Source organism: Aquimarina spongiae (assembly GCF_900141785.1).
Lineage (GTDB): Bacteria > Bacteroidota > Bacteroidia > Flavobacteriales > Flavobacteriaceae > Aquimarina > Aquimarina spongiae.
The window spans coordinates 57,672-115,342 of record NZ_FQYP01000008.1; the positions used below are offsets into that span (position 1 = coordinate 57,672).

At 37.3% G+C, this 57,671-nt stretch carries 45 protein-coding genes (2 of these 45 cut by a window edge); 9 read left to right on the forward strand and 36 right to left on the reverse strand.

What is annotated here, in order from left to right; genetic code table 11:
* The 15 genes from BUE24_RS17735 to BUE24_RS17805 all read right to left on the reverse strand — a co-directional run.
* Positions 1-491, reverse strand: partial view of a DUF3050 domain-containing protein gene (locus tag BUE24_RS17735; protein ID WP_073318859.1) — the 5' portion only. Its footprint begins 286 nt before the window's first position; 491 of the gene's 777 nt are visible here — the first part of the coding sequence; it begins with the start codon at positions 489-491; its stop codon lies beyond the left edge, outside the window.
* Positions 488-1,087 carry an acyltransferase gene (locus tag BUE24_RS17740; RefSeq protein WP_073318862.1) on the reverse strand — a complete coding sequence of 200 codons (600 nt, stop codon included), beginning with the start codon at positions 1,085-1,087 and terminating at the stop codon, positions 488-490. Before BUE24_RS17740 ends, BUE24_RS17735 begins: the two co-directional genes overlap by 4 nt.
* Positions 1,084-1,836: an enoyl-CoA hydratase/isomerase family protein gene (locus BUE24_RS17745; RefSeq protein ID WP_073318865.1), complete on the reverse strand. Its 753-nt coding sequence runs from the start codon at positions 1,834-1,836 to the stop codon at positions 1,084-1,086. The genes BUE24_RS17740 and BUE24_RS17745 overlap by 4 nt, the downstream gene beginning before the upstream one ends.
* Before the next feature lie 18 nt (positions 1,837-1,854).
* Positions 1,855-4,350 (reverse strand): phenylacetic acid degradation bifunctional protein PaaZ, encoded by a 2,496-nt coding sequence (gene paaZ / locus BUE24_RS17750; protein WP_073318868.1) that lies wholly within the window; start codon positions 4,348-4,350, stop codon positions 1,855-1,857.
* A gap of 3 nt (positions 4,351-4,353) precedes the next feature.
* Positions 4,354-5,565, reverse strand: a complete 1,212-nt coding sequence (pcaF, locus tag BUE24_RS17755) for a 3-oxoadipyl-CoA thiolase (protein WP_073318871.1) — start codon at positions 5,563-5,565, stop codon at positions 4,354-4,356.
* 31 nt (positions 5,566-5,596) lie between these two features.
* Entirely contained in the window at positions 5,597-6,145 is a 549-nt protein-coding gene (locus BUE24_RS17760; protein WP_073318873.1) for a hypothetical protein, read from the reverse strand.
* Positions 6,146-6,156: 11 nt separating this feature from the next.
* Complete coding sequence (locus tag BUE24_RS17765) at positions 6,157-6,564, reverse strand: PaaI family thioesterase (protein ID WP_170864625.1); 408 nt, start codon at positions 6,562-6,564, stop codon at positions 6,157-6,159.
* Positions 6,565-6,568: 4 nt separating this feature from the next.
* The gene (locus tag BUE24_RS17770) at positions 6,569-7,747 is read right to left on the reverse strand and encodes a 3-hydroxyacyl-CoA dehydrogenase NAD-binding domain-containing protein (RefSeq protein ID WP_073318876.1); all 1,179 of its coding nucleotides are present in this window, start codon (positions 7,745-7,747) and stop codon (positions 6,569-6,571) included.
* 1 nt (position 7,748) lies between these two features.
* Positions 7,749-8,528: an enoyl-CoA hydratase-related protein gene (locus tag BUE24_RS17775; protein ID WP_073318879.1), complete on the reverse strand. Its 780-nt coding sequence runs from the start codon at positions 8,526-8,528 to the stop codon at positions 7,749-7,751.
* Positions 8,529-8,537: 9 nt separating this feature from the next.
* Positions 8,538-9,041 carry a 1,2-phenylacetyl-CoA epoxidase subunit PaaD gene (paaD, locus tag BUE24_RS17780; protein WP_073318882.1) on the reverse strand — a complete coding sequence of 168 codons (504 nt, stop codon included), beginning with the start codon at positions 9,039-9,041 and terminating at the stop codon, positions 8,538-8,540.
* 39 nt (positions 9,042-9,080) lie between these two features.
* On the reverse strand, positions 9,081-9,836 hold the full coding sequence (gene paaC, locus BUE24_RS17785; protein ID WP_073318885.1) for a 1,2-phenylacetyl-CoA epoxidase subunit PaaC: 756 nt from the start codon (positions 9,834-9,836) through the stop codon (positions 9,081-9,083).
* A gap of 68 nt (positions 9,837-9,904) precedes the next feature.
* The gene (gene paaB / locus BUE24_RS17790) at positions 9,905-10,189 is read right to left on the reverse strand and encodes a 1,2-phenylacetyl-CoA epoxidase subunit PaaB (RefSeq protein ID WP_073318888.1); all 285 of its coding nucleotides are present in this window, start codon (positions 10,187-10,189) and stop codon (positions 9,905-9,907) included.
* A 10-nt stretch (positions 10,190-10,199) separates the two neighbouring features.
* Entirely contained in the window at positions 10,200-11,156 is a 957-nt protein-coding gene (paaA, locus tag BUE24_RS17795) for a 1,2-phenylacetyl-CoA epoxidase subunit PaaA (RefSeq protein ID WP_073318891.1), read from the reverse strand.
* Positions 11,157-11,168: 12 nt separating this feature from the next.
* Positions 11,169-12,242 carry a 1,2-phenylacetyl-CoA epoxidase subunit PaaE gene (paaE, locus tag BUE24_RS17800; RefSeq protein WP_073318894.1) on the reverse strand — a complete coding sequence of 358 codons (1,074 nt, stop codon included), beginning with the start codon at positions 12,240-12,242 and terminating at the stop codon, positions 11,169-11,171.
* A gap of 98 nt (positions 12,243-12,340) precedes the next feature.
* Positions 12,341-12,910, reverse strand: a complete 570-nt coding sequence (locus tag BUE24_RS17805) for a TetR/AcrR family transcriptional regulator (RefSeq protein WP_073318896.1) — start codon at positions 12,908-12,910, stop codon at positions 12,341-12,343.
* A 137-nt stretch (positions 12,911-13,047) separates the two neighbouring features.
* On the opposite strand from BUE24_RS17805, the gene BUE24_RS17810 reads away from it, so the two are divergent.
* Positions 13,048-13,488 (forward strand): META domain-containing protein, encoded by a 441-nt coding sequence (locus tag BUE24_RS17810; RefSeq protein WP_073318898.1) that lies wholly within the window; start codon positions 13,048-13,050, stop codon positions 13,486-13,488.
* A gap of 13 nt (positions 13,489-13,501) precedes the next feature.
* On the opposite strand, the gene BUE24_RS17815 is transcribed toward BUE24_RS17810, so the two are convergent.
* A complete protein-coding gene (locus BUE24_RS17815; RefSeq protein ID WP_073318901.1) occupies positions 13,502-15,151 on the reverse strand; it encodes a T9SS type A sorting domain-containing protein in 1,650 nt (549 codons plus the stop codon).
* A 192-nt stretch (positions 15,152-15,343) separates the two neighbouring features.
* Between BUE24_RS17815 and BUE24_RS17820 the strand changes: the two genes are divergently transcribed.
* Entirely contained in the window at positions 15,344-17,101 is a 1,758-nt protein-coding gene (locus tag BUE24_RS17820) for an aromatic amino acid hydroxylase (protein ID WP_073318905.1), read from the forward strand.
* Positions 17,102-17,121: 20 nt separating this feature from the next.
* On the opposite strand, the gene BUE24_RS17825 is transcribed toward BUE24_RS17820, so the two are convergent.
* Positions 17,122-18,069, reverse strand: coding sequence for a GSCFA domain-containing protein (locus BUE24_RS17825; RefSeq protein WP_073318908.1), 948 nt, complete (start codon positions 18,067-18,069; stop codon positions 17,122-17,124).
* Between the two features lie 52 nt (positions 18,070-18,121).
* Positions 18,122-20,755 (reverse strand): alanine--tRNA ligase, encoded by a 2,634-nt coding sequence (gene alaS, locus BUE24_RS17830; protein WP_073318911.1) that lies wholly within the window; start codon positions 20,753-20,755, stop codon positions 18,122-18,124.
* Between the two features lie 210 nt (positions 20,756-20,965).
* On the opposite strand from alaS, the gene BUE24_RS17835 reads away from it, so the two are divergent.
* From BUE24_RS17835 to BUE24_RS17860, 6 genes are read left to right on the forward strand one after another with little or no spacing between them, the layout of a single operon-like run.
* On the forward strand, positions 20,966-21,943 hold the full coding sequence (locus BUE24_RS17835; protein WP_073318914.1) for a M23 family metallopeptidase: 978 nt from the start codon (positions 20,966-20,968) through the stop codon (positions 21,941-21,943).
* 6 nt (positions 21,944-21,949) lie between these two features.
* Positions 21,950-23,056, forward strand: a complete 1,107-nt coding sequence (locus BUE24_RS17840; protein WP_073318916.1) for a CapA family protein — start codon at positions 21,950-21,952, stop codon at positions 23,054-23,056.
* 4 nt (positions 23,057-23,060) lie between these two features.
* Positions 23,061-23,390: a MerR family transcriptional regulator gene (locus tag BUE24_RS17845; RefSeq protein ID WP_073318919.1), complete on the forward strand. Its 330-nt coding sequence runs from the start codon at positions 23,061-23,063 to the stop codon at positions 23,388-23,390.
* A 26-nt stretch (positions 23,391-23,416) separates the two neighbouring features.
* Positions 23,417-24,016, forward strand: coding sequence for a LemA family protein (locus tag BUE24_RS17850; RefSeq protein ID WP_073318922.1), 600 nt, complete (start codon positions 23,417-23,419; stop codon positions 24,014-24,016).
* Between the two features lie 3 nt (positions 24,017-24,019).
* Positions 24,020-24,457: a TPM domain-containing protein gene (locus tag BUE24_RS17855; protein ID WP_073318944.1), complete on the forward strand. Its 438-nt coding sequence runs from the start codon at positions 24,020-24,022 to the stop codon at positions 24,455-24,457.
* Complete coding sequence (locus tag BUE24_RS17860) at positions 24,458-25,270, forward strand: TPM domain-containing protein (RefSeq protein ID WP_073318947.1); 813 nt, start codon at positions 24,458-24,460, stop codon at positions 25,268-25,270.
* Between the two features lie 581 nt (positions 25,271-25,851).
* On the opposite strand, the gene der is transcribed toward BUE24_RS17860, so the two are convergent.
* The 4 genes from der to era all read right to left on the reverse strand — a co-directional run bounded on the left by der (position 25,852) and on the right by era (position 33,172).
* On the reverse strand, positions 25,852-27,159 hold the full coding sequence (gene der / locus BUE24_RS17865) for a ribosome biogenesis GTPase Der (protein WP_073318950.1): 1,308 nt from the start codon (positions 27,157-27,159) through the stop codon (positions 25,852-25,854).
* Positions 27,160-27,468: 309 nt separating this feature from the next.
* Positions 27,469-28,995: a choice-of-anchor I family protein gene (locus BUE24_RS17870; protein ID WP_073318953.1), complete on the reverse strand. Its 1,527-nt coding sequence runs from the start codon at positions 28,993-28,995 to the stop codon at positions 27,469-27,471.
* Between the two features lie 178 nt (positions 28,996-29,173).
* On the reverse strand, positions 29,174-31,915 hold the full coding sequence (locus tag BUE24_RS17875) for a collagen-binding domain-containing protein (protein ID WP_073318955.1): 2,742 nt from the start codon (positions 31,913-31,915) through the stop codon (positions 29,174-29,176).
* Positions 31,916-32,290: 375 nt separating this feature from the next.
* Positions 32,291-33,172, reverse strand: coding sequence for a GTPase Era (gene era / locus BUE24_RS17880; RefSeq protein ID WP_073318958.1), 882 nt, complete (start codon positions 33,170-33,172; stop codon positions 32,291-32,293).
* A 223-nt stretch (positions 33,173-33,395) separates the two neighbouring features.
* Between era and BUE24_RS17885 the strand changes: the two genes are divergently transcribed.
* Entirely contained in the window at positions 33,396-35,411 is a 2,016-nt protein-coding gene (locus BUE24_RS17885) for an OmpA family protein (RefSeq protein ID WP_244548174.1), read from the forward strand.
* Positions 35,412-35,417: 6 nt separating this feature from the next.
* On the opposite strand, the gene BUE24_RS17890 is transcribed toward BUE24_RS17885, so the two are convergent.
* The 14 genes from BUE24_RS17890 to BUE24_RS17955 all read right to left on the reverse strand — a co-directional run.
* Entirely contained in the window at positions 35,418-36,761 is a 1,344-nt protein-coding gene (locus tag BUE24_RS17890) for an alanine/glycine:cation symporter family protein (RefSeq protein WP_073318961.1), read from the reverse strand.
* Positions 36,762-36,930: 169 nt separating this feature from the next.
* A complete protein-coding gene (locus tag BUE24_RS17895) occupies positions 36,931-37,710 on the reverse strand; it encodes a DUF6503 family protein (RefSeq protein WP_073318963.1) in 780 nt (259 codons plus the stop codon).
* 104 nt (positions 37,711-37,814) lie between these two features.
* Complete coding sequence (locus BUE24_RS17900; RefSeq protein WP_073318965.1) at positions 37,815-38,402, reverse strand: Crp/Fnr family transcriptional regulator; 588 nt, start codon at positions 38,400-38,402, stop codon at positions 37,815-37,817.
* A gap of 50 nt (positions 38,403-38,452) precedes the next feature.
* On the reverse strand, positions 38,453-38,926 hold the full coding sequence (locus BUE24_RS17905; protein ID WP_073318967.1) for an RNA methyltransferase: 474 nt from the start codon (positions 38,924-38,926) through the stop codon (positions 38,453-38,455).
* Positions 38,927-39,029: 103 nt separating this feature from the next.
* Positions 39,030-40,385 carry an ATP-binding protein gene (locus tag BUE24_RS17910; protein WP_244548175.1) on the reverse strand — a complete coding sequence of 452 codons (1,356 nt, stop codon included), beginning with the start codon at positions 40,383-40,385 and terminating at the stop codon, positions 39,030-39,032.
* Positions 40,363-41,205: an N-acetylmuramidase domain-containing protein gene (locus BUE24_RS17915; protein ID WP_073318970.1), complete on the reverse strand. Its 843-nt coding sequence runs from the start codon at positions 41,203-41,205 to the stop codon at positions 40,363-40,365. Before BUE24_RS17915 ends, BUE24_RS17910 begins: the two co-directional genes overlap by 23 nt.
* Positions 41,206-41,225: 20 nt before the next feature.
* Complete coding sequence (locus BUE24_RS17920) at positions 41,226-45,317, reverse strand: PKD domain-containing protein (protein WP_073318973.1); 4,092 nt, start codon at positions 45,315-45,317, stop codon at positions 41,226-41,228.
* 43 nt (positions 45,318-45,360) lie between these two features.
* Positions 45,361-46,920 (reverse strand): contractile injection system tape measure protein, encoded by a 1,560-nt coding sequence (locus BUE24_RS17925; RefSeq protein WP_073318976.1) that lies wholly within the window; start codon positions 46,918-46,920, stop codon positions 45,361-45,363.
* A complete protein-coding gene (locus tag BUE24_RS17930; protein WP_073318979.1) occupies positions 46,921-47,838 on the reverse strand; it encodes a DUF6734 family protein in 918 nt (305 codons plus the stop codon).
* A complete protein-coding gene (locus BUE24_RS17935) occupies positions 47,810-49,474 on the reverse strand; it encodes a DUF6734 family protein (RefSeq protein WP_073318981.1) in 1,665 nt (554 codons plus the stop codon). The genes BUE24_RS17930 and BUE24_RS17935 overlap by 29 nt, the downstream gene beginning before the upstream one ends.
* 35 nt (positions 49,475-49,509) lie before the next feature.
* Entirely contained in the window at positions 49,510-50,304 is a 795-nt protein-coding gene (locus tag BUE24_RS17940; RefSeq protein ID WP_084549603.1) for a DUF6734 family protein, read from the reverse strand.
* 67 nt (positions 50,305-50,371) lie between these two features.
* Entirely contained in the window at positions 50,372-53,527 is a 3,156-nt protein-coding gene (locus BUE24_RS17945) for a vWA domain-containing protein (RefSeq protein WP_073318987.1), read from the reverse strand.
* 45 nt (positions 53,528-53,572) lie between these two features.
* Positions 53,573-54,715: a hypothetical protein gene (locus BUE24_RS17950; protein WP_073318990.1), complete on the reverse strand. Its 1,143-nt coding sequence runs from the start codon at positions 54,713-54,715 to the stop codon at positions 53,573-53,575.
* A 6-nt stretch (positions 54,716-54,721) separates the two neighbouring features.
* On the reverse strand, positions 54,722-57,671 hold the 3' portion of the coding sequence (locus BUE24_RS17955; protein WP_073318993.1) for an eCIS core domain-containing protein. It continues 1,679 nt past the right edge of the window; only the last 2,950 of its 4,629 coding nucleotides appear in the window; its start codon lies beyond the right edge, outside the window; it ends in the stop codon at positions 54,722-54,724.

Consider the following 57,671-nt stretch of genomic DNA (forward strand, 5'->3'; position numbering starts at 1 on the left):
GTGAATACCGCAGCTATAATATGCGGTTTGTTGGTAGCAATAACCTGAAAGGTAAATGCTACAAAGTCCTTTACTTCATCTATAGTTGCTATTGATTCAAGACCTTCTTCAACCGTTTTACTATCATAAAGATGGCCCAACAACCTATTTATCTGTATAGTATCCGCGCCTGCTTCTTGCATTGCGTTTAAGTACATTTCGAAATGACTTACAGACTCTCCAGCTTGATCCACATCACTTTCTTCGCCTAATACGATTTCATTCACAAAACGTCTCACCTTAGCGTTTGATGAAGGTATCCAAGGGATACTCGTTGTGGTAAAGTGAAACTGCAAACTTTTCAATAAAGACATAAAATCCCAAACCGCAAACACATGACTCTGCATAAAGACACGAACACCTTCAATATCCTTAATATCCTGATATAGCGGATGCGTCTGCAATTGCAATCGTAATGGTTCTAGTTCTTTTATGATATGATTGATGTTCATATTTTACTCTTAAACTCTTCTAAAGTTTTATAAAAAGCTTCTTGTGTTGATCTTTCTTTAGGAACTTCTCGTAAAGGCTCAACTTCTTCTAGAGATTCAAAACAATCTGTAGGAAGTTGTTGATATAATTGAGTGCCCTTAGTTTTCCAGGCAATCATTTCATCGCTCACTTCTTTAATAACTTTTGCTGGATTTCCAACGATCAAGCTACGCTTAGGGAAAACCATTTTTGCCTTTACAAAAGACATAGCTCCCACAATACACTCATCCCCTATCTCTGCATCATCCATGATCACGGTATTCATACCAATCAGGCAATTACGTCCCAGATTTGCACCGTGTATCACCGCTCCATGTCCCACATGAGCACTTTCTTTAAGCACAATCGATTTGCCAGGAAACATATGTACCGTACAATTCTCTTGTACATTTACGCCATCTTCAAGGATAATTTCACCCCAATCTCCACGAATTGCTGCTCCAGGTCCGATATAACAGTTTTTCCCGATAATTACATTACCGGTTACTGCTGCCAGCGGGTGCACAAAACTACTTTCGTGTACTACAGGTATATATCCTTTGAACGCGTATATCATTTAAATCGTTTTAATGTTTCTTTGGTAAAATCACTTAGCACTAGTCGACCACTAATTACTGCTCGTTCTGCCAAAAGTGTATCCCAATGCTCTGTACCTTGCCAAAATACCTTTTTCATTTCTCTCATTGCTTCCGGGTTATAGGTACAAAGGTGTTCGGCAAAGGCTTTTACCTCTTGATCCAATGTTTCAACATCTTCAAATACATGGGTAAACAATCCTTTGTCTCTTGCCCATTCTGCACTATAAAAAGTATTGGCGTCTATAGCGATTTGAGACATAGCCGATAATCCTATTTTTCGCTCTACAGCAGGTCCTACCACAAAAGGTCCTATCCCAACATTGAGCTCACTTAGCTTAATCGATGCATATTTGGTAGCCATACAATAATCTGTTGCAGACGCTACTCCTACGCCTCCTCCAACAGTTTTTCCTTGTACTCTACCAATAATGAACTTTGGGCATTTGCGCATGGCATTGATGACATTGGCAAAACCTGAAAAGAACACTTTTCCTGTCTCTGCATCATTGATATTAATCAGTTCTTTAAAACTGGCACCGGCACAGAAAGTTCTGTCTTTACCACTTTTTAGAACAATAACCTTTATCTCATCGTTATTACCGGCATCTGTAATCGTTTGCGCTAGCTTAGCTAGAATATCGCCAGGTAAAGAATTATGTGCAGGGTGGAAAAACTCTATAGTTCCTACTCCGTTTTCAATTTCAATATTTACGTATGGTGCTGTCAATGTTATATTCTTAAATTTTTATAATATGCCAAATTGTTGGAAATGGTGATTCATATGTTTTGTATTCAATAAATCCCACTCGAATTTATTCATCTCTCCAAAAACTGCATTTTTTGTGATTGCTTCAGGATATTCTTTGAAATAGGTCTCAAATGCATCGTAGGCCTCTATCAGCTTTGCTTTGGCCGTAGCTAAATCTTCATATTTTAAATCCTCCAGTTCCCCAGCTTTCATCAACGGATGCTGGTGTTCTCTAGGCATTGATCTATGGTTGTACACCATTTCTTGTACACGCTCTAGTTTATCCTCTGGAGTGGCGATTTCGAAGTCCTGAATTTCTCCAGCACCTATCCTAATCGTATATTCTAAATGTTCGACCATATGCTGCGGAGTCATCATTCCCCATTTGGGTTTCATATCCTCGGTTAGCTTGGCTAAATATCCTTCAATATTTGATCGATCAACTTGTACAAATGGTGTTTTTTTCTGTACCATTGTCAAAATTGTAGCAATCGCGGCCAATTCGTCATCTTGATCAAACACTTCTACAAACCATTTTACGATACCACTTGGTAATTCTTTACCTCTATGATCTCTATCTATTTTTTGTTTACATGTTAATCGTACATACACCGTATCATTATGATAGATCGGGCGTAAGAAACGACATTCCTCCAAACCATAATTAGCAGCAACCGGACCTTTATTTGGATATACAAATAATCCAGCTGCTGCAGCCAGAATGAAATATCCATGAGCTGTTCTTTTCTCGAAAATACTTCCATCTAAAGAGGTAATATCGGTATGCGCATAAAAATGATCCCAGGTAAGATTTGCAAAGTTGATAATATCGGTATCAGTAACTGTTCTTTTGTGAGTTTTGAGCGACATCCCTGGCTCAATATCTTCCCAGTGATACGCAAATGGATGCTTATCTGCAGTTTTATATTTTGAATTTGCCTGATAGATTCCTGTAACCTCGGTTAAAGTTGTTGGTGTTCCTTGTATGGCACATCGTTGCATATAATGCTTAATACCTCTCATACCACCCATTTCTTCTCCTCCTCCTGCGCGACCAGGGCCACCATGAGTAAGCATCGGTAACGGAGAACCATGCCCAGTACTTTGTCTGGCGTTTTCTCGATTTCCTACCAAAATACGTCCATGGTGAGAAGCTGCTCCTACTACAAATTCTTTGGCGATTTCATCATCGTAGGTAAAAATAGAAGACACTAATGATCCTTTACCCATATGCGTTAAGGAAATTGCATCATCTAGCGTATCGTAAGGCATAATTGTAGATACCGGACCAAAGGCTTCTATCCTATGTGCTTCTGTATTTTTGAATGGATTATCTTCTCTTAACAAGATTGGAGATACAAATGCACCTTTTTCGGCATCGGCTCCAACCGTTTCAATTTTATCCAGATCTCCGTAAACGAGCTGTGCTGTTTTGGCGATTTCGAATACATTATTTCTAAAGCTCTCTACTTGCTGTTTGCTTGCCAGAGCCCCCATGCGTACTTCTTTCAACCTTGGATCACCGATAGTTACTTTATCTAATTGTTTCCCCAAAGCGATCTGCACATCTTCTACTAAATCTTTTGGAACAATGATCCTACGAATTGCAGTACATTTTTGTCCGGACTTAACTGTCATTTCCTTTCTCACCTCTTTGATAAATAGATCAAATTCTGGTGTTCCCGGAACTGCATCTTGTCCTAATACCGAAGCATTCAAAGAATCTGCTTCCATAGTAAAAGGAACAGACTCTTCTATTAATCTTGGGTGTGCCTTTAAAATTCTACCTGTATGTGCAGAACCGGTAAAGGTTACTACATCTTGAGACTGCACCGTATCCAGAATATTTTTGGTCATCCCACTCAATAACTGTAGCGCTCCTTCTGGTAATATCCCAGAATCTACAATAACACGTACCACCGCTTCGGTCAAATAAGCGGTTTGCGGAGCTGGTAATACAACCGCTGGCACTCCTGCCATCCAGTTGACTGCACATTTTTCCAGCATTCCCCATATAGGAAAATTAAATGCATTGATGTGTACAGTCACCCCTCTTTTGGGTACCAAGATGTGATGCGCCATAAATCGCCCTCCTCTGGAAAGATCTATAGGATCTCCCTCTACGTGATAGGGCTGATTTGGAAAAAGTTTACGTAATGAAGCATTCGCGAATAAGTTTCCAAAACCTCCTTCTATATCAATCCAACTATCAACTCGCGTTGCTCCGGTACGGTAACTTAATTCGTAAAACTGTTCTTTTCTTTTAGTCAGGTATAAAGCCAATTTCTTGAGCATGTTTCCTCGCTCCTGAAAGGTCATTTTTCTCAATATCTCTCCACCCTTAGTTCTACCATATTGTAAAACTTCTGGGATATCCAAACCTTCGGTAGTAGAACGACCAATTACCTCTCCCGTAACAGCATCATGCATTACTAGTCCATCTCCGGAACCTGTAACCCATTTACCGTTGATATAACTTTCTAATGTTTGCATAGATTAGAGATTTGTATTTTCGATTACACAAGCATATCCTTGTCCTACGCCAACACACATGGTGATTAAAGCATAACGTTTCTTTTGTTCTTGTAATTCTAAAGCTGCAGAATATGCTATTCTGGCTCCAGTAACCCCTAGTGGGTGTCCTATGGCAATTGATCCTCCATTTGGATTTATTCTTGGGTCATCGTCTGCTAATCCCCATTCACGTATACATGCTAATGCCTGGGACGCAAATGCTTCGTTAAGCTCGATAACATCAATATCATCCATAGTAATTCCAGCCTTTTCTAATGCTTTATTAGAAGCCTGTACCGGACCAATCCCCATAATTCTTGGTTCAACACCTACTACTGCAGAGCTAACTATTCTTGCTAGCGGAGTAAGGTTATATTTCTTTACTGCATCTTCTGAAGCTACAATAGTTGCAGCAGCCCCATCATTTAATCCAGAAGAATTTCCGGCAGTAACACTTCCATCTTTCTTGAAGGCAGGTCGTAATTTTGCCAATACTTCTTTGCTTGTACTTGGCTTTATAAATTCATCATTTGCAAATACAATTGGATCTTTTTTGCGCTGCGGAATTTCTACCGCAGTAATTTCTTTGGCCAGTCTTCCGGACTCCTGAGCTTTGGTTGCTTTCATCTGACTCCAATAGGCAAATGCATCTTGATCTTCTCTTGAGATATTATATTTTTCTACCAGATTCTCTGCTGTATTACCCATTCCATCGGTACCATAAAGGTCATGCATTTTTTGATTGACAAAGCGCCATCCAAAACTTGAGTCATACATTTTGGAATCATTACCAAATGCTGAAGAAGGTTTAGCAATAACATATGGACCACGAGTCATATTCTCTACTCCTCCGGAGATAAAAAGGTCTCCGTCTCCTGCTTTTATCGCACGATTGGCATGAATAATAGCTGATAGTCCCGAGCTACATAATCTATTTACTGTTTCTCCTGGAACTGTAAATGGTAGTCCAGCCAGTAATAGCGCCATACGGGCCACATTACGATTATCTTCTCCTGCCTGGTTTGCACAACCCATAATCACATCATCGTAAGCTTCTTTAGGTATATTCGGATATTTTTCTACCAGTTTTTCTATTACCAGTGCTCCTAAATCGTCAGTTCTAACTGCCGATAATGTCCCTTTGTAGTTTCCTATAGGAGTTCGGATTCCATCAATAATATATGCTTCTTTCATTAGCGTATGAATGTGGTGTTTTCGTATCTTTTTATTGCTCTAATTTTGCTGATAATACCGACTTTTCTATCAGTGGCACATATTTCCCTTCTTCATCAGCTGGGAAAAAGGAAGAAATCATCATCGTTTTTTCTCCTGCAGGAACTGCATGCATCATCATTATCATTTTATCACCTGCATCGTCTAGTGTCATTGATTTTTGAACCAGTACTTTCTTTCCTTCCAGCTCTACTTCTTCAATTCCTAAAGAGGTCATCCCATTTTGATTTTCTGGTTCCTCTTCTAATCGTTTCTTTAAAAGGTCATATGGTTGTGGCGCTACCATCTTCATAATACCTGCAGACATATCTTCGGTCACCCGATTTGTTCCATTATCGATCACAAATACGGTTTCATCAACCTCCATCTCAATATCTGCATTGAAAATATTATTCAAAGCAGCCTTTTTCTCCTCCTCAGGAGAAGTATGTGTTGTAGATTCTGTATCTACGTCGGGTAAAGATTCTTTTTCAGCAGTCTTGTTTTTACCGCAAGAAATCACAGCAATTAAAACAAGTACAAATAATGTTTTTTTGATCATAGTTCGCGTTGTTATTCCCAATCTTTATTGGTTCGATATACTACTCCTTTGAAAAGCGCCACAATTTGGTCGCCTCTTTTAACCTCAACAATATTAAACCCCACTTTTGTTTTGGAAATATCTACTGTTGCTTGAGCAGTAAGGTAATCCCCTTCTTCCAAAGCTTCGATATGATTTATCGAGGTTTCAATAGAAACGGCATATTTACCATGTGTGTTTGCCGAAAATCCAAAAGCCGTATCCGCCAAACTATATGAAATACCTCCATGAGCTTTACCCATACTGTTCAGCATTTCCTTTCTAACCGTCATTCCTACTGTACAGCATCCTTTTTTCACATCCAGCACCTCTATTCCAAGCCATTGACTAAAAGGATCCAAAGAGAGCATCTTATGTGGAATCGTTTCTGCTTGTATCATACTATTATTCATTTACCGTTTGGGCTGTATTAAAAAACGTCTGGTTTGATCTTTTCATTTTTCTAAGCATTGGACTACATCGGTATCTATCTTCTCTATATTCATCATATAATGCATCCAATGTATCCACGCACCAACCCATTCCTTTTTCGTCGGCCCAACTCAATAATCCTTTTGGATAATTTACTCCTTTGGTCATGGCATTGTCGATATCTTCAGCAGAAGCTATTTTCCAAAACAGCGCATCTGCTGCTTCGTTGATCAACATCACTAATACTCTATCGAAAATATATTTAGCTAACTTTTCATCCTTATTTGGTGAAGGAGCAGTACTTCCTTCTCCGTACTCATAGTATCCTTTTCCAGATTTTCTTCCTAAATATCCAGCCTCAGACAATCTTTTTTGGGTAAAAGCAGGCTTGTATCTTGGATCGTAATAGAACGCTTTAAAAACAGTTTCTGTAACTGTATAATTTACGTCATTCCCGATAAAATCCATTAGTTCGAAAGGTCCCATTCTAAACCCACCCAATGTTTTGAGACTCCAATCAATCGTTGCTACATCTGCAATTCCTTCTTCCAAAATGCGAAGGGATTCTCCATAAAAAGGTCGCGCCACTCGATTGACAATAAAACCGGGAGTATCTTTGGCTATTGCCACTACTTTTTTCCAATCTTTAATGGTATTCACTACCTTTTCTGTCACCTCTTGCGAGGTTTGTACCGCTGGGATTACCTCTACCAGTTTCATCAACGGTGCCGGATTAAAAAAGTGAATTCCGATACATCGTTCTGGTTTTTCTAAAGAAGATGCAATTGATGCGATTGATAAGGAAGAGGTGTTGGACGCTATAATTGTATGTTCTGACACATAACTTTCTAGCTCTGAAAACACCTTTTTCTTAATCTCGAGGCTTTCTATAATTGCTTCTATAGTTAAATCTGCATCCTTCAAGTCTTTTAGATCAGCAACATGTACTATATTTTCCTGGATACGATTCTTTTCTGAAGTATCAATTCTTCCTTTTTCTACCAAGCGAGAAAGAATTTTCTCTAAGGCACTTTTACTTTTCTCCAGTGCCTGCTCATTGGTATCAAACACTTTTACCTTGCAACCTGCCGTAGCGGCCACTTGTGCAATACCACTACCCATTGTTCCGGATCCTATAACGCCTACAATCATATTATTTTCCTTTAAAAACAGGTTTTCTTTTTTCGATAAATGCGTTTACTCCTTCTCGGTAGTCTTCGCTCTCTGCAGATTCAATTTGTAAAACCGATTCCATATCTAATTGCTCCTGTAGCGAATTAGTCATGGATTGATTGAGTAGTCTTTTGGTTAATCCCAAAGCTTTAGTAGGCATTTGAGCTAAATGAAGAGCTAATTTATGTACTTCCTCCTCAAAAGAATCTGCGTCAAAAACTTTGTAGATCATCCCTAGTTGCTCTGCCTCTTTGGCTCCCACCTTATCCCCTAACATCATCAAGGCTGAAGCTTTTTGAAAACCTATCAATCTTGGCAAGAAAAACGTCCCGGCGCTATCCGGAATTAGTCCAATTTTGCTAAATGCCTGGATAAAACTTGCTTTTTCTGTAGCCACCACGATATCACAAGCCAAAGCGATATTGGCCCCAGCACCTGCTGCCACACCATTTACTGCGGCAAGAATAGGTTTCTCTATGCTTCGGATTCGTTCTACTATTGGATTATAATGCTCTTCGAGTATTTTTTTGAATCCAGGGTTCAATTCTGGAGAGGTAACCTCATTCAAATCCTGACCCGCACAAAATGCTTTTCCGTTACCGGTAAGTACAATTGCTCTTACCCCATCATTGGTATTACAATGATCTAGAGTTTCTTGTAACAACAAAGCCATTTCACGATTAAAACTATTAAAAGTTTCTGGTCTATTTAAGGTTATCCTGGCAACACCGTTTTCTATTTCTATTTGTATTGAAGGCATTATTCTATTTTATTTTAAACATTTGAAGTAATCAAAGGGTTCTAAGCAATCCTGGCATTGAAACAATGCTTTACAAGCCGTAGACCCAAACTGACTTACTAATTTTGTATTATGAGAACCACAATTGGTACACTTAACGATTTTCTTATTTCCTAATAGTGCTTCTTTATCGGCATGCTCTGCGAGAGGAGCTGCGATACCATAATCCTCTAAGGCCTTTCTTCCTTTTGGAGTGATCCAATCGGTAGTCCAAGCAGGAGTTAATACCAAGGAAACTTCCGCTTTGATATTCTCATTTTCGAAGGCCTTGATGATATCATCCCCCATCACATCCATTGCTGGACAACCACTATAGGTTGGTGTAATTTTTACCTGCACCACATCATCAACTTTTTGTGCATAGCGCACCACTCCCATATCCATAATGGATAGGACAGGGATTTCGGGATCGTGAACCTTTTCGAGAACCGAAATTAAAGAAGGGTCGATATGTTGATCCAGATCAATGGTCATTGTTTTGATTTCTGAAAGCACATCAAATTGATGATTCGCTTACCACTTCATATCAGGATATGCCCTTTGCATATATTGCAAATCCGCCAAAAGATATCCCATGTGTTCGCTATGGATACCTTGTTTACCACCTTTTTGAAACCATTTTATTTCAGGAACAGTAAGGGTAGCTTCGGTTAAAATATCACTAACCTTTTGAAGGTATAATGTTTTAAAACTAGCAACATCTACTCCTACTCCCGCTTCAAAAGCTATACGATCATCTTCAGTCATATGAAATAGCTCGTCCGTAAACTTCCATAAATCATTTACAGCCTCCTGTACTTTATTGTGGCTTTCTGGAGTACCATCTCCTAATCTTTTCATCCAATCTAAAGAAAAGCGTTGATGATAACTCACTTCCTTAATTCCTTTTTTGGCAATTGCAGCCAACATTTCATCTTTACTATTTTGTAGATTTTGCAATAGCAACAAGTGAAACATATCGAACAAGAACTGTCTGGTGATTACATAACCAAAATGTCTATTGGGTTGTTCTACCAACAATACATTTTTGTATTGTCTTTCTGTTCTTAAAAACGCAATATCATCTTCAGTCTTTCCTTCTCCAGATAATTGTGCTACATATTGATAATAGCTACGTGTTTGTCCTAAAAGATCCAATGCCATATTTGTGATCGCAATATCCGTTTCAAGGCTAGGCCCATGACCGCACAATTCTGACAATCTTTGTCCAAGAATAAGGGCATTATCAGCAATCCCGTATATATATTGTATTAAATTTTCGTTTTTCATCATTCAAAGTTTGCTTTAATAGCGCAGATATTATCCTAGGTAACTCCCAGAATAATGAGCTTTGCAAATCACATATGTTTTACCTCATCAGGTAATGTATAAAAAGTAGGATGCCTGTATACTTTATCCTGAGCGGGTTCAAAAAGCTCCCCATTATTTTCAGGATTAGAAGCAGTAATATGCTTTGACTCTACTACCCATATGCTCACTCCTTCATTTCTTCGGGTATATACATCACGTGCGTTTTCTAATGCCATTTCTGCATCTGCTGCATGGAGGCTTCCAAAATGACGGTGTTCGAGACCATTCTTACTTCTCACAAACACTTCCCAAAGTGGCCAATTTTTTTTCATCACTTATATTTTAAATTGCCTTTTTAAGCTTTTTATCTTCTTGTTTTTCGGCATATGCCATTGCTGCATCTCTCACCCATTCTCCATTCTCCCAGGCATTCACTCTTGCCGACATTCTTTCTTGATTACAAGGACCATGTCCTTTCACTACTTGCCAGAACTCATCCCAATCGATCGCTCCAAAATCATAACTTCCTCTTTCTTCATTCCACTTTAGGTCCGAATCCGGAATAGTCAGCCCGATGAGCTCTGCTTGAGGAACAGTTTGATCAATAAACTGTTGGCGCAATTCATCATTGGTTTTACGTTTTAATTTCCATTTCATAGATTGTTCCGTATGCACAGATTCTGCATCTGTGGGCCCTAACATCATCAAAGATGGCCACCACCATCTATTTAATGCATCTTGAGCCATTGCTTTTTGCTCTTTGCTTCCCTTGGCCAGATTCATCATAATTTCAAAACCTTGTCTTTGGTGAAAACTCTCTTCTTTACAGACTCTTATCATTGCTCTTGCATAAGGACCATAGGAAGTACTGCATAGAGGAACCTGATTGATAATAGCAGCTCCATCAACCAACCAACCAATAGCACCAATGTCTGCCCAAGTGATCGTTGGATAATTAAAAATGCTCGAATATTTTGCTTTTCCCGTATGTAATTGATCGTACAGCTCGTCTCTTGAAACACCAAGCGTTTCGCAAGCACTGTATAAATACAATCCATGCCCTGCTTCATCCTGAACTTTTGCCAACAAGGCCACTTTTCTTCGTAATGAAGGTGCTCTTGTGATCCAGTTCCCTTCGGGCAACATTCCTACAATCTCGGAATGTGCGTGTTGAGAAATCTGACGAATATGAGTTTGCCTGTATTTTTCAGGCATCCAATCTTTTGGCTCTATCTTTTCATCTCTAGCAATTCTATCTTCGAATAGCCTTTCGAGATTTTTAACTTCTTTTTCACTCATAGCTTTGCGTTTTTAAACATCAAAATTAACTACTACTTTTTCTGTAGTTGGTACCGCCTGACAAGACAATACCAAACCTTTGGCCACTTCGTCTTCTTCAAGCGCATAGTTGATTTTCATTTCAACAGTACCTTCAACGATTTCACATTTACAGGTACTACATACTCCTCCTTTGCAGGCATAGGGCAAATCTGCTCCTGCCGCCAAGGCTCCGTCTAAAATATTATCATAATCATCATCCATGGCAAAATGAAATTCTTTACCACCATCAATGATTGTTACTTCTGTTCCTTCGTATTTGTGCTCTGCAACCTCTGCAGCACGTTTCTTATCTTCTTCGGTCGCTCCAGAGAAGAAAAGTTCATAATGAATCTTATCTTTGGCCAAACCAGCTTTTTCCAATTCATCCCGAATCAGAAAGATCATTTCTTCAGGACCACAAATAAAACATTCATCCACATCAGCAACATCAAACACCTTTGAAGTAAGTTCTTCTATTTTTTCTGAAGTAAACCTACCATTAAGCAAAGGAATATCTCTTTGTTCTTTGGTCAGGAAATAAAATATCTCAAATCTCCCGAAATAGGTATTTCTCAGTGCTTCTATCTCTTCTTTAAAGATAATTGATTTTGCGTTTCGATTCAAATAAAACAGCTTGAAAGTACTGTTAGGTTCTGATGCCAAATGTGTTTTGATGATGGATAGAATTGGAGTAATACCACTACCGGCAGCAAAAACCACATAGTTCTTTGCTTTGGTTGTATCCACATCTACAAAGAAATTCCCCGAAGGCTTCATGATATCCAACACATCACCAACTTTCAGGATATCGTTGGCGTAGTTAGAAAAAAGCCCACCATGTATTCTTTTTACAGCTACCTGCCATTTATCTTCAAGAGGACTGGAACAAAGCGAATATGAACGTCTCACTTCATTACCGTCAATCATTGTTCTTAAGGTAAGGTATTGTCCTTGCGTATACGAAAATGTCTCTTTTAAATCTTGAGGAATATCAAAGGTGATAGCTGTACAATCCTTAGTTTCTCTAACTACTTCAGAAACTGATATGGGATAAAAATCTGTCATAAGTCTTGTTTAACTATAACGTTATAGCTACACAAAACTAACAATTGTTAGTTTTATACACAAATAAATGTATGTTAATTTTAAAAGCGCTTGGACCTCTACACCATCCCTTTAAGCAACACGGAAATCATATCATGCTTTAGTATTTCTGCATCAATGTTTTTTTGTTTAGGATACCATAAATACAATGTTCTTAATGTAGAAAGAGTAGAAAACACCATGATTTCGATATTAAAGGGCTTAATTTCCTCTCTGTCTACTCCGTTTTTCACGATCGCCCGAAAGTTTTCTTCATACTCCTGTCGCATCTTTTCGAAATACTGTAGATTCTTTTCTTCCAGATGCATCCAATCGTTGTTTAGAGAAGCTAAACCATCAGAATTGCGCAGGGTAACATCGATATGAAGATCTATAATGTTTTCAAGTTTTTTGATAGCATCTACCTTCGAATTTACAATTTGATTCATTCCTGTCGTAAATTCTTCTGCCAACTCAATAATAATGGTGGATAAAATCTCCTGTTTGGAATCGATATGGTTGTATAAACTTGCGGCTTTTATCCCCATTGCCTTGGCAAGGTCTCTCATGGTTACTGCACTGTATCCTTTTTCTTTGAAGAGTATGGATGCCGCTCTTATTATTTCTTCCTTTCTACTTTCGGATTTCATAAATACATTTGATAGTTTTCCCTATCAAAAATAAATTTTAATCCCTTATATCCTAGATTTTATAACCTAAAAACAAAGATTATAATACATTTGTGTAGCTTTTACCGCCAAATAACACTCAAAATGTAACTTAGATCATGAAATTTATATACTTTTTGCTTTTTATCCTTAGTGCAACCACCCCGAAGAACTGTAATAAGAATGCTCATCTTTCCAAAGCCGACACACAGCATCATGAGACACAGGTCTTAAGCAATAAAATTGGTATTTTAGAACTCAACGGGAAAGATGTGTCCCAAGAAAAATTATTTATCGTTTTTAACAAAGAAGACCAAAGGGCTTCTGGTTTTTCGGGTTGCAATACGTTTTCGTGCAAGTACACCGAAGAAGGGGATACTATATCCTTAGGCATAGCAATCGCTTCAAAAATGTATTGTGCTGAAAAAGACCAGTTAGAAAGTGATTTTTTTGCTGCCTTTTCTTTAATTCAAAAAAAGCGTGTTAAAGAAAACACCATCTATCTCGAAGATGACAATAACAACGTAATAGTTAAGGGTAGTTTTATTTTAGACGAATAGCCCTTACCTAAGTCTATAAATTACGATTGATCACCACTTTTCTGGTTAAGGATTCTCCATTTGTCATATTTCTGATCTTAATAAAGTACATGCCAGAAGAGCGATCACTCATATCGATCTGAGATACTGTTCCGGTAAGCGCACCAGACCCTATAAAGCCGCCGGAAATATCATAAATTTTAAACTCAATAGGATCATTATTCCCTTTTGAAATAGAAACGAGTGCAGTAGAAGGCACAAAAGAAACTACAATTGCGTTACCGGTTACAGGTGGATTGGTGGTTCCTTCTACAGAAAGCATATCCAAGGTTGTTCTTTCTGTATTACTTGGATCTAGCCAATTTGATAACCGCGTAGCATCGGTAGTTCCAAAATCCCAGGAAACATCAAATCTTCCATAAAAATCAAACTGATTATTATCGTTTGTCCCATTGCATGCAGCAGCTCCTCCAGCCAACTGACCAATAATTCTCCCGTTAGGATCAAAAATCGCAGATCCCGAAGACCCTCCTTCTGTTACTCCTAAATCCCAATCTTCAATAAACCAGATTTTGGTCTGGGGATTTCCGTTAAAAGGGGTTTCTTCCTTCGTAGGTACATTGTTATCCCTACACACTTTCATGATATCTCCATCAGGATGATGAATTCCCACTGTAAAACTTGGTACATCTCCTGTTCTGTCCCATCCAGCCCATTCTAAATCCCAGGATTCATCCAATCCGCCATCCAAGTTAAGTAACTTGAAATCAGACTCAGTATTGGCCGCAAGGACAGTAGCTCCACTAGTGGTTTGATTGACCGTGGCATCTGTACTATTAGCAGTGGTTGCACAAGATGGGTTTGGACTGATCCAATTAAATCGGAAAGCCCAAGTAGATTCGGATCCAGATTGGCAATGATTTGCAGTCAAAAAATAAGGTGCTCTATCATTGCTTGTGTTATTTATGAGGTTACCTGAACATACAAAACCATTCAAAATAACGAAGGCTACTGATTTTTTCAATTGATCTTTTAGCGCATCAAAATCATTACCCACAGGGCAGTCTACATCTTGGTTACAATCTCCAGAAGTATTTAATGCTTTTTCGCGCACCATGGCATCTGTAACAGAGCGATACCCATGTATCACTTTTGCTATGGTTAAATCCCCTTGCCCCTTTACACGAGCTGGTTCATAATACTCTATCCAAACATTATCTCCGGCCACCATCCAGGTTCCTAACAGTTTATCTGGTCGATTAAAAATATTGGTATAAGCGCCCAAAAGATCCTTTCTATCATTACTATACAAATATATTTTCGCTCCTCTAGGAACTTCGTAATTACTAAACACAAAATTTAAAGATGTAGCTCCCTCAGAAATGATATTAATTCTCCAGATTCTATCCCCATTCGGTAGTTCGTTCCAAACTCCTGAATTTTCCAAACCAAGGTTTACCTTTAGTTCATGGCCAAACCTAAAAGGAATATCCCTTTTGGTATCATTGATAGCATCTTCTGCCTTAATTTTATCCAAGTCAAAGGGTTTCATTTTAACCGGAGATATGTTGTCTTTGTTCAAGCTTTGTAAACTCCAACTTAGAGGCTCTCCTTCATTTGTAACCTGGCTTGTAGCCAAAGCACCAACACACAAAAACACAACAAGTAAAAATAACTTCTTCATCCTAAATTCATTTAATTACAGTAGTTAATCAAAAAACACTTTTAATCTAATAATAGTGTTTCTTCCTATTATAACACCGCATGATGTATTTACCCTACCTTATTCTTCACAAATTTAGTTAATAAATAAGTATATTGTCTGACAAACCCGTAATTTTCGCCATTAAAAAAATAGCGCAAACCGATTACTAATATGTCATTACAAATAGAATCCAATCCTCTTATTGATAGATTACCGCCGCACTTGAAACAATTTATTAAACCGCAAAATTATGAGGATTATACCCCAATTAATCATGCGGTATGGAGGTATGTTATGCGAAAAAACATTGCTTCTTTAAGCAAAGTGGCTCACGACTCTTATCTAAAAGGATTAGAAAAGACTGGGATTTCTATCGAAGCTATCCCTAGTATGTATGGTATGAATAGGATCTTGAAAGAAATCGGTTGGGCAGCTGTTGCTGTAGATGGTTTTATCCCGCCCAATGCATTTATGGAGTTTCAGGCGTACAATATTCTGGTAATAGCCTCGGATATCAGGCAACTTGAAAATATTGAATATACTCCAGCTCCTGATATTATTCACGAAGCTGCAGGTCACGCTCCTATCATTGCTAATCCGGATTACGCAGAATACCTGCGTCGTTTTGGAAAAATTGGTTGCAAAGCTATTTCTTCTAAAAAAGATTATGAAATGTATGAAGCTGTACGCGCCTTATCCATTCTTAAGGAAGCGCCTGATACGGATCCAGAAGATATCTCAAAGGCAGAACAAAAAGTGGAAACACTTCAAAATCAAAAAGAAGATCCTTCAGAAATGGCTTTGATTCGAAATCTACATTGGTGGACGGTAGAATATGGTTTGATAGGAACTACGGAAAATCCTAAAATCTATGGAGCAGGATTACTTTCGTCCATTGGTGAGAGCGAATGGTGCATGACCGATCAGGTAAAAAAGCTGGATTATTCGCCAGATGCTGCTTTTCAGGATTTTGATATTACAAAACCGCAGCCGCAGTTATTTGTAACTCCGGATTTTGCTTACCTGTGTCAGGTGCTGGAAGAATTTGCAGATACCATGGCTTTACGAAAAGGAGGACACAGAGGACTAGCTAAGCTAATCGAATCGAATAATCTAGGAACTATCGAGTTAAGTACCGGATTACAAGTATCGGGAGTGTTTACCCGAATGATAAAAAACGAGGATAACGAAGTTATTTATTTTGAAACCAAAGGGCCAACAGCATTATCATTTCGCGAAAAAGAGCTGATCGGCCATGGTATAGATGCCCATCCTGACGGTTTTAGATCTCCTTTAGGAAAATTAAAAGGGATCAACCTTGCCATAGAAAATATGTCCCCGAGAGATCTCAAAGCCTACAACTTTTATGATGGAGAGTATATCGAATTTGAGTTTGAAAGTGGGATTACGGTAGCCGGAAACAACATTACCGGAATGAGAAACATACAAGGGGAGTTGATCTTGATACAGTTTAGTGAGTGTACCATCAAATACAAAGGAGAATTTCTCTTTAGACCAGAATGGGGAACTTTTGATCTGGCCGTAGGAAAAGAGATCGTTTCGGCTTTTTCTGGTCCTGCAGATGATTATTCGTTTGATTTAGTGACTCATCAAAATGCAACTACTACCATAAAAAAAGAGTACAGCACCAAACAACAGGAACTTCATGATTTGTATCAATCGGTAAGAAACATTCGTGAAGGTAAAAACACCAAATTTTCTCTTGAAGCCGTTTTTGATATTCTTACTCAAAACCATGAAGAAAATTGGTTATTAGCCATAGAAATCTATGAGCTTATCCATGATAGCAATACAGATTTTGCAACTCGGGTTTTTGAATACCTTAAAAGTATTGAAAAACACCAACCGAAGATCAAACACCTTATCAGTAGTGGATTAAATATTATCTTAAATACTCAAACTGTGTAAAAGTGCTGCGGTAAGGAGTTCTAAAACTGTATAAAGGGAAAGTCCTTCTGAATACGACTCTTTTTTATCTCTAATTTTTCAAGAAATTGTAGATGTTGCTCACTTTGGGGATAAAAAGGTTTGTGCGCAATACCTCGCTGAATTTCTTCGACCCGTTTCATAGTATCTGCAGTTTTTTCAGAAATCCAGGTATGATAAAATCGTTCCCAGATATAATCAATCGCTAGCTTACTAGGATGCACCATATCCCCTTCATAAAACCGATAATCTCTCAGCTCGTCCATCATAATCTCATAGGATGGGAAATAACTCACCTTTGTTGAAGTATCTACCACTTGATGAACAGCGGTTAACAAATGAGATTTACTTCTGTTGTTCGCCACAATACCGTCTTTTATATGGCGAACGGGAGACACAGTAAACAAAATACCTACAGTAGCATTTATGCTACGAATTAGGTGAATGCAACTCTGCAGGCTTTCTACAATATCATTTACAGACAACAATTCTTTTGAGAACTCTTTTTGAGGAATTTTATGGCAATTCGCTACAATTAGATCCAGCGCTTTGAGTCGATATACCCAAGATGTCCCTAAGGTAATGCTGATATGTGTTGCAGAAGAAATTGCCTTTCTTCCTAAACATATTGCAGTGTTTAAATCGACAAGCAACTGGTTTTTATCTGGATTACTCAACGTAGAATGCGCATCAAAACAATGCCAGTTTTCATTATGAAAAAACAAATCCTCTTCGGTATATTGATCATTTTCTACGATCATCCAAAGCAATGTTTCAATAGCCTTGGGATGAAACAATATACCAAAGGGGTTGATTAGATTTTTAAACTTATAGTATTCAAATTTTGCTCCGATATTTTCTGCAAAACATGACCCCAACAATAGCACCTCAGATGCATAGGTGATCTTAGGCTCTTGAGACACTAATGGTATTTTGGTCTGTAGGTTCATTTAGACCTTTTTATACTTTTGAAGTTAGAAGATTAGTATTCCAAACTTAATATTACTGTATATATTGTTTTGCATTTTGCAATGCTTCATCTAATCCACCAGGATTCTTACCTCCTGCGGTAGCAAAAAACGGTTGGCCGCCTCCACCTCCTTGAATAAATTTACCTAATTCTCTAACCACCTGGCCAGCGTTTAAACCTTTTTCTTCAACCAAATTTTTAGAAACATAACAAGAAAGCAAAGCTTTACCATTTTGTTCTGATCCAAATAAGGCAACAATATCTTCTAGCTCGTTACCCAACTCAAAAGACAAATCTTTGATTCCAGCAGCATCCAGGTCTACTTTCTTCGCTAGGAAATTCACTCCATTGATTTGCTCAAATTCAGATTTCAAATCTCCTTTTAAGTTTTTAGCCTTTTCTTTAAGCAACACCTCAATTTGTTTTTTGAGACTTGCATTTTCTTCTTGTAAAGAGGTAATTGCTTTTACCGGATCTTTGGTATTCTTAAGCACTGTTTTCACACTTTGATAAGCTTCAGACTGATTTGTAAAATAGTCTTTTGCTGCATCACCAGTAATTGCCTCGATACGTCTTATACCTGCTGCAATAGCGCTTTCTGAAGTTATTTTAAAGTGCCAGATATCTTGAGTATTTTGTACATGAGTACCTCCACACAATTCCATAGATTCTCCAAATCGGATCGCTCTTACTTCGTCTCCATACTTTTCACCAAACAACGCTATGGCTCCTTCAGAAATAGCTTGATCATAAGTAATTCCTCGTTGTTCTTGCAATGGCAGATTTTCTCTAATTCTAGCATTTACAAAATCCTCGATTTCTTGTAACTCATCGCTATTCACTTTTGAGAAATGCGAGAAATCAAAACGCAAGTTACCGCTATGCACCATAGATCCTTTTTGCTCTACATGGGTGCCTAAAATAGCTCGCAAAGCTTGATGCAGCAAGTGCGTTGCTGTATGATTCGAAGCTGTTCTTGCACGTTGCTTTGTATCCACAACCGCTGTAAATACACCATCAACATTTTTGGGTAGGCTTTTTGCAAAATGAACAATCAAATTGTTCTCTTTTTTGGTATCAATGATATAGGAAACATCTCCATTGGCAGCTTCGAGATATCCCTTATCTCCAACCTGTCCTCCACCTTCTGGGTAAAATGGAGTTCGGTCAAAAACCAACTGATATAAATCTCCATCTTTTTTACTACTCACTTTGCGATAGCGAGTCACTTTTACTTCAGAAGATAATTCGTCATAGCCTACAAAAGTTTCAGAAGTATTATCTAATAAAAGCTCCCAATCACCTGTAGATACCTGCGTTGCAGCACGAGATCTTTCCTTCTGCTTTTGCAATTCTACTTCAAATGCTTTTTGGTCTAATTCATATCCTTGCTCACTTAAAATCAAAGCCGTAAGATCGATTGGGAAACCATAGGTATCATAAAGCTCAAACGCTTTTTCACCAGAAACAACCTTTTCTTTAGTCTCTTTGATGACATTATCCAACAAGCTAAGCCCCTGATCCAAGGTTCTTAAGAAAGATTGCTCTTCTTCTTTGATTACATTAACAATCAGGTTCTTTTGTGTTTTAAGCTCTGGAAAAGCATCACTCATCTGCTGACTTAATGTCTCTACCAACTTAAACATAAAAGGTTCTTTGGTATTCAGGAAAGTAAACCCATAGCGTATTGCTCTTCTTAAAATTCTTCGTATTACATATCCAGCACCAGTATTACTTGGCAGCTGACCATCTGCAATAGAAAAGGCAACTGCTCTAACATGATCGGCAATTACACGAATAGCTACGCTTACCTTACCGTTCTCATCGGTTGGCAAACTATCTTTATCATATGTAGAATTGGTAATGGTCTCAATTTCTCTAATAAGCGGTGTAAATACATCAGTATCATAATTCGATTTTACACCTTGCAACACCATACATAAGCGCTCAAACCCCATACCTGTATCTACATGTTGCGCTGGCAGTTTTTCTAGAGAACCATCTGCTTTTCTGTTGTATTGCATAAAAACCAGATTCCATATCTCTACCACCTGAGGATGATCTGCATTCACCAAATCACGACCAGGAACTTTTTTCTTTTCTTCTTCGGACCGGATATCTACATGAATTTCGGAACAAGGCCCACACGGCCCCTGATCTCCCATCTCCCAGAAGTTATCACTTTTATTTCCCATGATTATTCGATCCTCGGGAACGATAGCTTTCCACAGATCATAAGCTTCTTGATCCATATCTAGCTTTTCATCTTTGGCACCTTCAAATACGGAAACATACAATATATCTTTATTGATTCCATAAACCTCGGTAAGGAGTTCCCAAGCCCAATGGATGGCTTCTTTCTTAAAATAATCACCAAAACTCCAATTCCCCAACATCTCGAACATGGTATGGTGATAAGTATCCATTCCTACCTCTTCCAAATCATTATGCTTACCACTTACACGAAGGCATTTTTGAGTATCCGCAATACGATTGTTTTTAGGAACACCGTTTCCTAAAAAGAACTCTTTAAACTGATTCATCCCTGCATTGGTAAACATCAAAGTAGGATCATCCTTAACAACCATTGGTGCAGAAGGTACAATACCGTGTTTTTTGGATGTAAAAAACTCTAAAAACTGACTTCTTATTTCTTGGGATTTCATGCGTTCTATAATATTGCTATTCTTTTTCAAATAATACTCTCTAAACTCTAAAAAATCAACCTTTTACCCAATCACCAACATCGATATTTTTGTCTACCTTTTGTCAGTTTTTTCTGGACTTTACAACATTTTATTATATTTGTTGCGTTGTCTTGTTATGAAACAGGACTTTTTTGGTTGATATCCTGCAAAAATAGCATATTTTAGATTATGTCAAAGGTTAAATATTACTATGATAGCGATACTCTTTCTTACCGCCGAATAGAGCAAAAGAAGGGTCGTAAATTTGGTATCGCAGCTTTAAGTGTCATTGGCGCTTTTTTGGCTGGTTTTATTTTACTTCTTGTATATCTAAACATCCCTCAATTAGAGACTCCGAAAGAAAAAGCATACCGACGAGAGTTAGAAAACATGCAACTTCAATACGAATTGATGAATAATAGATTAAAGCGTAATGAAGATATCCTTGGAGAAATTGCAGAACGAGATGACAATATTTATCGTTTGTACTTTGGTGCTAATCCTATTCCTGAAGAAGTAAGAGGTGCAGGTTTTGGTGGAGTAAACCGATACAAGGATCTTGAAGGTTTTGACAATTCTGAAATCATTGTTGAAAGCAGCAAACGAATCGATAAGTTAACCAAACAAATTGTAGTACAGTCCAAATCCTTGGATGAAATTGCTGCGTTAGCCGAACAAAAAGAGGAATTACTAGCAACTATACCTGCCATACAACCTATACAGAATTCTGATCTAAAGCGTATGGCTTCTGGATATGGATGGCGTAGTGATCCATTTACCAAAGCAAGGAAATTTCATTATGGAATGGATTTCTCTGCTGCCACGGGCACTCCTGTATATGCCTCTGGAAATGGAGAAGTAACTCGAGCTGATGCAAATTCTTCTGGTTATGGGAAACATATTCGAATTGATCATGGCTTTAACTATGTAAGCCTTTATGCTCATTTGAGCAGATATAATGTAAAGAAAGGGCAAAAAGTAAAAAGAGGAGATGTTATTGGATATGTAGGTAGTACCGGACGTTCTGTAGCACCTCACTTACATTATGAGATCTTCAAGGATGGCGAACGTATCAATCCTCGTAATTTCTACTACGGAAGTTTAACTTCTGAGGAGTTCAGTGAAATGCTGAAGGCCTCCAACTTAATTAACGAAACTCTAGACTAATCATCCATGCGTAGGATACTTCTATTCGCCTTTATTTTTGTTTTCGGTAGTACTGTACGGGCTCAAAAATATTCAAAAGAGGCCATTAATTCTATGTTCATTATTGCACAAAAAACCCAGGAAGAACTAGCCAAACCCAAATTTGTGAAGGTCATGGCCGTAGGGGATATCATGATGGGCACCAACTTTCCTAATGATAGTTATTTACCTCCCGAAGGCAAAGGACCTTTTGATGATGTAAATTCAATTTTGACACAGGCAGACATCCTTTTCGGGAATTTGGAAGGGACTTTGACCGATGAAGGAGAAAATGCAAAACGATGTTCTGATCCCTCAAAATGTTATTCTTTTAGGTCACCAGAGTCCTTTGGAAAATATCTGGAAGAAACTGGGTTTGATGTCATGAGCATTGCCAATAATCATATTGGTGATTTTGGAGAGATTGGTATTAAAAACACTTCCAAAACCCTCGAAAAACATAAAATAGCATATGCCGGTGTTTTTGCGCAACCCTCTACCATTTTTGAGAAAAACGGAATTACCTATGGATTTTGTGCCTTTGCACCTAATAAAGATTGCTTAAAAATTCATAACTTAACCAATGCAAAAAAAATTGTTGATGAACTAAAGCAAAAAGTAGATATCGTGATTGTTTCTTTTCATGGTGGAGCAGAAGGGTTTAAACACACTCATGTCCCTAGAAAAACAGAACGTTTTTATGGAGAAGATCGTGGAGATGTTTTCCGATTTGCCCACTCGATGATAGATGCTGGTGCAGATATGGTTTTGGGCCACGGTCCTCATGTATCCCGAGCTTTTGAAGTTTATAACAATAAATTTATCGCTTATAGTTTAGGTAATTTTTGCACCTATTCCAGATTCAATTTGGACGGTATTAAAGGATATGCGCCAATTGCTGAAGTACATATTGATCTGGATGGGAATTTTGTAAAAGGAAAACTACACTCTGCCAAGCAGATTGATGAAGTTTATCCTTTTATGGACGAAAAGAAAAGGGCTTTAAAGGAAATTCAAAAGCTAACACAAGAAGATTTCCCTGAAAGCAAACTCGTTTTTGAAGAAGACGGAAGTTTTACACAACAAAAAGAGTAAACATATGTACGTAGACCTACCTAAGAAATTATATTACGGTATCGGCGAAGTTGCCGCTGCATTCGACGTGAATACCTCTTTGATTCGCTTTTGGGAAAAAGAATTCGACATTTTGAAGCCCAAGAAAAATGCCAAAGGCAATAGAAAGTTTACTCCAGAAGACATTAAAAACCTTGAGCTTATCTACCACCTTGTAAAAGAAAGAGGATTTACACTAGAGGGAGCAAAAATTCATCTGAAAGAGCAAAAACAAGAAACTCTTGACACTTTTGATATTATACGAAAGCTAGAAGCTATCAAAGGACAATTATTGAAGATTAAAGAGCACTTATAATATATTCATTTCAACCACTTCGAAAAATGAAAAAACTTCTTATACCAATTCTTATTATCGTAGCCATATTAGGGCTATTCTATTTTTTATTTGCCGGAAGGTATAACAATGCCATTCTACTACAGGAGGATGCCAAGACTGCATGGTCTAATGTCGAAAGTGCTTATCAAAGACGAAGTGATCTTATCGGCAATCTGGTAAAAACGGTACAGGGTGCTGCGGACTTTGAACGCTCTACACTCAAAGAAGTCGTAGAAGCAAGAGCCAAAGCTACTTCGGTCAACATAGACCCTAGTAATATCACTCCAGACCAAATGGCTCAATTTCAGCAAGCACAAACGGGATTAACCTCTGCTCTATCCAGATTACTAGTTACCGTAGAGCGTTATCCTGATCTAAAAGCCAATCAAAACTTTTTGAATTTACAAACTCAATTGGAAGGTACCGAAAATCGAATCAATGTAGAACGCAATCGTTACAACGAAACCGTTGGACAGTTCAATAAATACATAAAAGTTTTTCCAAACAATATTATTCTAGGCCTATTCGGAAGTTTTGAGGAAATGGCAAGGTTCAAGGCCGACGAAGGTTCTGAAAAAGCGCCTGATGTGGATTTTGATTTTTAATACATGTCTGAAGTAGAAGATTTTCTAACCCAACAACAAGAACAGCAAATTATTGCTGCCATTAGGCATGCAGAAAGGCTTACCTCTGGGGAAATACGAGTCCATATAGAAAGTCATACCGATCTCGATGTATTAGAGAGAACAAGAGAAGTATTTCATCTTCTTAAAATGGATAATACCGAACAGCACAATGGTGTATTAATCTATGTGGCGGTAACCGACCATATGTTTGCAATCTACGGCGATAAAGGAATTCATGAAGTTGTTGGAGACGATTTCTGGAATAGTACCAGAGACGCTATTTTAACTAAATTTAAGGAGAACAATTTTACACAAGGGTTAATTGATGGAGTACTCCTGGCTGGAGAAAAACTACAAAAATATTTCCCTTGGGAACATGGAGATATTAATGAACTTCCTGACGAAATATCCAAAGGATAGATGAAAAATACGCTGCAACAATTCATAATATCTTCTTTACTCATAACAATAACTATTGTATTAAGTAGCAATACTGCCTATTCACAACGCAATATACCTCCTAAACCATCTTTAGAAACTGCCGTTTACGATGACGCCACATTACTTTCTAATGCCGAGGTAAAACTACTTGAACGAAAATTGATCCGATATGCGGATACAACTTCCACCCAAATCGTTGTTGCTACTATTACTTCTTTACAAGGAGAAAATATTGGATTGTATGCCGCAGAATGGGCTCATAAATGGGGCGTTGGACAAGAGAAAGAAGACAATGGTGTCTTTATTTTGGTGGCTAAAAACGACAGAAAAATATGGATCGCAACAGGTTATGGAGTGGAAGAAAAATTGACCGATTTTACCTGTAAAACAATTATTGACGAAATCATTACTCCTGAGTTCAAAAAAGGGCGCTTCTATACTGGTCTGGACAAAGGAACGACAGCTATTTTTGAAGTTTTAGCTGGCACTTTTGATGGCAATAGAAAGTCTTCTAAAAAAAGCATCCCCATAGTACAGATCATTTTTCTGGTCGTCTTTTTTATTATCATTCTTAAAGCTTTTTCCAAAAGCAACCATGGAAATGACGGTAAAGGAAACCGCGGGAGAAGATCAGGAAGCGGCAGCCTTTTGGATGTTATCATCCTTAGCAATATGGGCCGTGGTAGTTATGGAGGAGGATCCTATGGCGGTGGTAGTTTTGGAGGAGGAGGTTTTGGTGGAGGCTTCGGCGGAGGAGGTTTTGGCGGCGGTGGAGCCGGAGGTAGTTGGTAATTCTACCTGTTAGATCTTCCTAAATTAAAAACACTCTCTTGATTTTGATCATGCTGATTACTTACTTTTCCCTAAAAACAACTTTTCTCTGTTCTTTCAAAGCGTTCTTATCATAACAAATTTTATTTCCTCATCACCTAAATTTAAGCCGCCCTAAATTGTACAAATTAAGGCAACTCATCTTTCTACACTCTAAAATATTATATAGTTTAGATGCAATCACCGGTGACAAGGTATCGCTGAAAACCTTTATAAAATGTAGGCACAAATAATCTTAATTATGAAAAAATCTAGAAAAATTAAATTAAATCTAGACAAGCAAACTATTTCTAAGTTGGGTCAAAAAGCAATTAAAGGAGGACAACACTATACATGTACACCTACCTGTACTCAAACGGCCTTACACAGTAGATGTGGAAATCTGCAATGCTACTAATGTTAGAGTAGAGATCACATAACATTTAGACTTATTTAGATACAGAAACAACTAAGTCTTTAGACTACAACAATTCAAAACAGTCTTGTCTTCACTGAAGCAAGGCTGTTTTTTTACCACTTACTCTTGTTACGAGTTTAAATTGTTACTTCTTCCTGAAATACACCGAAACTGGAACCCCATGAAAATCAAATTCCTTACGCAACTGATTCTCAATAAATCGCTTGTAAGGATCTCTGATATATTGTGGTAAATTACAAAAGAATGCAAACTGTGGTTGCGGAGTAGGTAATTGTGTAATGTACTTGATTTTGATATATTTTCCTTTGTATGCAGGAGGTGGATTGTTTTCTATAATAGGCAACAATACATCATTAAGTTCGCTAGTTTTGATTTTTTTGGATCTATTTTTATAGACCTCAACAGCAGTTTCTATAGCCTTATAGATACGTTGCTTTGTCAATGCTGAAATAAAAACAATCGGCACATCAGTAAAAGGCTCTATTTCTTTTTTGATGTACTTTTCGAAATCTTTGAGTGTATTGCTTTCCTTATTTTCAATAAGATCCCATTTGTTTACCAAAATTACTACTCCCTTTCTATTTCGTTCTGCCAGCCAAAAAATATTTTGCACTTGCCCATCAAAACCTCTAGTGGCATCCAAAACTAACAAACATACATCACAATGCTCTATAGCTCTTACTGATCGCATTACTGAGTAGAATTCCAGATCTTCTTTTACTTTTGATTTACGCCTTATCCCTGCCGTATCTACAAGGTTAAACTCAAATCCAAAACGATTGTATTTGGTATCGATAGCATCTCTAGTGGTCCCTGCTATATCTGTTACGATATATCGGTCTTCTCCGATCAACGCATTGATGAATGATGATTTTCCTGCATTAGGCCTCCCCACTACTGCAAATCGAGGTAATTCATCTTCTTCATCCTCTTCTTTCTCGGGTAATGCTTCTACCAAGGCATCCAAAAGTTCTCCTGTACCACTTCCGTTGATACTTGCAATCGTGTAGTATTCTCCTAACCCTAAACTATAAAACTCTACTGCGTCTGCAGCTCTCTTGGCATTATCCACTTTATTTACGGCAAGAAACACAGGTTTATCCACTTTTCGTAGCAGTTTAGCTACATCTTCGTCCATTCCCGTAACTCCAGTTTCTACATCAACGATAAAGATAATTGCATCAGCCTCATCGATAGCCAATTCAACTTGTTTATCTATTTCTGCCTCAAAAATATCATCACTACCTAGTACATATCCTCCTGTATCGATGAGAGAAAACTCAACCCCGTTCCAGTCACTCTTACCGTAATGGCGATCTCGTGTCACACCACTTACAGCATCTACAATAGCTTCTCTTCTTTTTATCAAACGATTAAAAAAAGTTGATTTCCCTACATTAGGTCTCCCTACAATTGCTACAATATTACTCATTTCGAGATCTTTCTAAATTTTGTGCAAAATTAGACTTTTTATTTTAGCAGACCATAGGATTTGTAATAGATTAAAAATGAAGTGAAGTTTATAAAAAATAAAAAGCCCCACGGCCCGCGTTAAGGCCTATGGAACTTTTCATAATTGATAGTCAGTCAGTGAAATAATTACTTACTTCAAAGATAGTATGTATTGTAGTGAAGTCGGTTACTGTAAAACAACAAAGTTTTTATGGAAGTAATTTAACATAACATTTAACTATTTTAGAAACAAAGCTTTAACCCAACTTTTACCAATTAAACAACACAACTATTTACTGATTTCGTAGATCGCAATGGTATTTGAAACTTCATGAGTCGCTATCAAAAGATCTTTTCCTGTGGGACTATCTGATGCCTTCACTACAATTAATCCTTCTGGACTAATATCATTTGCATCTCTAAGCCACTCTATAAACCTTGGGTTATAAGGATTTGACATATCATATACCATTACTCCTCCCGTACGTTCTAATCCTACAAATAATAAAGTTCTATTCCCCACTCTAAGGGTTACTACCGCTTCAGGTTCTGCTCCTTTGTCATCAGATCTTTTATCAGCTTCGCTTCCTTCGTTATTATTAAAAGCACTTGGGTCGATATCAAAAACAGTTTTTCCGATTTGATCTCCACTATCAAAAATCAGTGACCCCGAGGTAGACCAAATACTGAAAGATCTTCCGCCGTAGGCATAAATTTCATCAAAATCCCCATCTCCATCGGTATCACCATTTGCTGTAGTTGTTTTTAATCTTCCCAGGTTCTCATCCAATTGTAATACGTCTGCATCAGGAAAAACGGCAGGATCTAGAACAAGATCTTTTACTCTTTCCTCTTCAGAATAGCCATCGTAATCTCTTGCATCGCCTTCGTTTGCTGTTATTAAAAACCCAGCTCCTCTAATGTTGGTATAGGTTATCGCATCTGGATGATAGAAACCATATACTGGCCAATTCTGGAAGTTTCCTACGATATCGTCTTTATCACTTGCGTCGATTTGATTTTCAGGAAGGGCGTAATTTTTAACTCCCAGACCTACAATATCTCTAATCGATTTTGAATTCAGATCAACGATAGCAATTCCGTTATTTTCTTGTAAAGTAACATAGGCAGTTCTCGAATCCTTGGAGATAGCGATATACTCTGGCTCTACATCTTGTGCAAATGTAGCTCCTGGTCCAAATACCCTGAAATGGTTTCCAGTACTAGCAACACTAAAGGCATTGAATCCAACATTAAAAACTTCGTCTGTAAGCGCGTTAATAATAGTAATAGACCCTTCTGGATCATTAGTATATAAATCGTCTGGTTCTCCTTCGTTTGCAGCCACTATAAATTTTCCATTAGGACTAAAGGTTACCATATCTGGAAGAGGTCCCGCAGGATACGTATTTAGCAATTGCTGAGAATCTGAATTATAAGTAGCAACAACCCCATTTGCTTGCTTGTTTGCTGCGTTTTCTAAAGCTACTGCTACTACTCCATTTTGAACAGCAACACTATTGGGTATTCCCGAAAGTGCTATGCTGGCTCCTTTTACAGGTGTAGAAGGGTCTGTAATATCCCAAACAGAAAGTTCTGCTTCGTTGGGGTTTACTATAAATAATTTTCCAGTACGAGCGTCGAATGCCGAGATTTCGGCAAATCCTTCGTCGCCACTACCATTACTAAAGCCTCCTATTTTTGTAAAACTAAGATTTTGAGAGCCACCCCCGCCTTGAAAATCATCAAGATCACAGGAGCTTAAAACTCCCATAGTGATGGCTGCAAAAAGAAATGATTTGTTAAAAAGTTTCATTGTCGATACGTTTTGTGTGATTAAAACCTCAAATGTTGGTATCTAATATTTCTTTAATGTTATCCAAAAGCTAAATAACATCAAGCCATCTTTGATCTAATATTACCTTTTTGTAACAAAAAAAGGCCCACTTTAATAGCAGGCCTTATCTTTTATGGGTTTAGTTTCTCTGGATATATTAGTCTACGACAAATCGTTTCACCATATTAAATCCATCATCTCCTTTGATACTAATCATATAAATACCTGACGATAATTTTGGGAAATCGATAAGACTCACCTCCATAGTTACTTCTCCTGCTGTCATGTTTTTGGTGATTACTGGTCCCATTGCTCTTCCTGATAAGTTATATACAGATACTCTTACAAATTGGCTTTGTTCTAAGGAAAGATTTACCTTAAGATCATCTGTAGGTTTCAATAAAGTAGGGAACACACTAGCTGTTCTAACAGTATCTCCACCACCACAATCTTTTACAATAACCATTACTTCAGCAGTACCTTCACACGCACCTAATGTAATAGTAACAGAATAACTCGTGGTTACTGTAGGAGCAACCGTAATAGACCTGGTTGTTTCTCCGGTAGACCATAGATAGGTTTCACCTGGAGAAGCCGTTAATGTCACTGCATTTTTTGCAAAACTAGTTGTACCTCCTCCTCCATCAGTACAAATTACCTGGTCTTCTCCGGCAGAAACTCTTAGTCTGTTAACCGCTACAAAAACCTCATCTGTGGCAGTACAACTCCCTTTGCTTACGATAACAGCGTAATTGACATCTGTGGTTGGAGAAACTGTGATAGACTGAGTAATTTCTCCAGTTGACCATTCATAGGTATCACCTTCAGTGGCTGTAAGAGTTATTGTATCTCCCACACATATAGATTGATCATCTCCTAAATCAACTTCAAAATCTGCTACAATTACTTTTACGTTATCGGTTCCCGAACAATCTCCAGTATTCACTGTTACCGAGTACATTGTTGTTGCTCCCGGAGCCACCGTTATCGATTGCGTAGTTTCACCATTAGACCATTCATAGGTATCACCCTCGGTAGCGGTAAGAGTCACCTCTTCACCAGCACAAATGGTTTGATCATCTCCTGCACTTACCACCGGCGAATCATCAAAGGTTACAGAAACTTCATCGGTAGCCTCGCAATCTGCACAGTCTTTTACGGTAACTGTATAGGATCCAGACTCTGTAACTGATATCGTAGGTGTTGTTTCTCCTGTTGACCACAAATAGGTAACTTCATTATTCTCAGAAGTAATACAATCTCCAATATTGATATTAAAATCTCCTCTATTAAAATCATTGTCTGTAGTATTAAACCATCCTGAAGCTCCATACCTTCCTAATTCGTCTTCGGTAACGTTGGCTCCATTTCCTAACTGGAAAGCTGGTCCCATTCTAGAAATATCAAAAGACCAGGAACCATCTGTATTTGATATTGTTCCTGTTACTTCGGTATAATAAATCCATCCATCTGTGTTTTCTGTATTACAAAAATGGTCTTTAGGGCTTCCCGCAGGAGTATTGGTTGTTCTTCCTGAATAGGTTACATCTACAGTCAAAGTTATTTGAGCATCATCATTATCAGCAACAGATCCTTTTAAGGTTGCTGTTCCGTTATCTAACTCCTCCCATTTGAGGTCGATATTACTATATCTTTTTACAATATCGTTTCCATCATCTTTTAGCCATAACACATACTCAAAGTTTTTCCCACAACGAGCAGTATTTTCTATATCATATGTTCCTGTGCAATCATTACAGGTAGAAGGATTTGAAACAGAGGCTGATAGCACAACCTCGTCAACTCCACAAACTGACACATCCTCTCCTGCATCTACTGCAAGCAAACAGGTTGGAGTTTCGGGATCTATACATGGTTCAAAAGGATGGTGATGTAACTCTCCTTGATTGTGATAATAGTTATTAGCAATCACTTGCCCGTTAATATTTCCTGAAGAGTTTTTTATAACATCTGCCTCTGGAGCAAATAAGGTTCCTACCAAAGTTCCTCCTCCGTTCAAGGTTACCTTTCTCGCGTTGTAAAAATTCCATAAAATAAAGCGCCCATGCTGATCACCAATATTGTTCATATTAAATACTGTCCATTCAAAATCTGATGGAGCATCTACATTGATTACCAATGGAGTTGTTACATTTGGAGCATTTTCGAAAGTCATATAGGGCAACCCTAAAAGCTCATTTGCCGAAAGATTTAAAACATTTACTTGATTAGCAGCAAGTGTAATTTTATAGTCTGAAGTCACTGTAACATTAGCTTGTAATGCACTCCAAGAAGTTGATTTGGTCTTGAAACTCTCGAAAGCTCCTGCAAAATCTATAAGATTACTTTTTCCCACGGTAACTCCGTTCTGCTTCCTTTGTACCTGAATTCTAGGTTTGGCATCGTAACTCCCAGATGTGATTCGGGTGTTTACCGAAGCACTATTAAGATCTACATCATGAACTGAAGAACCATTAAGGTTTCCAACTTTTACATAACCGTGATTCAAATGAATTCCTTCTCCGGATTCGTAGTGAATTACACCTCCTACGATCAAAGAAGAAGGTTCGCTATCACCATTAAAATAATTTTCACCTCCCGCATGTGCGGCTAAAGTAATAATGCCTTTCATTGTTAAATCACCTCCTAGTGCGATAGGTCCCTCTGTATCTCCTCCTTTTACATAAGTTTCATTTCTTACAAAGGCATTAAATCCAAGACTAGCGTGTATCGCATTCTGGCAATTCGTATCTGGATCAGGGGTGTTTTTTCCTTTTTTACCAGCATCCAGAGTATTGAATCCTGAAAAAAGAATAAAGATCATCAGTAAGCTACTAAAGCACATATAAGAAAATGCTCTCTTACTATATCCGTTAAGTGTTCTTGTAATTTTTGACATTGGTAGTTGTGTTTATACATTCAAAAATTTGAATCGTTAGTTTATTTTTGGGTTTGTTATTCTGAAAAGAAGTTCGTTAAGACCACAATACAATCATCCCAGGCTTTACGCAAGGGTTATTTTTATTGCTACAAAAAGAATATTTGTTTAACTAGCTGACAGGTCCTATTGAAGAAGTGTTCACGTTTCATATTTTGGGGCTTTAATGTAAATTTGGACCGCTAATTTATGCATTACCAATTGAATGTCAACACCATTACAACCAAAAAACGTTAAAAACACTTTTTTCTGCTTTAAAAAGCAAATCGAAATATTTTTGAGTAGTATTTAACTTACAAATTTATATTCAAACCAATAAAAATCAACAGATTACAATCACTTATTGTATCCAAAACGTTTTAGTTGATTTTGGTTACTACGCCAATTTTTATTGATTTTCACATACAATTCAATATGAATTTTCTTACCAAAAAACTTTTCTAATTCTTTTCTGGATTCTACCCCAACTCTTTTTAGTGCACTACCTTTATGACCAATAATAATTCCTTTCTGTGAATCTCTTTCTACCATGATTACAGATCGGATTCTGATGATATCATCATCTTCAAAAAATTCTTCTGTTTCTACCTCGACGGCATACGGAATTTCCTTTTTATAATGTAGAAGAATTTTCTCTCGTATAGTTTCATTCACAAAGAAACGCTCCGGTTTGTCCGTCAATTGATCTTTGGGGTAAAAAGGTGGAGATTCTGGCAATAAGCCTACCAATCGATCAAACACCTCTTTTACATTAAAGTTTTCTAAGGCCGATATGGGATAAATTTCTGCATTAGGAACCTTTTGCGACCAGAATACTACCTGCTCTTCTAATTTTTCCTGATCGGATCGATCTATTTTATTGATCAGTAATAAGACCGGAATCTTTGCATGGGTTATTTTCTTAAAAAAAGCTTCATCTTTAAGTGCCTTTTCTCCTATTTCAACCATATAGATCAACACATCTGCATCCTCGAAGGCGGATTTTACAAAATCCATCATTGACTCCTGCAATTCGTAAGCAGGTTTGATGATTCCGGGAGTATCTGATAGAATAGCCTGAAAATCATCTCCGTTTACTATTCCCAAAATCCTATGTCTTGTCGTCTGTGCCTTAGAAGTTATGATCGATAACTTTTCTCCTACAAAAGCATTCATCAATGTAGATTTACCTACATTAGGATTACCAATAATATTTACAAACCCCGCCTTATGCGCCATGCCAAAATTAATTTTTGACAAAGGTATATGAATATTTATCAATAGTATAATTCTACTCTCACAATGTTAAGCAGTAGCTATTTGTTAACATTTTTATTCTGAAAATCGTTAGCAAGTAATTATCAATATGTTAATTTTTACTTCATTTTTTTATAATTTTAATATCAGTATGTTTTCAAAAACCCCGTGAAAACTAGTTTTAGAAACAAAATACTGGGATACTTTGAAAAATTGCGTAATACAAAGTTTATCGATTTTTACAAGCAAAAAACTTGTAACGATAGGGGCTCTCTTTCTACTTCCGTTACTATTTTATGCACAAGGCGATGATAAATTGATCGAAAAGGCCGACGAACGTTTTGATGCATTTGCTTATATCGATGCCCGAGCTATATATCTGGATGTTGCACAAAAGGGATATGCATCTCAATTGCTATATCAAAAATTGGCCGACTCGTTCTACTTTACAGCAGATCTTGAAGAGTCTCTAGAATGGTATGAAAAATTAATCAGTACTTACCCCGAAGACATTGATCCCGAATACCTTTTTCGATACGCACAAAGTTTAAAAAGTGTAGAGCGCTACGTCGAAGCAGATGAAATGATGGATCAATTTTATCAACTTACCGGAGGAGATAAAAGAGCAAAATCCTTTATCAACAAAAGAAATTATCTGGATTTCATAGAAATGCAATCTGGGAAATATGATCTCTTTACACTCAATATCAATACACGAAACTCTGAATACGCGCCTAGTTTTAATCATAACAATCAAGTTGTTTTTGCCTCCTCCAGAAGCAAGGAAACTAAGGATTCTAAAATCCATGCCTGGACTAAAACACCTTTCCTTGATTTATACTCGGCAACGATACAGGAAGATCAGATAAACTTGCAAAAACCAGTGAAATTAAAAGGCAAAATCAACACAAAATTTCATGAATCTTCTTCTTCGTTTAGCAAAGACGGGAAAACTGTTTATTTCTCCAGAAACAACTTTACCAATAATAAATTGGGGAAAAGCAGAAAAGGAGTGGTACTGCTCAAAATATATAGAGCTTCTTTAATTGATGGGAAATGGACAAACATCGTTGAGCTTCCATTTTCTAGTGATAACTATTCGGTGTCTCATCCCGCGCTAAGTGCGGATGGTAAAAAGTTATATTTTGCCAGTGACATGCCAGGTACTTTGGGGCAATCAGATCTTTATGTAGTGGATATTTTGGGGAATCAGAAATACGGAAATCCAAAAAATCTTGGGCCCAAAATTAATACCGAAGGACGAGAAACTTTTCCTTATATCAGTGACAGTGGAAGACTGTATTTTGCCAGCGATGGTCATGTAGGCCTTGGAGGGTTGGACATTTTTGTAGCAGTGCCATCAGAATCTGGTTTTTCTGGGGCTTTTAATGTGGGAAGACCAGTAAACAGTTCTAAAGACGATTTTACTTTTGTACTCAATGAAGAAACAAAAATCGGATATTTTGCAAGCAATCGAAGAGGAGGAAAAGGTAATGATGATATTTATAGTTTTAAACAAACCGAAGAGCTTATTACCACTTGCAAGCAATATATACAAGGTATTGTGAGTAATACTGCAACCAACGAAAGTATGCCTGGGGTTACCCTTGCTTTGCTTAACGCAACGGGAAATACAATTACTGAAACTATCACAAATAGTGTGGGGCAATACACCTTTGATATCGAATGCGAAAAACAATATACCGTGCATGTAGCCAAGGACTTTTTTATTCCTAAAGATATTCCTGTTACTTCCGATGATACTTATGAGTTTTTGCACGATGTTCCCGTACCTCTTACTCCAGAACAGCAACCTGAATTACTGCTCACGTCGGTAGCCGTAAATGTTGGGGATGATCTGGGGAAAATACTACAGTTAGAATCTATTTACTTTGGATTAGACGATGCCACCATAACCCCACAGGCCGAGGTAGAACTTCAAAAAGTAATTTCTGCCTTGCAGAAGTATCCAGAGTTAAAAATTGAAGTTCGCTCTCATACAGATAGCAGGTCAAGTTACTGGTACAACAAAAAACTAAGTGTAAAACGCATGCGCGCTACCACAAAATATATCATAACTAATGGTTTAATCAATTGGAGAAGAGTGAGAGGAAAAGCCTATGGAGAGCGAAGACTCATCAACGACTGCACAGACGATGTACCTTGTACCGAAGAAGAACATCAGCAAAACAGAAGAAGCGAGTTTATAGTCATTAAATAAATGTTGTTACTTCTTTAATTTTCCAAAATACATTTTCGCCGACTTATTCACTCTAGGAGCCAAAATTAAGCCGGATAGTACAGTGGGAATCGCCATAAGTGCAAAAGCACTGTCTATTAAGTTGATCGCAAAATCAATTTTGACTACAGCAGCGATTACTATAGAACCTAGGTAAATATAGTTATAGTATTTCCCGTATTTAGGCTTTGTCAAAAACCCTAAACAGTTGGTCCCATAATAGGAGTAGGAAAATAAGGTCGAAAGTGCAAAAACGAGTACCATAATTACGACGACACCATCTCCTATCCCGTAAGGCAACACCTCGTTAAAGGCTGACAATGTTAAGGATATCCCGTTCTTATCACTATGCTGCCAAACTCCTGTAGAGAGTATGGCCAATGCAGTCAAGGTGCAAACGAATAACGTATCAATTGCAGGTCCGATCATAGCCACCAAACCTTCTCGAATAGGTTCATTGGTTTTTGCGGTACCATGCATCATTGGTGCGGTTCCTATCCCTGCCTCGTTAGAAAAAGCTCCTCTTTTTATTCCTGTCTTTATCAGATACCCTAGAACTCCTCCTGCAGCTGCTCTTCCTGAAAATGCATCTGTAAGAATCATCATAAACATATCAGGCACTACGTCAAACTGTATCACTAAAATGGTGATGACGGTAACAAAATATAACCCTACCATAAATGGCACTAATCTACTGGCTACAACCCCTATACGCTGTATACCACCTAGAATGACTACAGATGCCAGTCCTGCCAATACAAATCCAATATGCCATTTGTATTCTTCTTCCCAATCCCACACATCAATTAATGTTTGTGTAAGCTGATTTGCTGTAAATGCTGGTAAGGTACCAATAAGACCTGCTAATGAGAACAAAACAGCCAAAGGTTTCCAGCTTGCTCCCAATCCTTCGGTAATTACATACATGGGTCCACTAAGTACGTTCCCTTTTTCATCTTTGGATCTATACATTACCGCTAGAGAACACGTATAAAATTTGGTAGCCATCCCTATCAAAGCACTGATCCACATCCAGAAAACAGCCCCTGGACCACCCGTTGCAATGGCAACTGCAACTCCACTTATATTTCCCATCCCCACGGTTGCAGCTATGGCAGAAGACAACGCTTGAAAGTGACTCAGCTGCCCTGGTGTGTTTTGATCATCATATTTCCCCCGAAGAATATCAATGGCATGCTTAAAATAAAGGAAAGGTGTAAACCGGGAGTAGATCAGGAAAAATATTCCTCCGCCAATAAGCAATATTAATAAAGGCCAATCCCAAACCCAAGAACTGAACTTTGCCACCAGACCTTCAAAAATTTCAAACATATCTATAGAATTCCTATAAATGTAGTGACAAAAAACGAATCATTAATTAGTTTTTAATTCAAGTTAAGATTCTTTAAAAGTCATAATGTTGAAATTCTTTTCACTTCAAAAACTTCAACACTGTGTAAAACAAATCGTTCAAACAGTGCTGAAGTTTGTGAATTCTCAATTAATCCTGAATATTCTCTAGATTGAAACCATTATTAAATTTTACATTTTTGGTATACTGCTCGGTCCAGACTTCTTTTACCACATTACCATCCCAATCTGCTGGTGCATATTTCCGGTAGGTAGATACATAGACTCCATCAATTTTTTCATAGGTAACTTTCATCAGGCTTGGTTCGGTTACTCCAAAACCTTTAGCCGTGTATAAAAACTGATCTATTCTATGAGTTTCAGGATTGATATACAAGATATACTTATCACTGGTCTCCCCTATATTATCTCCAAAAGTCATTTCGACAACCTTATATGATATCTCATTCACTTTTCTAGTGGGTAATAGTTTATGATTTACTCCAGGATCCAATAATTTGAACATCATAGCAAACCAATAGTAGTTGGTTTTCCTAAGTGCATGACCAATGTACGCAGGTTGTTTCTCTGTAATAACGTTGTTATCTAATTTGGAAACTGTCTTGGCGCCGTCAAAGAACTGGGTATGAACACCTTTCATTTGTGGAATGGCATATACTTGTCTTTTTGAATATTTACCATAGGAAACTTCTCCGTTAAAAATGTACCGTTCTTTGGAAACATCGACAATATTATTTCCTGTTACTTTAAAAGTGTAATCAAAGGAAACATCTTTCAATTTATAAAGTGCATTCTCTCCCCCATTAGCATCTACTACTTTGGTGATTAGTTCTCTTGCATCTTGAGCTTGAATTGTAGTTGCAACTAAAATTAATACAACTGAAACGATCCTTATTATTTGTTTTTTCATGACTATTTAATTTTATGATGTTTAAAAAAATATTTACATCACAAATTTCTTATCAAATAGGGTCAATAAAAATAAGATAGGACAGGAAATCATCTTGAACTAGTTCAAGATTTATTAGAAGGACGCGAACGTATTTTGCTTAAAAATTCGGCTGAAATCCCCAAATAAGAAGCGATTACATATTGTGGTACACGATTTACAATTTGTGGGTATCTCTTTGCATATTCGAGATAACGTTCTTCTGAAGTCTTACCGATATTGGCAACAATCCTCTTTCTAGAATTGGCAAATGCCTTTTCAGTGATCAAACGAAAATATTGGCTTAACCCATGAATTTCAGAACACAGTTTTTCGACATCAGTATACTTCATTTGAAAAATAATAGCATCTTCAAGAGCTTCTGCAAAGTGGGTGGCAGGCTCCTGATTGATCAGGCTAGAAAAGTCGGCAAAAAAGTAATCTTCGATACCAATACTCACCGTATGTTCTTTTCCATGATCATCCAAATAGAATACTCGAACTGCACCTTTTACAATGTAACTACGGTACTCGCAAACATAACCGGGTTGAATGATAAACTGTCTTTTCTTTATACGTGAGGTTCTTATAATAGAAACGAAGCGTTCTTTTTCTTGATCCGACAACTCTACGTAACGCGCAATATTATTCAGTATACTTTCGTACTTCTCCATTCTTTAGATATTACTTATGATCTTGTGAATTACGTTACAATATTACCAAATCATTTTGCAGCACGTATAAATCGCGGTTTATCGACCCCTCGATCATACATAATGATACTTCCTGCAACAGCAACGTTAATACTTAATTCTGATTTAAACTTTACTAGAAACTGAGATTTTTCGATAGCTTTTTTTGATAGGCCATGATCTTCGGCTCCTAATAAATACACACATCTTTTAGGATGATTAAAGGTTTCTAAAGGTACTGCTTCTTCAGTTAATTCTACGCCCACCAACATCGCTCCTTTGGGTAGATGTTTGTAAAAATCTTCGAAGGTGTCATAATGAAAATAAGGCATCGCTTTTACAGCATTGTGGGTATCACTGGCTTGCTTAGCATATCTATTCCCTATGGTAAAAATAAAACTAGCTCCCATGTTTTGAGCAGATCTCCATAGTACACCCAAATTTTCTGGAGTTTTCCCATTCTGAATCCCTATTCCGAAAAACTCATTTTCAAAATTATCTATCATGAGGTAAAATTATAAAAGATCAAGGGATTCTCACACTATACCGTTCTAAACAATATCGACAAAACAATTTATTGTTAGAAAAATGAGTATACTACCAATGGATTTAGATATTGATCTTTATCGTTTTCCCTTCTTTATTGTATTCTTTTTTCAAACCTTCCAAAAGATAATTGAGTTGAAGTTCTTTCTTACCTGAGGCAATGGTTTTCAGGCATGCGTATTGCACTACATTTACAATATTAGCTCCGGTAATGGCATATTTACGGGATATTTCTTCTAGAGAAATGGTATTCTCTAAGCCAATCTCTTCTGGTAGTATTCTTTGCCAAAGATGGAGTCTTTCCTCTGGTCCAGGCACTTGAAATTCGATCATGGTCTGAAACCTTCGGGTAAAGGCCGAATCAATATTGGTTTTGAAATTGGATGCCAAAATCACTAATCCTGGATGCGCCTCAATACGCTGTAAGAGATAGGAGACTTCCTGATTGGCATATTTATCATGAGCATCTCTTACATTAGTTCTTTTTCCAAAGATAGAATCAGCCTCATCAAAGAAAAGAATCCAGTCTTTATTTGCTGCTTTATCAAATAATGAAGATAGGTTTTTTTCGGTTTCACCAATATATTTTGAAATCACCATAGATAAATCAATTCGATAAACATCTCTCTTAGTGTATTTTCCCAATAGACTGGCCGTAAGTGTTTTTCCGGTACCGGGTGACCCGTAAAACAAGACACGATACCCCGGTTTTATTTTATTCCCCATCTTCCAATCATTCATCAACACCTCATTGTGCTTCAGCCATATTTCAATTTCCTGAATCTGTTGCATTGTTTTTTCCTGAAGCACAAGATCATCCCATACCAAATCGGTATTAATCAACTTGGCAGGAAATTTTTGACTCAACTTTGGTCGTTGTATTCTCCCTGTGGTTAGAAATGAAGAAAACTCTTCGTCTATCAGTAATTTACCACTCATTTTTGGCTCTCCTTTGGGAACATCATCAACATATAGAATCTGTTCTCTAAACAATCCAGAACCTGTATTCAGATAATCGATCAGTGCTGCTCTTTCCTCTAAATGATTCCCAGCCAATATATATAACGCAGTTTCGCCAGTTGGGATGATACCGCGATGAAATTTTCCTTTTACCCCACCAAAGTCAACAAACTCATTCCCGTTAGGAAAATAAGAAGAGATAATTGTATTCAGCAAAGAAGGCGTAAAATGAGGAGTAAGTGCTAGTAATAGCAATACCGTATCAACTTCAGACAACTGATTATCTTTGATAAATCTTGACAATGGAGATTGATCTCCTGTCAACTGAAATTGAGGTGCTGGCATTACCTCTTTTTTGAGCTCAATATGTAAGCGATACTGTATATATTGTTCTAAATACAGAAATAGTGATTGTACTTCTGACGTATAGCGAGTATCAGGCATTACTATATTTGACATAGGCATTCTTTAATTTGATATCGTATTTATTCTTTTTGTAACCTGGTCCATTGTACCCTTCGGCAAATTTGGCCCAGTTTTTCTCTTTTACCCAATCGATCAATTTTTTTCCTTTGAAATTGGTTTTTGAAATGAACTTCCCAAACGCTTTCAGATGTTCCCGTTCATGTTCGTACATCTCCGAAACGAAATGATCTATAGATGCGTACCCCAGATGTTTATAATGAAAGCCCATAACCTGAAACGATCCCCAGGAAGCCGATGCGTACGCCGCTTCATGAAAAGCAGCTTTATCTGATATCCCAGCTGCCTTTTCCAAACGATCGTACTCCCCTGCTCCACCTTTGTAATGCGTTTTTGTCCATTTTTTATAGAGTACATTTTTGGTTCTTTCAGAAACATATGAAGAAGGATTAACTCCTCTTTTTTCTAACTCTCTCCAAAAAATATGACCTTCAAACAAAATTCTTGGTCGACCGTGCAATAAAAAACCTTTACCGCTGCTTTCTATTTCATTAACAGCTTTTACCATGGCCAATTCGAGACCAAAATCATTAGCAAAATCCTTTACATCTTTTTCCGACAAAAACTTATCATTAAAAGCTACTAAATTCTTTTCTGCTTCAATAAGTTTGGACCATGTTTTTAGACCAACAATCCCATCAACTACTAAATTGTTTTTTAATTGAAAAGCTTTTACAGCCTGGTCTGTATCTTTTCCAAAAAAATTGGAAACAAACACGGTATATCCTAACTTAGTTAGGATTTGTTCCAAATGGTGGACATCTTCTCCCTGAGATCTATAACGTATCGTTCTCATCTATCTAATAATTTGAAATCCTAACCTAAAAATACTTGATCTATTTCTAATTGTATCGGATCTATTTCACAAAAACTACCTTCTACAGTCAACGTTACCGTAACCCTGATACGTACATCTCGTACTCGATAACGGTGTGCTATTTCCTTTCCTTCAAAAGAACTGCCATCTCCAAAGTCCCAAATAAATTTGAAATCCGTATCATCTGTATCGCTTATATTTTCTGCAACAAATGTAAATGTTATTGGGAAAGCATTGGGTTGCGGACCATCAATGATTGGTCCTTCGGTAATGATCACATCTCCTTCTCCTCCTAATGGTGGTCTATTGAGACGACTAAATTTAGCTTGATACACCGGTTTGTTCAACACCGTAAGCGTTGCCGATACTGGCTGATCATTAACAGTAAATTCTATAGGCTCGTTATATCTTCTAAATGTTCCTGCAACCAATATCAATTGATTGGTTCCTACTCGTAATCCATTTGCTCGTCGTACTACCGCTACTTTTCCATCTGCCGGCGTAACCACAAATGGCACTGGTAGTTCATTAACGGTTTCTCCACTAGAATCCAAACAAATTCTAGGGCCAACAGTCAAAGACACCTCTTCTAAAGGTTGCTCAAAATCGATCTGCACTTCTTGAGATGCTGGACCACAGGAAGGATCTGCAATAGTTAATGTTACAATTACAGATCTTCCTTCTAATGCTGAAAGATCTTCGTATTCATACTCTTGTGTTAAGGTCGAGCCTTCGAAAATTGGACTTCCATCTCCAAAATCCCAATTGAGCACAAATGGTTCTGGTATATAATCCCCAGTTACATTAAAAGTAACTATTGCTTTGGAATTATCTTCATTATATTGAATATCACCCGGATCTACAGTAATCGTAAATTCTGGAATTCTACCTACCAATAAGGTTGTTCCAGAATCAAATCCATCAACAGCTAATCGTATCACTTGTCCGTAAGCATCAAATTCTTTAGGGTTTACTGTAATTATTCGATCTTGGATCAATAATCCATTAATAGATGCAGCCCCTATAGTGGTTACCGTACCTGTAGCAGGTTGAAGCTGCGTAATATTGATTCGTTCGATACAACCAATAGTATTATCTAATATATTTTTCAGGTTGCTCAAAAACTGACCCAATTGCGTAAAGTCTGTGAACGAAGAATAATCTGCACTATCAATATCTGAGAAATCAGGATTGCTTAGTATAGGTGGCCTGCCCAGTAAATTCGGTAGTGCAGCAATTAGATCTCCACTGCTTGGGCTTCCGTTTGCATAAACACCATTACTAAGCGCATAATAGAAAATATGTGTTTGACCACTTAGTATGCTTATTCGACTTCTTAATTCATCAAAATTTCTAGTTTGCAATCCATCCGTGATAATAATAACGATATCCAAAGGAATTGAAATTGGGGTAGATGAAGAAATCTGCCCTGTTAAATACCCCAGAGCGCTTGACCAATAATCTGCTTGAGCAAGATTATTGCCATCAGTTTTATAATTAGTAATCCAGTTGGTAAATTGGGTTTTGGTTTGTGCAGTTATTGCGGTTTGCGTGATAATTCGCGTGGGCAATGTATTATCGTCAACATTCATATTACATAATGTAATAAGATTGCCCGAGTCTTCCTGATCATTTACAAAGACCGTTAGCCCATTTTTAATCTCAGTGACTTCACTTCCGTTTATAGATCCTGACTCATCAATCAATAATGCAATATGCACAGGAATATCGCAGTCTGCTGGGTTTACACATAACTCATTTCTATCCAACTCTAATTCGATCACTATTGGATCTTCAAAAGTAATAGGATCTATGATTATAGTGTTTTCACAAAACTCTGTATTTACCTTTAGGCTAGGTGTAATGGTATTAGGAGCTGTTTCTGGGAGATTATCGTATTGTCGGACAACATTCCCTGACGCATCTGGAGAAACTTCGGCAATTGTTCCATCTCCAAAATCCCACTCATACCTTACAATTTCACCAATATGAGGCCCGGATACATTATAAGTAACTGTCACTTCTGTATTGAATGGGTTATCGTACACTACGGTTGTAGTCACTACTGGTTCTGGTTTTCTATGGATTGTAATTACGGCATCCGTATCTTGATTATTTACTTCAAACCGAATGGGCACCCCAATAAGTTCAGGACTTACTAACTTAGGATCAAAGAAAGATTCTCCCATTTCATCCCTTACGATCCCAGCATTTAAATCTCTAGGTACCTGAGCAGTAACAAAACCATCTCTTGGAGTTACTTTGAAAGGGATCGGTTCGGTATCATTTCCAAAACATAGGGTTTCCATAGGTAATTCTAACATTAATACACTCTCATCACAACATAGGTATGGAACCATGAAATCTGCCACTACCGGTTGGAAAACTCCTTCTATTTCTGCATCTCCTTCTCCCCCGTCTCCAATCACTGGTGTATCTTCTAAAAACACCAATACCAGCGTTCCCCTTGGTGTCACTCCTGCTCTATGTTCCAAACCGTGACGTCGATTGACATAATAGGAGGTGTAATTTTCTTCCAGAACTTCAATACTTGAAACTCCCAAGGCTACAATATTGAAACTAACTGCCTTTTTACGCTTAATATCTTTAAGCTTTTCTATCACTTCTTTATAGTTCTTCCCTTGATGACCTTCTATTCTAAAAAAGTTCTTATCACGATAAACATCTAGAGGCACTTTATTGTCAATTAAGTTGGTGTGGTAACTAATATTTGCTCCCTCTCTGCCTTTTGAAGATTTATCAAAATCCCAAAGCTTTAATAATGTTTTATCCACCTTGTTATAGAACGGTATCGCTTTTTTACCTAAGTGTCCTTTGGTTATTGAGGGAGTTACTTTGATCAATTTATAATCCGTAGTGAAGTTTTCAAGTTGCTGTACCGCACGTAAGACTAAACCGAATAGTCGTTGTTCGGTTTTATGAGTATCGAAACAAACACTTACTTCTTCATTATTCACTTCTTCTGAGCAATCATCACAGCGGTTACCTGCTCCAGAAGTATGGATAGCCGATTTATAAAACCCATGCCTGCATTCGTAACATGCTTCCCCGTCTTTAAAAATCTCTCCCAACATCAAATGCTTCGGAAAATCATTCTGACTAGCAACACATTGACTATAAGAAAGTTCTAACAACAACCTTTTAATTTCATTATAAGTCTCCACCACGTCTTTTAATACATCATAGCGATATTGAAGATCGTTGGGTACTAATTCTGCCGGGAATTCGAACAACTCCGCTACTTTGGCTTCGAACTTGGATTGAAGGCTCGGCGCTTTCAGCACTTGAAAAATGGTAGCAAAACCTGTTTTTAAATCCTGAATCAATTGGGTATTCTGAAAAGGAGATAATAACAAATTGATTAACGTAAGAGCAGTTTGAAAATCTTCAATCACTGGAATTACCTTGGGAACCATTACCTCTGGTAACTGATAGTAGAGATTTTTATAGTTGGGTCTGCTTATGGTGGCATCCAGGCTATTGATATATTGCGCATTGGCCTTGGTGGTCATCAAAATCTTGTAGTTGGCAACCACATCAATCCCTTCTCCATCACAACTTAGACTGCTACAGCGATTAAGGTTTCTCTCGAAATGCTCTAGATAGATCAACACTACCATATCTCTAAAATCTTCTCCTTCATTGACTGCTAGCTGAGATATTGGAAAGGTTTCGCTATCCTCTTTTACCGGGAGCAGTTCGAACAAATCCAATTGTACATCATCTTCATAAAAAAATGGTGTATAATTGGCTTTACTATTATCATATTTCCGATAATGCGTATACGTAATCCTAGGAAAATCAATGATTTTATTTGCTCCACTATCCTTATACAAATGCAATAAGTCCCCATCTGTAGTAATCCCAAGTCCCTGAGTAATGGTAACCGCGTTGGAAGCTCCTGTAATATCGAAACCACAGACGACTCCTACCCCGCTGAGATTAATTCTGGATAACCGGATCTGATCGTCAAAATGATCAACAATTTGATTCAGATGACTCTCAGTCAAAAATTGACTTTTAGAGAATCTTCTGAAGCCTGGTGATATTTCTGCTAGCTTGGTGATCATGATTTGTGTCTATTTTGTATTGTTTTTTATATCTATTAAAATGCTACCAATCAACAAATACGAGTTTGTCTTTCCAGGGTAACTTTATCACACTTATATTCCATGGTAACCGATCCAAAAGAATATCTTGAGTTTTTCTTTCTATAACCACTTTAGGGTTCTCTCCGTTTAAAAATAGTTTCCCAGGGCGTTGTAAAAATTCATGCTGTAAAAGATCGGCTGAAGCATTTTTCAATACTCCCCAATTATCCAAAGTCGCTTGTAGTAAATCTCCACAATGCTGTATTTGTTTTTCGGTTAGTTCAATATTTCTAGAAATAGGTGCATAAATGGGTATCCCACACAAGAATTTTTCAAAAATCATTTGGTGCTCCTGTTGTCCCTGTCTTTTGGTGGCTAGAAAATGCAGTAAATGTGCTGCTAGCTCTTTGTTTTTGAGCTCATCATTTTTATCCAAAAGCTCACAATGCTCAAAGAAGTGTTTTAAATAAGGGTGTAATACAATTAATCCTGCATTGGCGATATAGTATGATGCTTCTTCGGTAGTTTGAACCTCGTTGTTTCTAAGGAAATCTGTATTTGATGGTTTCTCAAACTCTTTTTCGGAAGTTGTTAACTCTTCCACTTCATGGTATTCTCCTGTATCCTTTTTCTTATCCGGATTTTGAAGAGGTTCCTGAAGTTCCTCTTCTTTTGGACCTCTTAAATTTTTAGTGTTCACAATAGCATCATCCATTTCAGATTTACTTCCTGAACTATCTACATTTTGATTATTGCTATCTATTTCCAGGAGTTTTCCGGTTTCAGACAATCTTTTGATGGTGTTTTCTATCCAAAATGATCGCGATCTTTCTTTTCGGTTTTGTTGCTGCTGTAAGTTAGTTAACCTATCATATAGTGCTTTGGGTTCTCTTGTTATCAGGAAAATGATAATCTCCTCCCAGACCATATCTCTAGATGAAATTTCTTCTTTAAAAAACAACAGGATATCTTGGCTAAACAATTTATCAAAAGTTATAACATACTTGGTAGTTACAAAAGCCTTTTGCAGTATCTCAATCAATACTTTATCCGAAAATTGTTTGATCAGTCTTCGTCTGTTATTGGAGTGTTGGATACTATTAACCAATCTATCCCCAAAACCAGAAACACCAATTACTTCTTCCATTTCAGAATCATTAAATAATGTCTCAGGATGTTGATGTTCCCACCAGGGAGTTGTTCCTTTTTCAAGAAAATAAAAGAATGATCTAAACTTGCTTGTTTCTTTACTTACAAAACCAGATTCTTCTTCTTTTTGGACTCCTTGCTGCTGACTGATTTTGTTTTTTATTTCTTTCTCTATGGTTTTAATTAGTGCCTCCTCTAATTCATCAAATGATAATTCTCCATCAAACTTTAGATCTACATCCAATTTTTCAATTTGTATGCTATCTGAAGTAAACGAATGATCCAAATCCTTGAAATACAATTCTAATTTGGGGAGTATCTTTTCTTTCAAAAACACATCAAGATTATCTTTGATATCGTACGCCTGCTCTTGGGAGGTTGTATTCAACTCCAGATACATTTTATTGATGATATGTTTTTTTTCGATACTCATCTAGCAGATGTATTTCATATTGAGCATTAGATTGGCAAACTCTTTTGGATAGTTTTTGAAAGCAAATTCTATTACATCCGTGGATACCTCCTTCATTCCTTTATAGTGCATCAAATGCGTATACCCGGTTTTATCGATATGGTTAATATCTGAAGGAGCGATATAAAAACTCTCTTCAAGATGTGTAGAGCGTCCGACATAGCTTTTGATAATATGATCTAACTTATGATCACTCACCGAATACACATAATCATTGTGTGTAGGTTTATTTCTGGGGTAATACTCATAAATCTGATCTGTTTTACCATGCTCCTGAATTGTTTTGAAAACATATGTCTGCTCCAAAAACATTGTGAGCTGGGCGGTATGATAATCATCAAACTGCAAATGCTGATTTTGATAAATGGTCGAAAAATAGGCTTCGTAATAATCGTAGATTATTTTTCTATCGGTACATCTAAACAATCCCATATTCAAAAACCTCAAATCTTCATTAGCATACTCATACTGAAATTTCACTCCCTTATCCAAAAAATAGTGATACAAGCAATACGGGTGAGAGTTTAGCCCCTCGTCACATTGTACAATAAGATCTTTGTTCTTTATGGGTTTAGTAATGAACACATCATAATCCATATACAAATATCCTGGCAGTAAATCTGCCAACATTTTATACCCTAGTATTTTGGCATCCACAAAGCAAGAAAGTTCACTCATCTGTCCCAGTTCACTATAAATTACATCGTAAGGAAGTTCTAGCTGCCGAACTAGTTCTCGCCCATAATAATCGGTCATTATATGTACTTCACCATATACCTTTTTGATCATCATAGCGCTCAAAAACATATGAATACACGATTGAAACTTATCATTATTTTGATCAAATGGTTTAGTCCAAAGTAATTGTACTGGCGTCATGAACCTTTATTTTTGTTTTGTTATGGTTTACTTTGAATAATTCGATATTGATTACCTTATCTTTATTAGGATACAATTCGAAATTTATTTTTTTATTTTGATGATCCGATTCATCATGAGAGTATTCTTCGGCTTCGGTATCAGCATGTTTCCGTTCATTAACCGTACGCAAGGCATCATCATGTTCTATGACATCGCTACATAAGTGGCCTGGAGCGGCTAATTGTCTCACTCCCATTTTTCTTAATCTCAATGTAAACTCAGTGTCTTCGTAACCGTAGGTTTCTATCTTCAGATTATATCCACCGATTTTCTTAAAGTCTTCACGATGTACCATAATTCTGCCAAAAGATCCTCCGGTACATAAAATAGAGGGTCGTAAAAAGAATCTTTTCTCTTTTTCAATAAGTGAAAGGCTATAATTGAGATAACTACTGCTCACAAAATTATCTGCATCAATATTGATAAGGTACTCTCCTAATGCCAGATAATGGACTACATTTTTGGGAAGGGATCTATGATAATACTCGGCTGTGTAATTTTTGTAATAAATAATTAGACCTTCTCTTACCCCCTCGATAAACCAATTCTGGCTAAACAAAAAATCTTCAAGTCCATCGGTAGAATTATAATCAATGATATTAATATCTACCTTACCTTTAAATTTTTTCACCACTTCCAGATTGTGTTTCAAGGTAGTTATTAAGTGATCAAAACGATTCATAACAACCGTACATAAGCTAATCTTGATTTTATTATCAGAAAGTAGCTTGTTGCCTATCAAGTGATCATATTCTGGAAATTCGTTGGTGATAAGATGCTTGATCTGTTGTTGAACGGGCTTGGTGTATTTGCTTAAAAAAGTAAGGTGAGTGTACCCTATCCTCTTGGCTTCAATTTGAATCCGTTCATTTTTTAATAGTAGCGTTTCTACTGTTGCTTTTTGAGCTTTGGCTACACAATACAACAGATATTGATCAATGATTTTAGATATATCAGCATTGAAAAATCGTATTTTATTTGAGCTTCTATTGATATGCAAACACTTCAAAAAATCCTTAATATAAGCATCCCTGAGCTCTAAATCATTAAACCCTATGATTGCTGTATTGTATACTTTGTAATGGGTCCTATTTAATTCTTCAACATAAAATGGGCTATTGTCCACAATCCACTTAAAATTCTCTATTTGATCCCATCGAACTTCATTTCCGCTAATTGCATTTTCGTCAAAAGAAATATCATCCAGACTTTGCACAATCACATCTGATTGGCAATTTTTGATCATTTTGGCTACCTCTTTTTTACGTAACATCACATCCCAATCCACATGTACAAAGGGTTTGGTTTGTTTTGAGATGGCCAACATTTTACCCTCAATCCAGGAACTTCCCTCAAAGCTTAAAAACGTAAGATCTGTAGAGAGGTTATCTATTGGAAGTTTCTCAAAATAGGGTGCACTTTCCAGGTCTGTAACAATTTCCACTTCGAACCCCCACTTTTTTGAATACAACACAGACAGGTACAAACATCGTAGAGACGATTGTATAATATCTTCGAGGTCTAGTCCCTCTCTATATTCTTTCCATCTTTTTGTAAGCGGAGCTGTCCAGAAACTGTATACAATTTTATTCATCAATTACAGATATCTTATTTTGGTTTATTATTTTTTCAAAAAAGAGTTGGTTCTGCAAAAGCCATTTTCTCTTCTATTTTTTTATACTCTGCAAAGAATTTTTCTTTTAGTAATTCTTTGATTTTTTTCACATTTTTGGGATGATATTTCGATGCTCCAAAAAGATGTGCATATCCTAATTCATTGGCGTAAGAGGATTGTTCATCATGAGCCTCTCCTTGGATTAAAACGGACGGCTCAATTCTTTGAACAGCTAACAAACTAGCTAGGTTATATTGTTCCAATAATAACCCAGGTTCTAAGTACCACCCATTTTGATCTCTACTGTTCTTAAAATCTTTGAATTCCTCTTTATGGGTGGTTAAAATATCCTCCAGTTCATTAAAACATTTCACGAAATCATCTCTTACCTCTAAGTCATTAAATCCAAGGACACCACATCCCCAGGCATATTTTAGTTCGTTATTCCAAAACTTTAGCTGCTGACTATAATCATCAAAAAAAAGAACCAGTTCCTTATAATTATGAAAACCGATGTCTTTTCGCTCCACCAAAACCCGATCAAATTCGAAGACAATATTTTTCTTCAAAAAGATATCATTATCGATATGTACAAAAGGTTGGTGTTGATCTTGGATAGCATATAACTTGGGTTTCATCCATAATTCTGCGTTTTTATCAAAATCGACCAAAGTTACATCACATGGTAAATCGCTTAAGAAATCATATCCTATTTGATCAACATATAATTCAACATGGTCGTACCAAAGACAACTATGTAAAATACTTGCCGCAGTCATGTAGATCGTATCCATAAGCCTATTTCCCATATTCCATCTGTTATTGATGATAGGATAAGTGGATAGGCTGTATATAATTTTAAGCGGTTCCAAAATATTATAATAAATCTCCTATAGACATAGATAAAATATCATCATCTCCTGTATTGAGTCTTCTTACATCACCTGTATACCCATAATAATATGGCACTCTGTCAAAAGTGATCGATTCTATTGGTACATTTACATTACAAAAACCTCTAGTGACTGTTAATACTGGTGAAACCGTGTTTGCCTGATTAACCGGAAGGTTATATACTTTTACAACCTGTCCAAGCACATTTGGTTGGGTATTCGAAATAGGAGAACCATCTCCAAAATCCCATCTGAATTCATTTATCGTATTGATTTCTGCACCTGTAACTGTGAAAGTTACAGTTGCCGTAGCTCCATTATTACTATACACGATAGCACTAGTAGTAGAAAGTTCGGGTTTTTCATAAACCTTCACTCCAAAATTGGCATTTTGATTATTCACAATGAACCTTATACTAAATCCATGCAGTTCTGGACTTACTCTACGAGCATCAAAAGAATAAGTGCCGTCTGAATTTCTTATCACACCTCCATCAAGACCAGCAGGCACATCAGCTCTTACTACAGCATTTCTAGGAACCACATCGAATGGAATAGGTTGTGTGTCGTCGTCAAAACAAATCACCTCATCCGGAAGACTAACCTCAACTTCATTTTCATCACAACATAGGTATGGCAAGCAAAAATCTGCAACAATTGGATTTACGGTTGTAGGATCAATTTCAAACGCTGCTGTTTCTAAAAATTCTCCCCCTTCTGAAAAAGCTACATCTGCTTCACTTACCAAAAATTGTGTATCCGATTGACTATTTTGTAAATAAAACAGAACCAATGTTCCTCCTGGGGGTACCCCTGCTTTATGTTCTAATCCAAAGTTGCGATTGAGATAGAACGATTTAAAATCTCCACCAATGATATCAACATTTTCTATCGGCAATGCCACAACATTAAATCCTAAACTATTTGCCTTTTTGATCGTATTGATTCGTTGCACCACTTCGGTATAATTTCTCCCTAAATGTCCTTCAACTCGATAGAAATCGTGATCAATACAAAACTCTAAAGGTTTCTTGATCGCCAACAAATTATCATGGTAACTCAAATTCGTTTTTTGTGTACCTCGAATCGTCTTGTCAAAATCCCAATACTCAATCAATTTTTCTCCTACATTATAATAAAATGGGATTGCCTTTTTACTCAATATCCCCAAATCCATCGTTGGGGTAATCTTTATAAAATTATAATCTGCATTATAATTAGTCAGTTGTTGTGCAGATCTTTTGATAAGGGTAAACAGTCGTTGCTCTGTTTTACTGCTGCTATAACATATGGCCAGTTCTTGATTAAATCGGTCAATGACCACTTCGTCTTCTGTAGTTTCTGGACAAAAGATGTTAGAATTGATCAAAATTTCGTTCAGGTTTCTAATTTTAGCTTCCAAATCCCTAAAATTCTGCGCCAAGAAATAATCTGAGGTATCTAAATCAGTTTCCCCATCTACACTAGGAACCGAAGTTGGAGGAATAATATTCCTGATATTAGTATTGATCTGACCTACAGGATTGTTATCCAAGATATACAAGAATAGCTTAGTGTTTTCTGAAGCTGGAGTTAAAAGCACATTAAACGCACTTATAGGATCAATCTGTCGTTCCAGAAAACTAGTCTCGTCATTAATAGTGATCACAATATCCGGATTAGGAATGGTAGGATCATTCAAGATCGATTCCTGAACTTTTAACAAACCTGATTTCCAATCATCATTATCTCCTCCACGCGTGGCATATGTTTGTATCCATTGGGTTGTGGCTGGATCTGTTGCTCTTTTATAAATACTAAACAACGAATTATCATTTCTATTGGAAGACATTGGAATTAACGAGATAAATGTATTGGTATCTCGCACTGACTCTACATAAGCATTCAAAGCATTTCTTACATTTTCACGTTCACGGCTAAAAGAACCTGACTCGTCCATTACAAATACGATGTGATAACTCCGGTTCCCGTCAGAATCTACACTTCCTTCACAAATAGGATCATCACCGGTATCACCAATATCATAGTCCAATTCTATTGGAGCACAACTATCACAAGTTGTAGAGGTAAGACCAGCTAGTATCGGTGATTTGTAAAATCCATGTCTGCATTCGTAACAAGGTCCTGATTTTTCTACTTCTCCTAACATCAAATGTTTCGGAAAGTCTTCGTACCCAGCACAACAATCTGACACATCAATATCAAGTAGTAGTTGTTTAATTTCATTATAAGTATCAACCAGATCTTTTAATGCGTCATACCGATACTGAAAATCATCTGGAATTTGAGTAGCCGAAAACACAAAAAGCTCAGAGAGTTTATCTTGTATCGCACCTAGTAATTGTGGTGCATCCAATTCTGCTAATAACGTAGTGTAGCCATCAATTAATTTTTGAACTGTATTATCTTCGGTTATGGCATCAAAAAAGCTTTGTTTTAAATCCGCATAGGTATCAAAAATATCAGGAGTTCCTACTACTTTGTTCATCACCACTTCTGGAAGCTCATAATACAATTTGCCATAGTTGGTTTTTTGTATGGTGGGATCATGGCTAATGATGTAAGCTGCATCCGTTTTGCTTACCAATAACACTCGATGATTTACAACTCTGCTTTCTCCTTGATTATCACAACCCAATGTTGTACACAAATCCTCATCTTCTATATAGGTTTCGCGATACAACAGCACTACCATATCTTTGAGCGTAGCCAAATTACTTAAAGGTCTTACCCCTTCTCCACTTATTGTTGTGGTCAATTCTCGCAAGGTAATTTGATTTTCTCCTCTGTAAAAAAATGGTCTGTATTGTGCCTGGGAGTTATCGTAGGTTTGATATCCTGTATAAGTGATCGATTCCAGATCAATGGATAAGGTCCCATCTTCTTTGGTTTCAAAAAGATGCATCAAATCTCCATCGGTGGTTACACCTACTCCTTGCGTAATGGTAATTTCGCTAGTAGATTCATCGCAGCTTACCTGAAAACCGCAGACAATACCAACACCACTAAGGCAGGTTCTGGACAATCGTATTTGATCATCAAAGTAGTCTACAATTTGGTTGAGATGCCCTTCGGTGAGCACCTGATTTTGAGTAAACCTTCTAAAATTGGTGGTTATTGCCTCTAATGTCGTTGTCATAACCTTATGTGTGTTTTGTTATTGTCTAATTTCTTAATGTCTATTTTATTTTATTTCTTCATAGATCTTTCTTTGGTACGAAAGAACAGAATAAACATCTTTCCAATCTTCTTTTTTACTTAACCAAATTGCCTGATCCCATAAAGTAATTTGCATTTTTTCTCCTCCATTATTAATTCCAGCCCAAAAAGCAGCACTTACCAATGCATTCCAAGCCCCAACAGGATCTTTTAACTTATCATCCAATATTGCTGCTGCCTCGGCGTGCTCTACTCCAACATAACTACCTCCTTTTTCACTAATAGCCTTTGCTGCGCTATATAATGGATGTTCAGTGATACTAGATGAAAATTCGTAATAATCTGCGGTTAACAATCGTGCTATATCTTTAATCAAAATCTCAGGAGGTGTTCCCGTATCTGGATAATGCGATAATTGATGCCCGACTGTATCAAAACCATGTGGTAATACAAATGCATTCCACAATATTGGTGATAGTTGATCCAGAGGAATAGCATTAGAATAATCAACTCCTCTTCGAGCCACTATATTTCTAAATAGTTGATCCCATGCTCCAAAATCTTGACCCGTAACACTATTTGGCATTAGGTCTTTTAATTTGATCATTTCAGAAAGCTTTTCTCTGAAAATCTTATGGGACTCCGAACTATCATATCTGTAAAGAAACTTTAGATACCTATCCACGCCATCGGTTCCATTAGGGATATTAGTAGAATCATTTACATAAACTCTCATAAAATCTAATTGGTCCAATATTCCCAATATCTCATATGTAGGTTTTACTTCACTTTCAAATTTTTCAAATCGATCTTTAAACTCAACAAATACCTTATCATGCTCAGCTAGCATTCTTTGCCTTAAAATGGGTAAACTGAATATGTTATTAGAAATGGTGTATGCGCTATTTTTAGAATTGACGCGAACCAGATTCCAATTGTTCCAATTAGCATTGGGTGTTAGTCTCAATGCTACATCATATTTTCCAAACTTTCTATGTCCTAACAAAAAACAACACCACCAACCACTATCCATGAAGGATTTAAAGTTTTGCGCATTCTTTTTAATATCGAACCCTAAATGCTTTTTTAAAGAATTCTCTTTATCCAGTTCGATAATTTGGTTAATGATGTTAATTAATTCGTTCATATGTTCCTCTACTCTTTCCATATTTTATTAGATCCCACCTGTTAGAGGACTCGCTCCTCCCATCCAAATTGATCTAGATCTATTTCTTAATTCACTTATTATTGGTCCATGGAGTGCTTTATCTCCATCCAAATCACTTTGACTTAAAGCTTCCGTCACAAAAACTATTGAGGTATCTAACGCCTCTGAAAATGAGGTTGCCATAGTTCTATTTATAGTATCTCTAACAAATTCTGCCACTTCGATCAAATCTTCTGCATCTAATTCTTCATCTGAAATAGTACTGATTAACTCAGCTTGTAAACTATTGGTTATTTGATCTAAAGCATCGTTATTTGGGTTGTTAACTCGTATTATTAGCTCATCAGGACTTTCTTGAAGATTAACTTGTGTATCGGTTACTTCTCCTCTTTCAATTTGATAAATCTTCCGTAAAAAAGATCTCCAACTGCCTGAAGATATACTAGCTCTTATATTACTACCCGACTTAGTGAACATAAGCACCCTCTTTACTCCTGCATCCCTGGCCTGTTGTTCAATTACAGGAAGTGCTGCTCTAGCGGTAGCACTTCTATGAATACCTTGACGAGATGTTCTATGCGTTCTTTGATGAACAAGAATTGCTGGTAAGTTATTTCCATTAGAATAACTTGAATTAATTTGTTGAGAACGGGCCGTAGCTCTAGATCCTATATCTTCTAAACCTTCAATACCTGACAACATAGAACCAAATCTTTCGTATAACCCGGAAACTTCAGCTGAGAATTGGTTCTCAGGAACATGGTGAGATTCATATGGTTCACCTTCAGGATGAGATGCGGACCTAGGAACTGTATGAGTCCCGACAATTGGTAAAGGTCCATATTCTTCTGCATCACCATACATTTCAAAGAGCTCTCTAAGAACCTGAGCCAAATCATTTTCTTTGTCCTCCAATCTTTGATCTGATTCTGAAGCCTGGCGGCTGGCTTGCTCATCTGTAGAATTTTGAGCAGTATTTAGTTTTTCCTCAGTATCTTCTCCTTGCGTTTTGGTTTCTCTATACAAAGAACGTGCTCTATCAATTTTACCCTGTGCATCTTCTTGTTTAGCTCTTCCTTCATCCGTATTTCCAAATTCAGATTTTCTATTCTCCCACTCCGTTAGCTTTTCTCCAACCGTTTTAGTTTGGGACGCTACCATAACCTCAACACCCGGTCCTTGAGTATCAATCCATAACCTATGTCCTTCTCCTCCTCCATTAAATTGAACTACTTCTCCAACCTCTGTATCTTCAAGATTACCGGAAGCTATATCTTCATTTTGTTGATCTCTATTTCTTCCAGTCAATCTTCTAAACAATCTTTTTGCCGCATTCTTAACACGATTCAATAATCCTACGACTGCATCTTCTATCTTTTTACGGATTTTTTGAATGATCTCCTGTACTTTTTGAGTCAGCCCTGTGATTCCTAATAAAGAGGCTAAGAACCCTATCAATACCGGAATAGATTTCTTTAATGCGTTTTCGATCGCACTGGCAATAGCACTTACATTACCCGAAGCCACTGCTTTTACACCATCGATAAAGGCGCGTACCATTTCAATAATCTGGCTACCTCTCTGGATAAAGAATTTTACAATATCAATAATCAGCATGGCAGCCTTGATAAATGCTCCGGCAGGATTAAGCAATCCTAATATCCATTTGATTCCTGCTTCAACGACCTTAGAGATGATCATGTCCCGTATGGCATCCATCACCATTTCTTTCAGGTTATTGAACTGTTCTTTGATATACTCCCAAAGACCGGCAATACCATCATTACGTAATATGGTGAAAATCTCAAACGCCGTTTCAACAACCCTCACCACAGGTTCACCAAGTACTCGAACAGCTATGTTACGTACAAAATCCCATGAGATTCCTAAAATTTGCGCAACCAAATTGAAAATCCCTGAAAGACTAAACAAATTATCCGGTATGGTAATCCCTACCCCGCCTAAAGATCCAGTAAGCCAAGCAATAAGTCCTTCTTGCATATGCGTAAGGATGTTGCTTACAAAATTATTTAATCCTTGTCCAACTCCCTCAATCAACAATCCTAAGAATCCAATTGGGTCTTGAACAATAGTAGCAATAACACTCAGTGCAGAACTTAGCAGCTCTGTCAACATGTTTTTGATGTTGATGATTGTTTGGATCACTCCACCAATAGCATCCAAAGCCATATCAATCAATCCACGGTTGGCAGCTTGCATCTCTTCGATACGAGCATCTACTTCTTGTAGACTCTCATTATACTGATTGGCCAAACTATCGATCAATTCATCTTGTTTATCATCTACCGATTGTTCCAATTCATCAAAACGTTCCTGAATACCTTCTGCTGCTTCGCGACCGATATCTTGAAGGTTTTGCGGTAATGTTGTAACATAATCCTGCACCTCTTGTTTACCTCTGGTAATTCTGTCTTTGGCCGCAGTTAACTCTGTAGCCACTACATCTGCAATATTGGTAATTACCGAATCCATACGATCGATAAATACCTGTCGCCCATCTACGAAAAATTGATTTACCTCGTCGGGCAATCCGGTAAAGACATCTCCGACTCTGTTTAGGAATCCGCTAAATCCTCCATATCGTTCGTCGAGATAGGCATCCATCTTACGCTCTACATAATCTTCAAAAGCCTGCTTAGCACGTTCTGCTCCAGCCGTAAACAGGTCACTTACTCTCGTATCCAGATCACTAAGGATCGTTTCTACATCGGTCTTAGTATTCTCATAAATAGTATTAATCTCACCAGCAATACGTTCTCTCTCTGCGGTATCCGTAGTACCCGTTTGGACTTGCTGTCCTTCTACCTGATTCAACAATCCAGCACGATCCTGATGCATCCCTTCCAGGGTTTGCTGACTATTATTTTCAGCTGTATTTTGTGCTCCTTGCAATACGCCTTGTTCCTCAGTCCTGAACTGACCTGGGGCTTGTGCG

What these genes read in the sequence shown, in the direction of transcription:
- BUE24_RS17925 (WP_073318976.1), bottom strand. Translation starts at nt 46,920, where the DNA reads ATGAGTATCGAAAAAAAACATATCATCAATAAAATGTATCTGGAGTTG.
- era (WP_073318958.1), bottom strand. Translation starts at nt 33,172, where the DNA reads ATGGCGCATAAGGCGGGGTTTGTAAATATTATTGGTAATCCTAATGTA.
- BUE24_RS17870 (WP_073318953.1), bottom strand. Translation starts at nt 28,995, where the DNA reads ATGAAACTTTTTAACAAATCATTTCTTTTTGCAGCCATCACTATGGGA.
- BUE24_RS17910 (WP_244548175.1), bottom strand. Translation starts at nt 40,385, where the DNA reads ATGTCAAATATAGTAATGCCTGATACTCGCTATACGTCAGAAGTACAA.
- BUE24_RS17770 (WP_073318876.1), bottom strand. Translation starts at nt 7,747, where the DNA reads ATGATTGTAGGCGTTATAGGATCCGGAACAATGGGTAGTGGTATTGCA.
- paaD (WP_073318882.1), bottom strand. Translation starts at nt 9,041, where the DNA reads ATGACCATTGATCTGGATCAACATATCGACCCTTCTTTAATTTCGGTT.
- pcaF (WP_073318871.1), bottom strand. Translation starts at nt 5,565, where the DNA reads ATGAAAGAAGCATATATTATTGATGGAATCCGAACTCCTATAGGAAAC.
- BUE24_RS17810 (WP_073318898.1), top strand. Translation starts at nt 13,048, where the DNA reads ATGAAATTTATATACTTTTTGCTTTTTATCCTTAGTGCAACCACCCCG.
- paaE (WP_073318894.1), bottom strand. Translation starts at nt 12,242, where the DNA reads ATGACAGATTTTTATCCCATATCAGTTTCTGAAGTAGTTAGAGAAACT.
- BUE24_RS17850 (WP_073318922.1), top strand. Translation starts at nt 23,417, where the DNA reads ATGAAAAAACTTCTTATACCAATTCTTATTATCGTAGCCATATTAGGG.
- BUE24_RS17760 (WP_073318873.1), bottom strand. Translation starts at nt 6,145, where the DNA reads ATGATCAAAAAAACATTATTTGTACTTGTTTTAATTGCTGTGATTTCT.
- BUE24_RS17900 (WP_073318965.1), bottom strand. Translation starts at nt 38,402, where the DNA reads ATGGAGAAGTACGAAAGTATACTGAATAATATTGCGCGTTACGTAGAG.
- BUE24_RS17945 (WP_073318987.1), bottom strand. Translation starts at nt 53,527, where the DNA reads ATGACAACGACATTAGAGGCAATAACCACCAATTTTAGAAGGTTTACT.
- BUE24_RS17860 (WP_073318947.1), top strand. Translation starts at nt 24,458, where the DNA reads ATGAAAAATACGCTGCAACAATTCATAATATCTTCTTTACTCATAACA.
- paaA (WP_073318891.1), bottom strand. Translation starts at nt 11,156, where the DNA reads ATGAGTGAAAAAGAAGTTAAAAATCTCGAAAGGCTATTCGAAGATAGA.
- BUE24_RS17935 (WP_073318981.1), bottom strand. Translation starts at nt 49,474, where the DNA reads ATGAATAAAATTGTATACAGTTTCTGGACAGCTCCGCTTACAAAAAGA.
- der (WP_073318950.1), bottom strand. Translation starts at nt 27,159, where the DNA reads ATGAGTAATATTGTAGCAATTGTAGGGAGACCTAATGTAGGGAAATCA.
- BUE24_RS17875 (WP_073318955.1), bottom strand. Translation starts at nt 31,915, where the DNA reads ATGTCAAAAATTACAAGAACACTTAACGGATATAGTAAGAGAGCATTT.
- BUE24_RS17845 (WP_073318919.1), top strand. Translation starts at nt 23,061, where the DNA reads ATGTACGTAGACCTACCTAAGAAATTATATTACGGTATCGGCGAAGTT.
- BUE24_RS17890 (WP_073318961.1), bottom strand. Translation starts at nt 36,761, where the DNA reads ATGTTTGAAATTTTTGAAGGTCTGGTGGCAAAGTTCAGTTCTTGGGTT.
- paaB (WP_073318888.1), bottom strand. Translation starts at nt 10,189, where the DNA reads ATGAAAAAAAATTGGCCACTTTGGGAAGTGTTTGTGAGAAGTAAGAAT.
- BUE24_RS17820 (WP_073318905.1), top strand. Translation starts at nt 15,344, where the DNA reads ATGTCATTACAAATAGAATCCAATCCTCTTATTGATAGATTACCGCCG.
- paaC (WP_073318885.1), bottom strand. Translation starts at nt 9,836, where the DNA reads ATGAAAAACGAAAATTTAATACAATATATATACGGGATTGCTGATAAT.
- BUE24_RS17920 (WP_073318973.1), bottom strand. Translation starts at nt 45,317, where the DNA reads ATGATCACCAAGCTAGCAGAAATATCACCAGGCTTCAGAAGATTCTCT.
- BUE24_RS17940 (WP_084549603.1), bottom strand. Translation starts at nt 50,304, where the DNA reads ATGGGAAATAGGCTTATGGATACGATCTACATGACTGCGGCAAGTATT.
- BUE24_RS17825 (WP_073318908.1), bottom strand. Translation starts at nt 18,069, where the DNA reads ATGAACCTACAGACCAAAATACCATTAGTGTCTCAAGAGCCTAAGATC.
- alaS (WP_073318911.1), bottom strand. Translation starts at nt 20,755, where the DNA reads ATGAAATCCCAAGAAATAAGAAGTCAGTTTTTAGAGTTTTTTACATCC.
- BUE24_RS17930 (WP_073318979.1), bottom strand. Translation starts at nt 47,838, where the DNA reads ATGACGCCAGTACAATTACTTTGGACTAAACCATTTGATCAAAATAAT.
- BUE24_RS17835 (WP_073318914.1), top strand. Translation starts at nt 20,966, where the DNA reads ATGTCAAAGGTTAAATATTACTATGATAGCGATACTCTTTCTTACCGC.
- BUE24_RS17805 (WP_073318896.1), bottom strand. Translation starts at nt 12,910, where the DNA reads ATGAAATCCGAAAGTAGAAAGGAAGAAATAATAAGAGCGGCATCCATA.
- BUE24_RS17895 (WP_073318963.1), bottom strand. Translation starts at nt 37,710, where the DNA reads ATGAAAAAACAAATAATAAGGATCGTTTCAGTTGTATTAATTTTAGTT.
- BUE24_RS17775 (WP_073318879.1), bottom strand. Translation starts at nt 8,528, where the DNA reads ATGCCTTCAATACAAATAGAAATAGAAAACGGTGTTGCCAGGATAACC.
- BUE24_RS17855 (WP_073318944.1), top strand. Translation starts at nt 24,020, where the DNA reads ATGTCTGAAGTAGAAGATTTTCTAACCCAACAACAAGAACAGCAAATT.
- BUE24_RS17840 (WP_073318916.1), top strand. Translation starts at nt 21,950, where the DNA reads ATGCGTAGGATACTTCTATTCGCCTTTATTTTTGTTTTCGGTAGTACT.
- BUE24_RS17950 (WP_073318990.1), bottom strand. Translation starts at nt 54,715, where the DNA reads ATGGAAAGAGTAGAGGAACATATGAACGAATTAATTAACATCATTAAC.
- paaZ (WP_073318868.1), bottom strand. Translation starts at nt 4,350, where the DNA reads ATGCAAACATTAGAAAGTTATATCAACGGTAAATGGGTTACAGGTTCC.
- BUE24_RS17765 (WP_170864625.1), bottom strand. Translation starts at nt 6,564, where the DNA reads ATGATACAAGCAGAAACGATTCCACATAAGATGCTCTCTTTGGATCCT.
- BUE24_RS17915 (WP_073318970.1), bottom strand. Translation starts at nt 41,205, where the DNA reads ATGAGAACGATACGTTATAGATCTCAGGGAGAAGATGTCCACCATTTG.
- BUE24_RS17905 (WP_073318967.1), bottom strand. Translation starts at nt 38,926, where the DNA reads ATGATAGATAATTTTGAAAATGAGTTTTTCGGAATAGGGATTCAGAAT.
- BUE24_RS17815 (WP_073318901.1), bottom strand. Translation starts at nt 15,151, where the DNA reads ATGAAGAAGTTATTTTTACTTGTTGTGTTTTTGTGTGTTGGTGCTTTG.
- BUE24_RS17740 (WP_073318862.1), bottom strand. Translation starts at nt 1,087, where the DNA reads ATGATATACGCGTTCAAAGGATATATACCTGTAGTACACGAAAGTAGT.